This is a genomic window from Tabrizicola sp. YIM 78059, from assembly GCF_004959785.1.
In the GTDB taxonomy this organism is placed as follows: domain Bacteria; phylum Pseudomonadota; class Alphaproteobacteria; order Rhodobacterales; family Rhodobacteraceae; genus Tabrizicola; species Tabrizicola caldifontis.
This window is the reverse complement of sequence record NZ_SJZH01000016.1, coordinates 1-53,020: the sequence shown is the minus strand read 5'-3', so window position 1 is coordinate 53,020 and position 53,020 is coordinate 1. Positions and strand designations below refer to the sequence as shown.

General features: G+C 69.8%; 35 protein-coding genes, 2 CRISPR repeat arrays and 1 other annotated feature. Of the genes, 12 read left to right on the top strand and 23 right to left on the bottom strand.

The window, feature by feature from the left end:
• Positions 1–4: 4 nt before the first annotated feature.
• Positions 5–2,656: direct repeats of the CRISPR family, unit length 29 nt; unit sequence CGGGTCATCCCCGCGTGGGCGGGGAACAC.
• A 49-nt stretch (positions 2,657–2,705) separates the two neighbouring features.
• From cas2e to EZM81_RS16150, 15 genes are all read right to left on the bottom strand, one after another.
• Positions 2,706–3,065 (bottom strand): type I-E CRISPR-associated endoribonuclease Cas2e, encoded by a 360-nt coding sequence (gene cas2e / locus EZM81_RS16220; protein ID WP_136646433.1) that lies wholly within the window; start codon positions 3,063–3,065, stop codon positions 2,706–2,708.
• Entirely contained in the window at positions 3,062–3,988 is a 927-nt protein-coding gene (gene cas1e / locus EZM81_RS16215; RefSeq protein ID WP_136646432.1) for a type I-E CRISPR-associated endonuclease Cas1e, read from the bottom strand. Before cas1e ends, cas2e begins: the two co-directional genes overlap by 4 nt.
• An 18-nt stretch (positions 3,989–4,006) precedes the next feature.
• The gene (locus EZM81_RS16210) at positions 4,007–4,306 is read right to left on the bottom strand and encodes a CcdB family protein (protein ID WP_136646431.1); all 300 of its coding nucleotides are present in this window, start codon (positions 4,304–4,306) and stop codon (positions 4,007–4,009) included.
• Complete coding sequence (locus tag EZM81_RS16205) at positions 4,306–4,545, bottom strand: type II toxin-antitoxin system CcdA family antitoxin (protein ID WP_136646430.1); 240 nt, start codon at positions 4,543–4,545, stop codon at positions 4,306–4,308. Before EZM81_RS16205 ends, EZM81_RS16210 begins: the two co-directional genes overlap by 1 nt.
• Before the next feature lie 37 nt (positions 4,546–4,582).
• The gene (gene cas6e, locus EZM81_RS16200) at positions 4,583–5,248 is read right to left on the bottom strand and encodes a type I-E CRISPR-associated protein Cas6/Cse3/CasE (protein ID WP_211195431.1); all 666 of its coding nucleotides are present in this window, start codon (positions 5,246–5,248) and stop codon (positions 4,583–4,585) included.
• A complete protein-coding gene (locus EZM81_RS16195) occupies positions 5,248–7,104 on the bottom strand; it encodes a DUF262 domain-containing protein (RefSeq protein ID WP_136646428.1) in 1,857 nt (618 codons plus the stop codon). Before EZM81_RS16195 ends, cas6e begins: the two co-directional genes overlap by 1 nt.
• Positions 7,101–7,802: a type I-E CRISPR-associated protein Cas5/CasD gene (gene cas5e, locus EZM81_RS16190; RefSeq protein WP_136646427.1), complete on the bottom strand. Its 702-nt coding sequence runs from the start codon at positions 7,800–7,802 to the stop codon at positions 7,101–7,103. Before cas5e ends, EZM81_RS16195 begins: the two co-directional genes overlap by 4 nt.
• Positions 7,795–8,895 (bottom strand): type I-E CRISPR-associated protein Cas7/Cse4/CasC, encoded by a 1,101-nt coding sequence (gene cas7e / locus EZM81_RS16185; RefSeq protein WP_136646426.1) that lies wholly within the window; start codon positions 8,893–8,895, stop codon positions 7,795–7,797. Before cas7e ends, cas5e begins: the two co-directional genes overlap by 8 nt.
• Positions 8,892–9,413, bottom strand: a complete 522-nt coding sequence (casB, locus tag EZM81_RS16180) for a type I-E CRISPR-associated protein Cse2/CasB (RefSeq protein WP_136646425.1) — start codon at positions 9,411–9,413, stop codon at positions 8,892–8,894. The genes cas7e and casB overlap by 4 nt, the downstream gene beginning before the upstream one ends.
• On the bottom strand, positions 9,410–10,885 hold the full coding sequence (casA, locus tag EZM81_RS16175; protein WP_136646424.1) for a type I-E CRISPR-associated protein Cse1/CasA: 1,476 nt from the start codon (positions 10,883–10,885) through the stop codon (positions 9,410–9,412). The genes casB and casA overlap by 4 nt, the downstream gene beginning before the upstream one ends.
• Before the next feature lie 50 nt (positions 10,886–10,935).
• Positions 10,936–13,428, bottom strand: a complete 2,493-nt coding sequence (gene cas3, locus EZM81_RS16170) for a CRISPR-associated helicase Cas3' (protein WP_248298251.1) — start codon at positions 13,426–13,428, stop codon at positions 10,936–10,938.
• Entirely contained in the window at positions 13,425–14,600 is a 1,176-nt protein-coding gene (repC, locus tag EZM81_RS16165; RefSeq protein ID WP_248298250.1) for a plasmid replication protein RepC, read from the bottom strand. Before repC ends, cas3 begins: the two co-directional genes overlap by 4 nt.
• Positions 14,601–14,778: 178 nt before the next feature.
• Positions 14,779–15,702 (bottom strand): plasmid partitioning protein RepB, encoded by a 924-nt coding sequence (gene repB / locus EZM81_RS16160; protein ID WP_136646422.1) that lies wholly within the window; start codon positions 15,700–15,702, stop codon positions 14,779–14,781.
• On the bottom strand, positions 15,702–16,895 hold the full coding sequence (gene repA / locus EZM81_RS16155) for a plasmid partitioning protein RepA (protein WP_136646421.1): 1,194 nt from the start codon (positions 16,893–16,895) through the stop codon (positions 15,702–15,704). The genes repB and repA overlap by 1 nt, the downstream gene beginning before the upstream one ends.
• Before the next feature lie 177 nt (positions 16,896–17,072).
• Positions 17,073–18,110: a YafY family protein gene (locus EZM81_RS16150; protein WP_248298249.1), complete on the bottom strand. Its 1,038-nt coding sequence runs from the start codon at positions 18,108–18,110 to the stop codon at positions 17,073–17,075.
• Positions 18,111–18,295: 185 nt separating this feature from the next.
• Between EZM81_RS16150 and EZM81_RS16145 the strand changes: the two genes are divergently transcribed.
• The 5 genes from EZM81_RS16145 (at position 18,296) to EZM81_RS18360 (ending at position 34,670) form a co-directional block, all read left to right on the top strand.
• Positions 18,296–21,427, top strand: a complete 3,132-nt coding sequence (locus tag EZM81_RS16145) for an STY4851/ECs_5259 family protein (RefSeq protein ID WP_211195430.1) — start codon at positions 18,296–18,298, stop codon at positions 21,425–21,427.
• Positions 21,424–27,441 (top strand): DEAD/DEAH box helicase, encoded by a 6,018-nt coding sequence (locus tag EZM81_RS16140; RefSeq protein ID WP_136646419.1) that lies wholly within the window; start codon positions 21,424–21,426, stop codon positions 27,439–27,441. Before EZM81_RS16145 ends, EZM81_RS16140 begins: the two co-directional genes overlap by 4 nt.
• Positions 27,438–33,113 carry an ATP-binding protein gene (locus EZM81_RS16135; protein ID WP_136646418.1) on the top strand — a complete coding sequence of 1,892 codons (5,676 nt, stop codon included), beginning with the start codon at positions 27,438–27,440 and terminating at the stop codon, positions 33,111–33,113. The genes EZM81_RS16140 and EZM81_RS16135 overlap by 4 nt, the downstream gene beginning before the upstream one ends.
• On the top strand, positions 33,110–34,132 hold the full coding sequence (locus tag EZM81_RS16130) for a hypothetical protein (protein WP_136646417.1): 1,023 nt from the start codon (positions 33,110–33,112) through the stop codon (positions 34,130–34,132). The genes EZM81_RS16135 and EZM81_RS16130 overlap by 4 nt, the downstream gene beginning before the upstream one ends.
• 385 nt (positions 34,133–34,517) lie before the next feature.
• Positions 34,518–34,670, top strand: coding sequence for a hypothetical protein (locus tag EZM81_RS18360; protein WP_169052396.1), 153 nt, complete (start codon positions 34,518–34,520; stop codon positions 34,668–34,670).
• Here the strand turns inward: EZM81_RS18360 and EZM81_RS16125 are convergent.
• From EZM81_RS16125 to EZM81_RS16095, 8 genes are all read right to left on the bottom strand, one after another.
• Entirely contained in the window at positions 34,667–35,527 is an 861-nt protein-coding gene (locus tag EZM81_RS16125; protein WP_136646416.1) for a universal stress protein, read from the bottom strand. The two genes, EZM81_RS18360 and EZM81_RS16125, sit on opposite strands and share 4 nt — an antisense overlap.
• Before the next feature lie 13 nt (positions 35,528–35,540).
• Positions 35,541–37,031, bottom strand: coding sequence for a SulP family inorganic anion transporter (locus tag EZM81_RS16120; RefSeq protein ID WP_136646415.1), 1,491 nt, complete (start codon positions 37,029–37,031; stop codon positions 35,541–35,543).
• Between the two features lie 68 nt (positions 37,032–37,099).
• Positions 37,100–37,157: a sequence feature (sul1 is cis-regulatory element that is thought to sense ions involved in sulfur or methionine metabolism; They are found in Alphaproteobacteria), on the bottom strand.
• Between the two features lie 176 nt (positions 37,158–37,333).
• A complete protein-coding gene (locus tag EZM81_RS18355; RefSeq protein WP_169052395.1) occupies positions 37,334–37,510 on the bottom strand; it encodes a hypothetical protein in 177 nt (58 codons plus the stop codon).
• Positions 37,511–37,689: 179 nt separating this feature from the next.
• Positions 37,690–38,763, bottom strand: coding sequence for a P1 family peptidase (locus EZM81_RS16115; RefSeq protein ID WP_136646414.1), 1,074 nt, complete (start codon positions 38,761–38,763; stop codon positions 37,690–37,692).
• A gap of 1 nt (position 38,764) precedes the next feature.
• Positions 38,765–39,601, bottom strand: coding sequence for an ABC transporter permease (locus EZM81_RS16110; protein WP_136646413.1), 837 nt, complete (start codon positions 39,599–39,601; stop codon positions 38,765–38,767).
• Entirely contained in the window at positions 39,594–40,478 is an 885-nt protein-coding gene (locus tag EZM81_RS16105; RefSeq protein ID WP_136646412.1) for an ABC transporter permease, read from the bottom strand. The genes EZM81_RS16110 and EZM81_RS16105 overlap by 8 nt, the downstream gene beginning before the upstream one ends.
• Entirely contained in the window at positions 40,478–41,545 is a 1,068-nt protein-coding gene (locus EZM81_RS16100; protein ID WP_136646411.1) for an ABC transporter ATP-binding protein, read from the bottom strand. The genes EZM81_RS16105 and EZM81_RS16100 overlap by 1 nt, the downstream gene beginning before the upstream one ends.
• Positions 41,546–42,571: a spermidine/putrescine ABC transporter substrate-binding protein gene (locus EZM81_RS16095; protein ID WP_211195429.1), complete on the bottom strand. Its 1,026-nt coding sequence runs from the start codon at positions 42,569–42,571 to the stop codon at positions 41,546–41,548.
• Between the two features lie 120 nt (positions 42,572–42,691).
• On the opposite strand from EZM81_RS16095, the gene EZM81_RS16090 reads away from it, so the two are divergent.
• The 7 genes from EZM81_RS16090 to EZM81_RS16060 all read left to right on the top strand — a co-directional run bounded on the left by EZM81_RS16090 (position 42,692) and on the right by EZM81_RS16060 (position 51,055).
• Positions 42,692–43,558, top strand: a complete 867-nt coding sequence (locus tag EZM81_RS16090; RefSeq protein ID WP_136646409.1) for a MurR/RpiR family transcriptional regulator — start codon at positions 42,692–42,694, stop codon at positions 43,556–43,558.
• A 248-nt stretch (positions 43,559–43,806) separates the two neighbouring features.
• A complete protein-coding gene (locus EZM81_RS16085; RefSeq protein WP_211195428.1) occupies positions 43,807–46,086 on the top strand; it encodes a hypothetical protein in 2,280 nt (759 codons plus the stop codon).
• A gap of 9 nt (positions 46,087–46,095) precedes the next feature.
• On the top strand, positions 46,096–46,524 hold the full coding sequence (gene csm2 / locus EZM81_RS16080) for a type III-A CRISPR-associated protein Csm2 (protein ID WP_136646407.1): 429 nt from the start codon (positions 46,096–46,098) through the stop codon (positions 46,522–46,524).
• Positions 46,525–46,527: 3 nt separating this feature from the next.
• Entirely contained in the window at positions 46,528–47,334 is an 807-nt protein-coding gene (csm3, locus tag EZM81_RS16075; RefSeq protein ID WP_211195427.1) for a type III-A CRISPR-associated RAMP protein Csm3, read from the top strand.
• 3 nt (positions 47,335–47,337) lie between these two features.
• A complete protein-coding gene (locus EZM81_RS16070) occupies positions 47,338–48,240 on the top strand; it encodes a hypothetical protein (RefSeq protein WP_136646406.1) in 903 nt (300 codons plus the stop codon).
• Positions 48,237–49,727: a type III-A CRISPR-associated RAMP protein Csm5 gene (gene csm5, locus EZM81_RS16065; protein WP_136646405.1), complete on the top strand. Its 1,491-nt coding sequence runs from the start codon at positions 48,237–48,239 to the stop codon at positions 49,725–49,727. Before EZM81_RS16070 ends, csm5 begins: the two co-directional genes overlap by 4 nt.
• Positions 49,724–51,055 (top strand): TIGR02710 family CRISPR-associated CARF protein, encoded by a 1,332-nt coding sequence (locus EZM81_RS16060; protein WP_136646404.1) that lies wholly within the window; start codon positions 49,724–49,726, stop codon positions 51,053–51,055. The genes csm5 and EZM81_RS16060 overlap by 4 nt, the downstream gene beginning before the upstream one ends.
• A gap of 224 nt (positions 51,056–51,279) precedes the next feature.
• Positions 51,280–53,016: a CRISPR direct-repeat array (repeat unit 29 nt; unit sequence CGGGTCATCCCCGCGTGGGCGGGGAACAC).
• Positions 53,017–53,020: the final 4 nt, after the last annotated feature.

Genomic DNA, 53,020 nt, shown 5'->3' with positions numbered 1-53,020 from the left:
GCGTCGGGTCATCCCCGCGTGGGCGGGGAACACACGGAACACCACAACGGCAATTGTTGATCCTTCGGGTCATCCCCGCGTGGGCGGGGAACACCGACCTGTCGCTTGTGTTTTGCCCACTGCCATCGGGTCATCCCCGCGTGGGCGGGGAACACACGGAACACCACAACGGCAATTGTTGATCCTTCGGGTCATCCCCGCGTGGGCGGGGAACACCGACCTGTCGCTTGTGTTTTGCCCACTGCCAGCGGGTCATCCCCGCGTGGGCGGGGAACACCGACCTGTCGCTTGTGTTTTGCCCACTGCCAGCGGGTCATCCCCGCGTGGGCGGGGAACACGATACGCTAGGAAATGGCGCTATTTCCGCAAGCGGGTCATCCCCGCGTGGGCGGGGAACACATGCGGGCCAATGGCTACTACTCGCAGACCGGCGGGTCATCCCCGCGTGGGCGGGGAACACGTGCAAAAGGGCTTCGAGGGGCTGAAAATTGCCGGGTCATCCCCGCGTGGGCGGGGAACACTCAACGCTATTCAACGGATCAAAGAAATTCGCCGGGTCATCCCCGCGTGGGCGGGGAACACCGCGCGACGGTTTCCCCCTCTGGCCTCAGTATCGGGTCATCCCCGCGTGGGCGGGGAACACACCAAGGTCCGCATTGTTCATCCTCTCGTGTGCGGGTCATCCCCGCGTGGGCGGGGAACACGGGCACGGCGCCGACCTGATCTGAGGGCGGAGCGGGTCATCCCCGCGTGGGCGGGGAACACATTTGTATGCTGGCGTCGGATCAGGGGCTTCCCGGGTCATCCCCGCGTGGGCGGGGAACACGCTTCTGGTGTCTGAACTGTAGAGGAGAGCAGCGGGTCATCCCCGCGTGGGCGGGGAACACTACGAAACCGAGTTCTGCCGCCTGCGGGACAACGGGTCATCCCCGCGTGGGCGGGGAACACCAAGCGTGGACTCGGATGAGTTGATGGCAACGCGGGTCATCCCCGCGTGGGCGGGGAACACCAGGCCGACGATTGCAAAAGGCGCCCGGGGCGCGGGTCATCCCCGCGTGGGCGGGGAACACATCCCCTCAGCCGCGCGCGTTTCGTTCGGGGTCGGGTCATCCCCGCGTGGGCGGGGAACACCGCCTTAACCCGAGCGAAGCCGGGAGCTACTGCGGGTCATCCCCGCGTGGGCGGGGAACACGTTCTCAAACGACTCATAGGCGGAAATGGCATCGGGTCATCCCCGCGTGGGCGGGGAACACGGGAGGCCCGGTGCCCACGCTGGCGGCGCATTCGGGTCATCCCCGCGTGGGCGGGGAACACATCGGATCATGCTCTCGCGGCGAATGACTATACGGGTCATCCCCGCGTGGGCGGGGAACACTGGCGCTATCAGTTCTTGCCCCGTAGCATCAACGGGTCATCCCCGCGTGGGCGGGGAACACCCCCGCGTAAAACCAGGAAGCCAGAAGTGCGGCGGGTCATCCCCGCGTGGGCGGGGAACACGGCTGCAAAAATGCCCAAGCAAACTCAATGTCCGGGTCATCCCCGCGTGGGCGGGGAACACGCCTATGACCACCTGAATGTGTGGGAATGGATGGGGTCATCCCCGCGTGGGCGGGGAACACGAGCCCGGAAGCGCTTTCCTTGCGGGACGTATCGGGTCATCCCCGCGTGGGCGGGGAACACGTCAGTCGAATGCAGCCGGAAGATTACGCGGTCGGGTCATCCCCGCGTGGGCGGGGAACACCGCGCAGACCCCGGCGCGCTCGGGATGCCGGACGGGTCATCCCCGCGTGGGCGGGGAACACGAGCCAGCCAGATCAAAGCACGCCCGCACCGCAGGGTCATCCCCGCGTGGGCGGGGAACACACCGGTGCTGCCACGGGTGCGATGCGGGCGTGCGGGTCATCCCCGCGTGGGCGGGGAACACTGACCCGCCGTTCGCTGCCGCCCCACGTCTATCGGGTCATCCCCGCGTGGGCGGGGAACACCGCGGTCACTCCACCCCCACCCCCGCCCGTCCCGGGTCATCCCCGCGTGGGCGGGGAACACAAGGCCTGCGGCACATGGATCGAACTGTGCGGCGGGTCATCCCCGCGTGGGCGGGGAACACACGGCCGCCGGGGCGGGGGCGGGCGTCATGGCCGGGTCATCCCCGCGTGGGCGGGGAACACATGCTGCCAGCCGGCAGAGGCTGGCAGCCGATCGGGTCATCCCCGCGTGGGCGGGGAACACAGCGTGATCGAGCGCGCCCGCCAGTTGACCGTCGGGTCATCCCCGCGTGGGCGGGGAACACGATAAGCAGACGAGGGTGGTGGGATTTCATGACGGGTCATCCCCGCGTGGGCGGGGAACACTTTCTCCCGCATCTGGTGTGGGAGCGGGAGAACGGGTCATCCCCGCGTGGGCGGGGAACACCCTTGATCGCAAACACCCGGCGGCGCGCACGGCGGGTCATCCCCGCGTGGGCGGGGAACACGCTCGACAGGCCAATGGTGATCACGCTGATGACGGGTCATCCCCGCGTGGGCGGGGAACACGTTTCCAGCAGTGTTTCAAACGCTGGCGCGCTCGGGTCATCCCCGCGTGGGCGGGGAACACCGGCCTATACTCGGTGGCGTCAAGCCCATTGGCGGGTCATCCCCGCGTGGGCGGGGAACACTCTTCCGGCAGATAGTTGATCTACCAGCAGATTTCAATTGTCAAAGAGCCTACCGGTTTTCCGGGCCCGATTCGGGGCCGGGTCCGCCCTTCGGTCGCAGGCGACGGCCGGGGCGCTGCGACATCGGGTGATCCTTCGGATAGAAGCTGACCAACTTCAGCCCGTCAAAGTCAACCGGCATCCGGCGGTTCGTGCCCACGGTGGCGAAATCGAAGCCCTGGTCGGTCGGCGCATCCCAGATCATCACGGCGTCGCCGTCCTCGATATAGGCCACCACCTGATCCCAGATCCTTTCGCGCGTGCGGGCCGAATAGTCGCCCACGAAGACCCCCGCCCGCACCTCGAGCAGCCAGACCTTCAGCCGCCCCGACAGCCGCGGCGGGGCGTTCGTCATCACGATGACCATCATGGCCCTTCCTCCGGGTCGGGAAAGGCGGGGCCGGCGGCCTCGGGCGGGGGCGGGGGTTTGGGCAGCTCGCCGGCAGAGAGGACCTCCTCGATCTGGGGGATGATCTTGGCCAGCAGGCCCGTGCGGCGGAAGCTGTCGCGGCAGGCCTGACGCACGGCGCGTTCGACCGGAAGCTGAAGCCGCCCCTTCTGCGCCAGGCCCGCGATGCGGAAGGCCTCGGGCACCACGGTGGAAAGCTTCCACAGATCGGCGATGTCGTAGACGAAGCTCAGCGCCTTGCCGGTATGCAGGAAACCGATGGCCGGCGAATAGCCCGCGGCCAGAACCGCGGCCTCGCACAGCCCATGCAGGCAGGAGGTGGCAGCCGAAAGGCAGCGGTTGGGCAGGTCGGCGGCCGCCCAGTCGCCGGGGTCATAGGCGCGGCGCTGCCAGTCCACCCCGTGCTGGCGCGCCAGCAGCGCATAGGTTTCGCGCACGCGCACGCCCTCGATGCCGCGCAGCTGGTCGATCGAGCGGCGCTGCGGCGCGGGTTCGCCGAAGCGGATCTCGTACATCCGGCGCACCACGCGCAGGCGGGCGGAGTCGTCCAGCGCGATCTGCGCCTGCCACAAGAGCTTGTCGGCGCGTTCGCCCCCCGGACGGCCGGCGGAATAGAGCCGCACCGCCCCCTCGCCCACCCAGACCAGCAGCGTGCCCGCCTGCGCCGCCAGCGCCGCGGCGCGGTGGCTGACCCGGGTGCCGGGTTCCAGCAGCAGGCAGGCGATGCCGCCCACGGGAATGACGTTGCGGATGCCGCCTTCGTCGATGGCGACGAAACAGCCGTCGTCCACATCCAGCTGGGCGCGTTCGACGAAGACCAGCGCCGCGCGGTCCTTCAGCGGGATGGGGCGGGCGGGTGGCAGGCCGGGGATGGTCTCGGTCATCGCGGCGCCCCTGCCCCGTCACACCCCGGTCAGCAAGAGGTCGAGCGCGTTCTGGATCGCCGTGCCCTGCCCTGCCAGCGACACCGGATCGCCGCGCAGCAGGCCTGCCGGCACGGCCGACAGGAACTGCGTCACCATCACGGCGGGCTGGCCGGCGACCGTCAGCACCGGGTTCAGCCGCCCGGCGGGGCGCGGCGCGGCCTCGGGCGGGAAAAGCGGCACCACGACGCGCGTGTTCAGATCGCGCAAGAGGTCGGCCTGCACATCCAGAAGCCAGCCCGCGCCCTCGGGGTTGGGCCAGGCGTCGAACCGGGCCATCAGAAGGGCCGGTGCCGGGAGAGCGGCAGCCCCTTCGCCTCGACCCAGGCGTTGGAACTGGCCAGCGCCTCGGCGTTTTCGGCCAGCCAGCGGGCGGCGCGGGCCTCGGCCACGGCGGCGCGCAGGCCGGCCTCGGCCGCGGCCGACAGGTTCAGGCCAAGCGCCCGCGCCTCGTCCACCAGGGCGGCATCCAGCGACAGGTTGGCGGGGCGGCGGGTCATGCCCATGAGAACCTCCATGATCCATGCGCAAAGGATATGCGCAAGTGCGCGCGGGTCAAGCCCGGCGGATCAGCATCAGCCCGCAGCCGAAGGCCTTGGCCCGGCCGAAGCCCTGCGCAAGGCGTGTCAGGAACGCGGCGGGGTCGGTGACCTCGATCAGCCCTTCGAGATCCAGCACGCCAAAGCGCGGGCGGCGCGCGCCCTGCCCCGGCGGCTCGGCCACGTCATAGGCGGTGACGCCGGCCTCCAGCACGTGAAAGCCCGCCCGCGCCCCCTGCCCGTCCAGCCAGCGGCGCCCGGCTTCTTGCGCCAGCTCCAGCCGCCGGGCGGCGCGCGCGCCCTGGGCCAGGCCGTGCAGCGCCTCCATCACCACGTCGCGGTGCTGCTTCCTGCCGTCCGGCCCGGTCACGGTTCGCGTGGCATTGGCGCGCAGGACGAAGGCCAGCCGGTCGCCGGGGGCAAGGTCGGGGGCAAAGGGGGTGGCGTCGGCCCGTTCGAACAGCGCGCTGTCCCCTGGGGGGCGGGGCGACAGCACCAGAAAGACCCCGCCGCCCATGTCGCGCCACAGGAAATCGCGCGTCGCCTTTGGGTCGCCGGCGAAGGCCGACCAGACCAGGCGGTGATGCGCGTCCAGCCGGCGCCCCGAGTGCCGCGGATCGAGCAGGTCGCCCAGGGCCGCGACATCGGGGGACCGCTTCAGGGTCAGGCGCGACAGATACATCAGGCGGCATCCTCCATCTCGGCTTCGCCTTCGGGCTCGGCGGGCGGCGCGGCGGCGGCCAGCGGCAGCCCCATCGCACGGGCGGCCAGATCGGCCAGCCGCGCCTTGCGGTCGGCGATGAAGCCCTTGAAATCATTGGCCCGCAGGAAGGCGGGTTCGATCAGGTGGCTGCGCAGGATGTCGTCCATCTGCGCAGGCGTCAGGCCGTGGCGCGCCTCGATCCGCGCGAGATAGTCCGAGGGCGCCCGCCCGCCGATCTCGCGGTTCGATCCCGCCGTGAGGGGGGTCTTGTTGATGATGCTGTCATAGGCATCGGCCCCGATCCCCTGCCCTTCGCACCAGGCGCGGGGGAAGATGTGGTGCACGTCCATCGGGTCGTTGTGGAAGGTGCCGATGTCGGCCGGCTTGCCGGTGATGAAGTCGCGGCAGCCCTGGCGCAACAGCAGCGCGGCAAAGGCCCGGTAGGCGGCCGAAACGCGCATGCGCAGACTGTCCAGCCGGTCGGGGTTGAAGGTCAGCAGGCGCATCCGGTCGGGCTCATCCCCGCCCGTCAGCCAGCGGGTCACCTCCTCGGCGTCCCTGGCCAGCTTCGATTCCGGGCTGGTGCCGTAATCCTCGGCCAGCGAGCTGCGCCAGAACCAGCGTTCCAGCTTCTCCCTGGCGGGGGCGCTGTGCGCGTCCTTGCCCGCGATGGCGAAGAAGGCCGCCAGCGCCACCGCCTGCGCCGGATAGGGCAGGTCTGCGGCCCAAAGCACCTTCTGTTCGGCCAGGAACCGCCCGGCCTCGCGGAAGCCCTCTTCCACCGCCGGGGCCTGGGTGCGGAAATCCTCCAGCCGCAGGGCAAGCAGCGCCTCGCGCCGGCAGGAGATCTGCGGCGGCTGGCTGCCCGCCGGCGCGGCGTGGCGCGCGGCATGGGTTGCAGCCAGCGAGACGGCCTGAAGGAAGTCGAACCCGCGCAGATGGTCGAAGACGGGCATCCCCATCCCCTGCCCCTTCGGCCCCTTGCGGATGCGGTCCAGCCGCGCGGCCCAGTCGTCGCGCAGGTTCAGGGGCTGGGCCGCGCCGGCGAAAATGGCCGTGACCAGTTCGAAGGCGTCCAGCTTCTTGCCGCCGACGTTCACCTTCTCGAAGATCAGGCAGACTGCCTCGCGGCTGGTCTCGCGGCCCAGCCGGATCGTCGGCATCTGATAGCTTTGCAGGGGTTGCAGGATGCGGGCCATGAAGGCGTTGGCCTGATCGGTGCGCGGGCTGCCCTGCCCTTGCCAATAGGCCTGATAGTCCCACAGCCATTTCATCGCCTCGCCCTGGTCGAAGGCAATATTCAGCGGAAAGCAGCCGGATTCGAACTCCTTCGCGCGGTCCGACAGGTCGATGGTCAGCGCCTCGTCCTTGCGGATGCGGCTTTCGGGCAGGCCGAGGATGGCATCCTCCAGTTCCTCGCCCGCTTTCAGCGCCCGGGCGATGTCGAGATAGTAGAACCGCCGCAACGTCTTGCGTTCGCTTTTCGGCTTGCGCACCAGCATGGCCTGCGGCGCCCGCAGCGCCCCGTAAAGCGAGGTGATGCGCTGCTGGCCGTCCAGCAGCAGTTCGTCCGCCGCCGCGGCGGGGCCTTCGCCGGCGGCCTGGCGCGCGGGTTCCACCCCTTCCAGCAGCCGGGGGCGGAATTTCACCTCGCCGCCCGCCCGCAGGGTCAGCAGCGCCCCCACCGGAAAGCCGCGCAGGATCGAGGCGATCAGCGCCTTCACGTCCTCGTCCCCCCAGACGTAAGACCGCTGGAAGTCGGGCAGTTGCAGCTTGCCGGCATGGGCCTCGGCCAGCAGGTCGCGCAGGAAGCGGGGGTTGGTCTCGAAGGTCATATGGCCTCGTGGGGTTCGGGGGCGATCAGGACGCCGCGCACCTGCACGGCGCGCGGGGCGAAATGCCACAGCCGCCGGTCAAGGGGGGCATCGTGGCGGGTTTCCACCCGCTCGGGCGCGCCGCCCGGCAGGCCCGCATCGGCATAGAGCGTCCGCGCGGTCAGACCCGCGGCCCAGGGCGGCAGGCGCAGGTGGCGCAGCGCATCCTCGGGGGTCTCCGCCGCCACGATCTGCGGGGCAAGCGGAGCGTTCAGCGGGCAGGCCTTGCGCCCGAGGTAAAGGTGAAAGGCGGGCCGGTCCAGCGCCTCGGCCAGCGGCTCCAGCCCCTCGCCGGCGGCGGCAATGCCATACAGAACGCCCGTCCGGTAATCGCGATGCGTGATGGTGGTGTTGGCGTCCTTTCCGGCCTTGCGCAGCGCCTCGGGGCGGCTCTGGGGGCGCCTGGCGGCGGCGGTCGGCACCGTCTGCACCGTGTGATAGTCGCGCAGGGCGGCGCCGGTTGCGAATACCGCCACGGCCAGCCGCAGGGCATCGAGCGCGGCGAAGTCGCCCTCGCGCCGGATGCCCTGCGCCGCCGCCAGAAGGCCAAGGATCGCCGACCGCCCCGGCCAGGTCCACGACCCGCGGCGTTCGTGCCCCGCGACATCGCCGAAGCTGGCGAAGGCGGCCGAGAGGGTGAAGACCAGGAAGTCAGGCATCGGCGGGGGCCGGCTGGTCCACCGCCTCGGCGGCAAAGCGGGCGATCTCGTCCAGGCTGCCTTCCTCGCGGTCCACGTCCATCACGGCCACCGCCTCGGCCGCCGGGCCATAGGCGCGGTCGAGCTTGCCCGCCATCTCCTCCAGCGCCGCGACCGAGGCGCGCATCAGGTCGTTCGCGCCGAGTTCCGCCAGCCGCAGGTTGACCGGGTGGAAGAAGGCCCCCGACAGGTCGCGCGGCTGTTTCGTGCCGCGTTCGGCCCGGACGTGGCGGGCCAAGGGGTGGTGGGCATGGCTGTTCTGCTTGCCGCGCGGCGTCGCGGTGGCCAGCGCGCGCGCCAGCGCGTCAATCCCCCGCGCTGCCAGCGCCCGGTCGCCGCCGAGATTTTCCACCAGCAGGTCCACGTTGACGCAGGCATAAAGGTAATAGACGCCGGAACCGAAGCCGGCCTCGCCGATATGGCCGGCACCTGCGTCCTCTTCCCGCGTCTTCAGGTCGTCCACCGCCGAATACCAGTCGTCCTCGGCCAGCGCGCGGTGGGTGGTGAAGGCGTGCGCCACCTGCACCGCCGCTTCGCGGTTGAAATCGGGGTCGTCGGCCAGCATCCGGCCGAACATCGCAATGTCCACCGCCCCGTCGGCCCGGCGCAGGACCAGCTTCTTCAGCTCCTTCTCGTCGGGCTTCTCGCCTGCGGCCAGCCGGTCGGCCAGGTCATGCGCCAGGCGCCATTCCTCGGGCGACACGAAGGCCAGCGTCGTGGTCAGCGGCGGCTTGCCCTCCTTTGCGGCTTCGAGCTTGGAGAACAAGCCCGCCACGGTGGCCGCGACGGCGCGGGCGTTCTCGGCCGCGGTTCCGTTCGCGATCAGCCGCTTTTCCACCTCTTCGCCGATGCGCTTGGTGCGGGTGCCGCGATGGCCGGCCAGATCGTTCAGGAACCAGGCCGTCTCCCTCACCGCCCGCTTCAGCGACTGCGACGACAGCCGCAGCCGCGGATGGCCGCCGAAGCTGGCCTGCTTGGGCCGGCCCTGATCGTCGCGGTTGGGGTTCGAGGGCGGATAGGGCGTCAGCAGATGGAACTGGACGAAGACGGTCATGCGGCATTCTCCTCGGATTTGCGGTCGGCGTCGGCGTCGGGCTGCGCGGCGGCGAAATAGTCGAAGATCCAGCGGCGGCGGGCGGCCTCGCCCCATTCGGGGTGGTCCCAGACCAGAAGGTCGGCCGCCAGCCGTTCGACGTTGCAGCGCCGGTCGGCCATGACGACGGCACGGCGGATCGCAACCGCCGCCTCCTCCCCCTCGGCGCGCAGAAGGCGCTGGAAGCGCAGGTGGGACATGACGGGTTCCGTCCCGCCCAGGCGGCGGGCCAGCGTCTCGGCCGCGTCGTCCCGCACCTCGGCCAGCACCTGGACAAGGCGCACCAGAACCCCGGCCTGCGCAGGCCCAAGGCCCAGATCGCGCGCCAGCGCCTGCACCGCCGGTTCGGCCAGCACCCCCAGCGCATCGGCCCTCCTGAGCCGCGCCATCAGCCCCCGCGCCGCGCCGCTTTCCCGGTTTGCCAGCCGCTCGCGCCACCAGCGGGCCGCCGCGGCCCCCCTGCCCTGCCCGTCGCTCATGCGGATTTCCTCCGTTTCTGTTCAGGCGCCGTCAGCCCCAGCGCGGCCCAGGCCCCCTGCCCCAGCTTGCCGTAACCCGCGAAGGCCGCAGTCAGGCCGGACCGCGCCTGCACGATCGCCTGCTGGTCGCGGATGTTGCGCTCGGCCAGGCCCGGCAGCGCCTGCGCATCGAAGATCGCCAGCGCCGCCGCCCGCAGATCGGCCAGCCAGTCGCGCGCCACGGCCTGCGCATCGGCGTTGACAGCTGTCAACTGGGCGATGCGGGCCTCGAACGGCCCTTGGGTGCGGGCGAAGAACTCCTCGCGCGCGGCCTCGCGCGCCTCGCCTTCCGCCAGCACCGGCGCCAGCGCCCCGCGAAGGGCGACGGCCAGGGCCGAGGCAGCCTCGACGAAACCCTCGACCCTTTCGGCCGTCTCGTCCGGCAGGTCGAGCAGCGGGGCGCGCGAGAAGGTGAAGTCGCGTGGCTTCATGTTGTCCATCGCCCAGCCGGCCACGATCAGGTCGGCCCGACGCCCCCCGCTGCGGTCGTGCCAGAGCATGGCCATGCGCGCCCGGCGGGCCGTGTCATTGGCGTTGGGCGCAGGCAGCACCACGCCCAGCCAGTTGCGATAGCCGAACTGGCCCGCACGCGGGTGCAGGGGCAAAAGCTCTGCCCCCGGCTTCTGGCGGTAATGCGGCGTCAGCGGGTGTTCCCAGCCGGCATAGTCGGTGCCATAGGGGCGCTGCACGACGCCGGTCACGCGCCCCTCGCCCCCGACCAGCCGCAGCCGGCGCGGCATGCCGAAAAAGGCCTCCACCGGGTGGGCATCCTGGGGAAAGACCTGCTCGCCCCTTTCCGAGGTGCGCGTGCGGCGCATCCAGGGCAGAGTTTCCACCGTGGCCGGCGCCCCGTCGGGGACATTGGCCCAGATCAGCGGCCAGAACCCGCCACCCGGATCGACCAGCGTCACCATCGGCCCGCCGCCGCGCATCGAGGTGCGGTTGCCCTTGCCGCCCGAGGGCGCATGCGCCTGTAGCGTGTAAAGCGCCATCGCCGCCGTGGCCGGTTCAAGCGCGCCGTAGCGGCCGCGCTTGACCATGACATCGGCATTGTTGCGGATCGTCTGCCCGCCTGCGCTGTCGATGAACAGCATGTCGGGGCTGTTGGGGTCGTCTTCGGCAAAGGCTTCGCGGTCCTGCATGAACCGCGGGCCGTCGCCCATCAGCTCGAAGGCCGGGGCGAAGGGGGCGAACCTTTCGCGCAGCCGGTCGGGGTCGGGGCTCTGGCGGTCCTGCCAGTCCTCGGCATCGCGCGGGGGATCGGCCAGGAAGACCAGACCGATCAGCAGTTCCAGACAGGCGATGTTGAGGTCGGGGCGCGGCCAGTCGGGGAAGGCAAGGCTGTCATCCGCCATCTGCCAGGGCGCGATCACCGCGCGCGAACCGTCCTTGCGGCGAACGGGAATCCAGGCATCGGAAATCAGGTTCAGCATCAATACGCCCCACAACCTGCGCGAAGGCTAGGTTGCGGTCGATACACCGGTCAAGCGAAAAGCAGCCCGGATTCCGCCAGATAAGCCAGACCCTGACAGATTTCGCCACCCTGTCCCACGGGGACGAAGTCGCGCGTGCGGGTCAGCCAGTCCGGCAGGCCGGGCGGCGGGTCGCACGCCGGCAGGGCCAGCCGGTCGAGCCGCGCCTTGCTTGCCGAAACCTCGGAGAGTTGACAGCTGTCAACGCCCCACGCCCCGCCCGCCCAGGGCGCGCCGTCGGGCTGCATCAGCACCAGCACGCGCTGCGGTTGCCCCAGACGGGTGGGATAGTCCGCATCCCCTGCCCCGCTTGCGCCGATCCGGTAGCCGTCCTCCCAGCCCACCACGTTCTGCGCCGCATGGGCGCGTTCGGCGCCTGCCCTGCCCTCGGCCCGCAGCGCCGCCGCCTCCAGCGCCGAGGGCAGCGGATCGTCGGCATGCGCGGCCTCGATCAGGGCGCGCAGGCCATCGGGGGCGCGGATCTCGCCGGCCTCGAACAGCGCCCGGGCCGTGCGCCACAGGGCACCCTGGGGATAGACATGCACCCCCTGGCCCAGTTCCGCCGCCGCCCAGTCCGGCCCCGCAACCGCGCCGGCATCGGGCGAGAGCACATGCAGCACCGGCGCGGGCACCGGGCGCGTGTCGGCCGGGCGGCGGTCCATGTGCCGCCACAGCCGCCCCGCGCGCTGAACCAGCGCCGCCATCGGCGCAAGGTCCGACACCATCACGTCGAAATCGAGGTCGAGCGAGCTTTCCACCACCTGCGTCGCCACCAGCACCCGGCCGGGCCGGGGGGCGCGATCCTTGCCGAAGGCGACCAGCGCCTCCGCCTCGTGCCGCTTGCGGTCGGCAAGGGCAAAGCGCGCGTGCAGCAGGTCCGCCACCACGCCGCGCGCGCGCAGGGCCTCGACCGCCGCTATGGCCTCGTCCACCGCGTTGCGCACCCAGACGGCAGCCGCGCCCAGTTCCGCAGCCTCTGCCAGCAAATCGATCGCGGCGGCCGGAGCGGCCAGCCTTTCCACCCTGACCGGCCCGCGCGGCGAGGGCGTGGCCATGACCGCTGGTGCCGCCACGCCCGGCACGGTCAGCGACGGATAGGCCGGCCCGGGATCAGCCGGCGCGGTGCGTCCCGCGCCCGCCTCGAACGCCGCCACGAGTTCGGCGCGCAAGCCCAGCGGCAGGGTCGCCGACATCAGGATCGCCGAGCCCCCCAGCGCCGCCTGGATGTGCAGAAGCTGGCGCAGCAGCACGCCCATGTAGGGGTCGCCCATCTCGTGCACTTCGTCCACGATCAGGATGTTGCGCGACAGGGCATACTGGCGCAGCGGGGCGTGCCTTGCCTTGACGGCGGCCAATAACGCCTGATCGACCGTGCCCACCCCGACAGTGGCCAGCAGCGCCCGGCGGCGGCTGTCGCGCAGCCATTCGGTGGGGCCGGGTTCGTCCTGGTCGCGCTCGCGCGCAAGGGCAAGATCGCGGTAGTCCTCGGACAGCCCAGCCCGGCCATGGGCCAGCGTCACCGTGGGCGCGCCATCGAAGAACCGCGGCAGCACCGCGCGAAGGCGGCGGAACATGGCATCGGCCGTGGCCATCGTGGGCAGGGCGACGTAAAGGCCGCGTCCCTTGCCCGCCGCCAGCATCCGCCGCGCGAGGATCAGCGCGGCCTCGGTCTTGCCCGATCCGGTCTCGTCCTCGATCAGCGCCAGCATCGGGCCATCGGGCAGGGGCACCCCGGCGCAGGCTGCCTGCATGGGGCGGGGGGCGAAGTCGAACAGCGCGCCCGACGCTGGTGGCGGGGCGATCAGCCCGGCCTTTTCCAGCGCCGCGGCGGCCCGGCTGCGGGCGGCTTCGAGATAGGCGGCAAGGTCGTCCACCGGCGGGCTGGCCGGGAACCACGCGGCATTCGAGCCCACCCAGTCGGCAACGGTGAGGAGACCGTTGAGTTGCCAGGTCAGACGCTTGGCCTCACCCAGGCTGGCAAGCGGTGCCAGCGAGGCCTTGGGCCAAAGATCGGCAAAGGCGCTGATCACCAGGGCCGCATCCTCCACTGCCTCCCGCCCCGCGGCATCCAGCATGGCCTGCCAGTCACCCCCCGGCCCGGTGCCCGAGCGGTTGAGTTCCTTTCCCTTCTGCGAAGGTCTGCCGTGATGGCCGGCGGCGGCGGCACAAAGCAGGGCGCGCCGCGTGTCGCGGCTGCCCAGCCGCTCGGCCAGCCGCGCATCGTGCTGCCACAGGAGCGCCTCGGTGATCTCCCAGTGCCGGAACCGCTGGACCGACCCCTCGCGCAGGGCACGGCGGAAGCTGTCGGAGATCTTGCCCAGATCGTGCAGCGCGCACAGCAGCACCAGCGCATCCTTCAGCGGATCGGGGCAGGGCAGGGGCGCGATCAGCCGTTCGGCCACCGCCGCCACATCCAGCATGTGCAGCACCGCCGGGTGTTCGCTGCCGCCCTCGGGCGCCGATTTGCCCGGCCAGCGCGCCATGAGCGCCCGAAGATCCGTCATGCCGCCCGCGCCTCCTCGCGTCTGAGCAGGGCCATGACCATCGGCCCCGGGCTGAACCCGCCTTCCGCCGCACGACGGGACAGCGCCCGCAGATAGCCGCCGGGTTGCCGGATGCGCGCGGCATCCTGAAGGATACAGGACAGCACCACGGCGGCAACCACCGGCCCCATCAACCGCACCGCCTCGGCCCAGGCATCGGGGCTGATTCCAAGCATCGGCCGCACCTGATCGGCCGCGGCGACAAGATGCCGCCAGTCACGGATGCCATGCGGGGCATACAGCGCGATCTCGGGCGCGGCCTTCAGCACCAGGGCAAGCGGCAGGGGCGGGGGCGTGGTCCGGTCTGCCGGGCAGGGCGGCGAACCCGCGCCCTCTTGCCCTTCATGGCAAGGTTCAGATTCGTGAGACTCTTCGTTTGAATTTTGTTGTTGCCGCGCAATATGGGGGTCATTGCCGCTCATTTCTTCTGTTTCGGCTATGACGACGGCGCGGCGGACCTCTTCCAGCAGGGCCTGGGCCTGTGCCGCCAGATCCGCCAGCGCCTCGACCGAAAGGCGACGGCGCAGCGCCCGACGCAGGGGCAGAAGCCGGGGTTCCACCACATCGGCCAGGTCGCCCCAGACCATCAGCTTGGCGATGTCGCGCAGCGCCAGAACCAGGCGCAGGCGCAGACGGGCGGCTTCGGCTTCGGCCGCGCGGGCCTGGGCGGCGGCCTCGGCGATCTCGGGCGCGCGCAGCAGAAGCGGGCGCAGGTCAAAGCCGAAGGCGGCCTCGACCGCCCCATCCGCCCCACGCAGCGCATATCGCTTGCCGTTGGGGCTGTCGTGGCGCAGGATCAGGCCCGCCCGCACCAGCGCCGCAAGGTGCCGGCGCAGCGTCGCCTCGGCCATGCCATGGCTGCGCGCCCCAAGCGCCGCGTTCGACGGATGCACGATCAGCGCCGCGTCATCGGCCAGCCGCGGGGCAGGGTGAAAGGACAGAAGCGCCGCCAGAACCGCCAGATCGCGGTCGGTCAGCCCGAAGGCGGCGCGCGCCACCGTCAGATCGCGCAAAACCGCCCATTTGTCCGGCACCTCGGCCGCCGGGGCGGGGGTCTGGGCCAGCGAAAGCGCGGCCAGATGGGCGGCCGAAACCGGCTGCCGCCCGAAGGGCGTCAGGGAAATATGCCTCATGTGCGTTTCACGCGGCAAAAACCTTTCGTCCGCCGCCCGGGACGGCGTTGACAGATGTCAACGAAGGCCGCTATCTTCGAGGTGCTAGATCGAAAGAACGGCCCTTCGGGATGTCATGTTCCGGGGGGCTTTTCGTTTGGTTCGGCCGTTGCGTGCCTCCTTCCTGCCTGTTGTTGCCTCAGTCCTTCCCGCCGGTCTGGCCGCGCCAGCTGCGGTGAAGCTCTTCGATCCGGTCCAGAAGCCAATCGGCGAACGCCGCGCCCTCGCCGGACAGGTCGATCGACACGCGCCCCTTGCCGCGGCGCACCCGGCCGAGCGCCGCCCCCCCATCGCCGCGCAGATCCGCTTCGGCGCGGGGGCGGGCAGGGGGGCGGCCTGCGGCCTCGAACACGGCACGGAAGCGGGAATCGGAATCCGCCCCCTGCGCGGCAGCGATCATTTCGCCCGGATCGCGGCCGCGTAGCCGGGCGGCCAGCGCCAGCCAGCGGTCGCGCCCCGCCGAGGGCGCCGCCCCGATGGCGCGGATCAGGGCCTCGGGCAGGGAATCGGCCACGGTCAGCATGCGCGAGATCACGGTCTTGTCCGCATGCAGCGCCTCGCAGATCACCGCGCGGGGAAAGCCCCGGCTTTCCATGGCGCGGGCGAACATCGCCTTTTCGATGAAGCTCAGATCCTTGCGCGCGGCGTTTTCCTGGCCCTGGGCGACGATCAGCTCGCGGTCGGACAGGTTGCGCAGAAGCGCGCGCACCGGCAGGCCCAGACGGCGCAGCGCCGCCACCCGGCGGCGGCCATAGACCACCTCGTAGCGGCCTTCGTAGTTGGGGCTGTGGCGCAACAGCACCGGCACCTGCTGGCCATGCTGGCGGATGGAGTCGGCCAGGGCCGCAATTCCTGCCTCGTCCGCATCCAGCCGGTCGGGCAGGCCGGCATCGTCGATCAGGTCGGCCGGCACCTCGATCAGCGCCCGTTCCTTCAGATCGGCGATCGAGCGGCTGACCGCCCCGATCGCACCGCGCGTCAGCCGCGGGGCAGGGGAGGGGGGTGGAGCCTCGCCCTCGGCCGGACCTTCCATCAGCCCCTTCAGGAGATCCTTGCGCGCCATCACCGCCCCCTTTCCCGGCCCCAGGCCGACTGGATCAGACCCTCGATCTCGGCATTGACCGCGTTCAGGCTTTCCAGCGCCCGTTCGTAGGTCGAGCGCGTGAACTGGGCACGGTCCACCTCATACAGCGTCTGCTTGGTCAGCCCCGCATCCGAGATCGCGGTGGATTTCAGCATGGGGTGGTTCAGCACGTGTTCGCCGAACATCGACCGCATGAAGCTGACCATCTGGTTCTGCGGCCCGTCGCCGGGTTCGTGCCGCGTGATCAGATAGCGCAGCCAGTCATAGGACATGTCACCCCCCGCATCGGCCACCACCCCCAGCAGGTTCGAGGTCATCAGCAGGAACTGGCACATGCTCATCACATCCAGCATCTGCGGATGCACGGTGACCAGAACCGCCGTTGCGGCCGACAGCGCCGACATGGTCAGGAACCCCAGCTGCGGCGGACAGTCGATGACCACGACATCGTAGTCCGCCTCCACCTCGGCCAGCTTCTCGCCGATGCGGGTAAAGAACATCTGCCCCGACCGCGCGGCCAGGACACGGGGGGTTTCGTGTTCGAACTCCATCAGGTCGAGATTGCCGGGAATCACGTCAAGCCCGGTGAAATAGGTGCGCTGGATCACCTCGCGCAGGGGCAGGGGGTCGTCATAGCGGATCGCGTCATACAGCGTGCCGCCGTCCAGCAGGTCGAATTCCGGCTGGAACCCGTGCAGGGCCGAAAAGCTGGCCTGCGGGTCCAGGTCGATGCCCAGCACGCGGTAGCCATCCAGCGCCAGCTTCTGCGCCAGATGCGCCGCCGTGGTGGTCTTGCCCGATCCGCCCTTGAAGTTGATGACGGTGATGACCTGAAGGTGATCGCCCGCCCGCCGGCCGGGCAGATAGGTGCCGGGGGTCTTGGCGCCCTTCTCCAGAAGCTCGCGCAGGGCGCGGATGTCTTCGGCGGCATAAAGCCGCCGCCCGCCCGGCCCGGTTTCCGGCGCCGGGCCGCGGCCTTCCAGATGCAGCTTGCGCAGATAGGCGTCGGTCACCCCCAGAAGCTGCGCCACCTCGCCCGAGGTGAACTTGCGCAGCGCGCGCCGGGCATTCGGCGGAAAGAGTTGCTGACGATGCGCCTGAAGCCGTTCCGACAGCCGTCGCGCGTGGTCGCCCACCAGCCGATCGATCCGCTCTTGCCTGCCTGTCGCCATTGCTGCCCCGCCAGCCTTTTCAACGCACGCGCCAAGCTTGGCGGAAAGTTTCGTGTGTTACGCTGAAAGGCGTCTTGATCGTTGTTTGCCGTAATGAATGGCAGGGGCGCCCGAGTCGCGCAAGCGTTTTGTCATGATCTTGTGGCCCTTGCCCGTCTGGCCACAAGCCCAATGGCGTCAGGGCAGGGCGGGCAGGTCGCCCCGGCGGTGGCCTTCGACCATGCGGCGCAGGGGTTCGGGTTCCAGCACCTCGACGGCGTCGCCCCATTGGTAAAGGTGCCAGGCCATTTCCAGCCAGCCCCCGGCCTGAAACCGCACGGTCAGCGCGCCGTCGGGTTCGACGATGGTCTCCTGCCGGGGGTGGAACAGGAATTCCCGCGCGGTGGCAGCGGCCTGCGGGGCAAAACGCCAGACCACCGGGCCATATTCGGCCGGATCGTGATAGGATCCGAAGGCGCGGGCGGCATGGTCCTCCAGCCGGAAATCCGGGTCGCGGACAAAGCTGTCGGCCTCCAGCCTGGCCTCGGCGATCCGGTCCAGCCGGAAATGCCGCAGCCGGGCATCGCGCGCCAAGACATCGCGCGCCACCAGATAGCGGCGGGTGCCGAACAGCACGCCGTAAGGTTCGATCCGGCGGTCGGACAGGGCACCGTCGGCCCCGCGGTAGCGGATGGTCATGCGGTTCGGGGCCTTCAGCGCCTGGGCGATCAGGGGCAGCAGGGCCGGATCTCCCGGCACCACGGGGCCGGGGCGGCAGGCCCAGCCCTGCGCCTCGAGCAGGGCCTCGGCATCGGTCTCGGCGCGGCGGGCATGGGGGGCGGGCATGGACCCCAACAGCCGGTCGCGCAGGCTGGACAGCGCCGCCACGTCATGCGTCGCGCCATCGCGTTCGGCGCGCCTGATGGCCAGCCCCAGCGCCGCAAGCTCGCTGTCGCGCAGGCCGCGCGCGTGCAGCTGGCGCGGGTCGGCGCGCAGCCGCCAATAGCGGCGGCGCGCGTCATCGGTCAGCGTCTCGACCCCGTCGAAGGCGGCTTCCAGCGCCCGGGTCATGCGCTGCGCGGTGCGCCGATCCACGCCGAATTCGGCCTCGATCTCGGACAGCGACACGCCCATGTGCCGCGCCGCCGCCATCTCGGCCAGCCGCAGAAGATCAAGCGCCTTGGCAAAGGACATCGCAACCCCGACAGGTTCTGTCACCCCAGTCAGGCTAGCCATGAAGGCGCGGCCTGTCGATGCGATTCCGGTCTGTGACGAGTGACAGGGCAGGGGGTGCGCGGTGTCGTCACCCGGCAGGTCGCACCCGAAAAACCCATTGCGGACAAGAGCATGATAAGTCAATTTCCACCAAGAATTGCGGCTGGACGGCGATTGTTCCCGCATGAATTGATTTGGGACCGCATATGACACCGTTGTCAGCAATTCTTGAACGAAACGCGATTTCCCGGCCCGACGGCCGCCCCCTGCATGGCTATCGCCTGACCAATGAGGACTTGGCCGCGCTTCGACAGCCCTTGCGGACGCGGGTTGCAATTGAAGAACGCCTTGGCTCCACCGCGCAGGGCTTCGTGCTGTGGGCGGCCGAGCGGATCCGGCAAGACTGGCCGGGCGGATCGCTGACCTGGGACTTCGTTTATCAGGGGCTTGGCCTTGCGCCGCCCGACTATGGTTTCACCCGATGGCTGGTGGAAACCGGCCTCAAGGCATGGTGCCGGCCGCTGCGGCGCGGGGACGCGGGGCACCGCGAGTTCCTGTTTTCGCTCTTGGCCGAAGGCGGCCTGCCCGATGCGGCACTGGCCCAGGCAAACCGCTACCGGATGGTGCTGCTGGGGCTGATCGGCGCGCTTGAGGCCGAGGGGGCGCTGGCGGCGGCGGCAGCCGAGACGGCAGCCCTGCGTGCGGTGCAGGATCTGCCTCAGGTGCTGCGCGACGAAGGGCAGGCCCGGCTGATGGCGGATCTGGCGCTGGCGCTGATCGCCCTGCGCCAGGCCTTGCCCGAGGATCTGCCGGCCGAGACGGCGTTTGCCTGGCTGGATGCGCAGCGGCCGGACTGGCGCGCAACCTTGCCGCTGCGCCTGTCCGACCGGGCGCTGGAAACGATCGTCCGCCCGGCGCTGGCGGCGGCGCGGGTGCGTCCAAACCGGGGCGGCGCGCCGGTCCGGCGCCTGCTTCTGTGCGACGATGCCGGGCGCTGGCATGCTGCGGCCGAAATCTCCGAAGGCGCGATTGTGCCCCAGGCGCTCTTGCCGGCCGAGGCGCAGGGTCAGACCCTGCGGCTGATCGCGACCAGCGGCGCAAGTTTTCTGGCCCGCCCGGACGGGTCCGGTTGGCGGCTGACGCTGGTTGGCGGCACGGCACGGATGGCGCTGGATCCCTCAGTGCCGGTGGTCCTTTCGGCGCATTCCGACGGGCGGCCCCTGGGCGATGTGCTGCTGGATCCCGGCCTGCCCGCCCCGGACGAGGCGCCGGGCCTGTGGCATCCTGCCGACCGCACGGACGCTGAGCCCGAAGTTCTGGCTCCGCTGACGGGGCGGGCGCGCACACGGGCAGCGCAGATGTTCGTGCTGACACCGGATGACGTCAAACCCCGGGCGGGTGATGGCGTGACGTTGGGCGCCCCGGAACCGGGGCCAGGCGGACGGCTCTGGCCGCTGGCGGGGCGCGGGCATGTGCAGATCGGCAGCCAGACCATCGCGATCGAGACCGGGGCAGAGGCGGGCGCCGAACCGGCACGTCTGATGGCATCAGGGCCGTTGCTGCCCGGGCTGGCCTGTGCCGATGGAACCCGGGTGTTTCTGGGCACCCCCCGGATCTGGGCAGCCGAAGGCGACGGGCCGATGCGGCCCCTGTCCGGCGCGGCGTTGAACTTGCGCACCCTGCCGCGCCTTCTGGGCGGGCAGGTCGCGGAATGGGTCGAAGGCAGCGCGGTTCTGGCCCGGCTGCGGCTGATCGTGCTGCCAGCTTCGCTGCGGCTGACACTGCGCGAGATGGGTCCGGGTCGGCTGCGTCTGACTGCGGAGGGGCTGTCTCAGGGATGGCATCTGGCGCTGAACGCGGGGGGTGATGCGTCGGCGCAGGCCGTTGCCGATGCGCAGGGCCGGGCGGTGCTGGAGTTGGCCACGCAAGGCGCGCCGGGGCTGGTCGGGCTGCGCCTGTCCGATCCGGGCAAGGGCGCGGCGCTGGCGCTGACCGGGCTGTGGCCAGCACTGGAGCCGCGCCTGATCGACCCCGAGGGGCAGGTGCTGCGCCAGGATCGGCAGGTCGCTCTGGCCAACCTGTCCGGTTGGCGCGGGCATCTGCCGCCAGGCGCCGGCGCGGTTCTGATGCGCCTGGGGGGGCAGGGGGCCCAGGTGGGCCTTGCCGCCTCGGGCGAGGTCCGCCTGGCCACCCATGCGATGGTGCTGGGGCAGGCGCTGGCGCTGACGGGGGCGGACGGTCAGGTGAACCTGCGCCTGGCCTTGGGGGGTGAGACACCGCGCCTGTCAATCGCCCGCTACGACTGGTCCAGCGAAGAGGCGGGGCCGTTCCGCCATCTTGGGCCGGGCCGCACCCGGCTGTCAGCCGTGCTGCTGGACGATCCCGCCCGCACCGCCGCAACCGAGGCCGAGGGGCGCATCGACCTCGGGGCCTGGCTGGGGGAAGACGACGGACTTTGGTTCGTTCAGGGCAAGAATGACCGGCTGGGGGTCATGCGCCCCTTCGTCTGGGCCGCACGCCCGCAGCCCCACAGCACGCGCGAGGACCGGCTGGCGCGGTTCGCGGGCGATTGGCAGATGCTGCTGGACCGGCCCGAGGATCCGGGTTGGGAACGGCTGACGGGCCTGATCGCCGCGGTTCGTGCCGCCGGCGACTGCGGGGCCCTGGATCAGGTCCAGGCGCTGGCGCGGATTCCTGCGGCAGCCGTGGCGCTGCTGATGAACGCCGCGCGCGCAGGGCGCGCCGCCGCGCTGGCGCTGGAAAGCGAGGCTCCGATCTGGTGGCCGCTGTTGCCGGTCTCAGACTGGGCCAAAGGGCTGAAGGCCGCGCATGACCGGATCCGCGCGCGCCTGGCGGCAGCCGGGATCGAGGATGCACCGGACAGTGCCGCCCAGGCCATGGCCGGCGCCGCGGGCGAGATCGTCGCGCTTCGCCCCGAACTGGCCGCGCATCTTGGCGCGGCGCTGCGGATCGCCGGCCTGCCGCCAGAGGCCCGCGACGCGCAAGGCACTGCCTCAACCCTCTTGCCGCCCCCGCCTGCGGCCAAAGTTCTTCTGGACGGTGCCGGACAAGAGGCCGCGCGCCGGTTCGTTACCCTGCCGCAGGGGGTCGATGGGCTTCGCGCCAGCATCCTGCGGCCGATCTCGGTCAGCGACGGGCGAATGGACGCCCTGCTGCATGCACCGCTGGTCGCGGCCGAGACAGCCGCCGGGCTGCGCCCGCCCCCGGCTGCGCCCGACATCCTGCGCCTGATCGCGCTGCGTGCCGCCGATCCGGCCTGGTTCGACGCCGCTTTGCCCTGTGCGCTGACCCTTGCCATGAACGAGACCGCCCGATGACCGATCATGCCGCATCCAATCTGCTGCCGGCGCTGGCGCGGCAGACCCGCAGTTCGGCCATGGGCATGACGGCGCGGGCGCGGCTGGCCTCGCCGGGGCTTAACCAGTGGCTCGCCCGCGAGCTGGCGAAAGACCCCGGCACGGCAGGGGCGCTGATCGCCGATCCGGTGATCGAGATCGCCCGCGCCTGGAAACCTGCCGATTGCCCGCTGTCGGCGCTGGCCCCGGGGCTTTTGTCGCCCGATCTGGTGGCGGCGCTGGATGGGACCGCCACGTCGCGGATGCCCGCCGACCGGCCGCCCTATGCCCACCAGCTTGCCGCCTGGCAGGCAACGCTGGGGCAGGGGAAATCCGCGCTGATCACCGCCGGCACCGGCGCGGGCAAGACCGAATGCTTTCTGATCCCGGTCCTTCAGGACGCGCTGGCCCATCCCCGCCCCGGCGGCGGGGTGCGGGCGATTCTGCTCTATCCGCTCAACGCCCTGATCGAAAGCCAGCGCGACCGGCTGCGCGCTTGGGTCGAGGGGCTGGGGGGCCGGGTGCGCTTTGCCCTGCTGAACGGCGACACGCCCGAAACCGAACGCCAGGCCACCATCCGGTCGGACATGGTGGAACTGCGTTCGCGCCAGGCGATCCGCGAACGTCCGCCCGAGATTCTGGTGACCAACATCACCATGCTGGAATACCTGCTTCTGCGCAGCACCGACCGGCCGATCCTTCAGGCCAGCCAGGGGGCGCTGCGCTGGGTCGTGCTGGACGAGGCGCATACCTACGCCGGCAGCCAGGCGGCCGAGATGGCGCTTCTGCTGCGCCGGGTGCGGGCGGCCTTCGGTGTGACGCCGGGGGACGTGCGGCTGATCGCCACCTCGGCCACCATCGGGGGCGAGGAGCGGACGGCCGAAAAGCTGGCGGCCTTCGCGGCGGCGCTGGCCGGGCAGGGGCAGGACCAGGTGGCGGTGATCGAGGGGCAGGAGCGCATACCCGATCTGCCCCCGGCCGCGCCGGACGGGCCGCTTTTGCCGGATGCAGCGCCCGAGGTGCTGGCCGCCCATCCGCGGGTGCAGGCCCTGCGCCGGGCCCTGTCCGATGCGGGCCGCCCGCTGGGCGAGGTGGCGCGAATCCTGACCGGTGAACCGGGCCAGCGCGAAGCGGCGGCCCGGCTGTTGGACCGGTTGGGCACGGCAGAATGGCAGGGGCGGCCGCTCATGCCGTGGCGGGCGCATCTTTTCCACCGCGCGCAAGGCGGGCTCTGGGCCTGTGCCGATCCGGCCTGCCCGCACCGCGCGCCCGAACTTGCCGCCGATGGCGCTGGCTGGCCCTTCGGCGCCCTGCGCCTGTCCCCCCGCGCCACCTGCGCCTGTGGGGCCCAGGTCTATGAGGTCGTGGCCTGCAACGAGTGCGGCAGCGTCCATCTTCAGGGGCAGGCCCTGCGCGGCGCGCAGCTGCGCCTTCTGCCCCCCGAGCCGGGCGAGGGCGACGATTTCGCGCTGGACCAGGACCCGGACGACGAAGCCACCCCCGCCGCCCCGGTCGGCGTCGCCTGGCTGGCTGCGCCGGGGCAGGGGGGCGGCCTGCCGGGCTGGCTGGGGGCCGATGGCCTGTGGTTCGACAATGCCCCGCCGACAGGCACCCGGGCGGTCGCGGCACGGCTGCTTCAGACCGCGGACGAACGCGCCTGTTGCGCCCGTGCCGGGCAGGCGGGGCTGACCGGCTTCCGCTTCGGCCCGGCCTTCCTGATGGGCAACGGCCTGGCCGGTCTGCTTGATGATCTGGCCCCGCCCGACGGACGGCCCGGCCTGCCGGCAGGCGGGCGCCGCGCGATCAGCTTTTCCGACAGCCGGCAGGGTGTGGCGCGCCTGGCCGCCAAGCTGCAACAGGGGGCCGAGCGCGACCTGACCCGCGCCTTCCTGTGGCATGCCGTGCAGGAGGATCGCGGCGGGGCCGACCCGTCCGAGATCGGAAAGCTGCGCGAGAAGATCGCAAGGATGGAAGCCGCCGGCCTGGGCGATCTTGCCGATGAGGATCGCAAGCGCCTGGCCGAACTCACCGGCGCCACCGCCGCGCCGATCCCCTGGGGCGAACTGGTCCAGGGTCTGGCCAGCCACGAGGATCTGCGCAGCTTTGCCGGCGAGATCTGGAAGGGCCGCAGCCTGGGGGCGGGTCTTGCGGACGATCCCGCGAAGCTGGCCGAAATGTTTCTTTATCAGGAACTGTTCCGCCGCCCGCGGGTGCAGAACAACCCCGAGACCCTGGGCCTCTTGCGCCTGACCTTTCCCGCGATGGAAGAACGCGCGCGCCTGTCCGGCCCGCCCGCGCCGCTGCGCGAGGCCGGCATCGACGCCGAAGGATGGGCGGGCCTTGCACAGGCGGCGGTGGATCTGGTGTTCCGCCAGAACCTCGCGGTGGACATGACCCCGGCCTTCGTGCGGCTGGTCGCGCCGCGCTATGGCGTTCTGAACGCGGTCATGCCCGCAGGCACCCGCAGCGAGGACATGCCCGCGAACAGCCGCCGCTGGCCGGGTGTGCGGGCGGTGAACGGTCGCCTGCCGCGTCTGACCGAACTGGTCTATACCCTGACCGGCGGCAGCCCCGACAGCCGCATCGACCAGGACCGCGCGGGCGAGGTGCTGGATGCGCTCTGGCAGCTCATCGCCGGCACGGCGGCGCGCGATACCGGCGCGGGGGCCTGGCGGCTGGACTTCGGCCGCGCGGCGGTGGCGCGTCTGGACCGCGCCTTCCTCTGCCCCGTCACCCGGCGGCCCCATGCCTACAGCCTGTCGGGCCGCAGCCCCAACGACCCGGCCCGCACAATGCAGCCCGTGACCCTGCCGCGCCTGCCCATGGCCAATCGCGGCGGTCTGACGCGCGATCAGGCGGCCGGGGTCGCGCAATGGTGCCAGACCGACCCGGGCGTGGCGGCCATGCGCGCCCGCGGCCTCTGGACCGATCTGCACGACCGGCTGGCCGCCTTTCCACCATACATCCGCGCACAGGAACATTCCGCCCAGATCCCGCGCCCCACGCTGCAACGCTATGAACAGGCCTTTGCCGAGGGGCGGATCAACCTGCTGAACTGCTCAACCACCATGGAGATGGGGGTGGACCTGGCCGATGTGCGGCTGGTGGTCAACGCCAATGTGCCGCCCTCGCTGGCCAGTTACCGCCAGCGCGCGGGCCGGGCCGGCCGGCGCGGCGAGCCTTTTGCCTTTACCATGACCTTCTGCCGCGACCTGCCGCTGGACCGGCGGGCTTTCGACAATCCCGCAGCCTGGCTTGGCCGGCCCATCGTGGCCCCGCGCGTCTGGTTCGACAGCCCGGCGCTGGTGCGCCGCCACGTCAACGCGGCAATCCTGACCGCCTGGCTGGCAGCGCGGGGCGGCACCGATGTGACCGGCTCGATCGGCGCCTTCCTGGGCGCGGGGCAGGACGCGGACAATCCGGTCGTGGCGGGTGCCCCCGCCGATGCCTTCCTGGCCGACCTCGATGCCGGCTGGGTCGAGGGGCTGGACGGGCCGCTGCGCGACCTGCTGGCGGGCACGGTGCTGGCGGGGCAGGGGGCCGGGGCGCTTGGCGCGCAGACCCGCGCCGCCTTCGAGGCGCTGGTGGCCGGCTGGCGGCGCGAACATCTGACGCTGCTTCAGGCCGCCGCCGCAGCCCCCGACCGCGAGGCCCGGCAGGCGCAAGAGCTGCGCGCCAAACGCCTGGCCGGCGAATTCCTGCTGGGCGAACTGGCCCGCCGGGGCTTTACCCCCGCCTATGGCTTTCCGACCGATGTCGTCACCTTCCAGAACCTGCGCCACCGGTCCGCCGACGCGGGGCAGGGGGAAAGCCGCTTCGTGCGGGGCACGGCCTCGCGCGCGCTGGATCAGGCGCTGCGCGAATATGCGCCGGGGGCGGAACTGGTCATCGACGGGCTGGTGCATCGCGCCTCCGGCATCCTGCCCGCATGGGAGGCGGGGGCGGATGCCTCGGGGCTCGAGGATCTGCGCAGCCTGTGGTCCTGCCCGGCCTGCCGCGCCTTCGACTGGGCGCCGACCGCGCCGGACAGCTGCCCGCGCTGCGGGCAGGCGCCGCTCGACATCCGCCGCTGCCTGCGCCCGGCGGGGTTTCTGGGCGACGAACCCGCCCATGTGGGCTATGAGAACCTGTCGCATGTCACCGCCGATCCGCCGCGCCTGTCGGCCCACGGCGGCGACTGGGTGGCGCTGGCCGAAGGCGCGGGGCGGATGCGCGCCGATCCCGAAGGCCGCCTTGCGGTGACGACTGCGGGTCCGCAAGGCGGCGGCTTTGCCGTCTGTCTGGATTGCGGGCGCGCCCATCCGATGGAGACCCCGCCGCCCGGACTGCCCGCCGTCCTGCCCGATGCGATGCGCAAGCATCATGCCCTGTTGCTGCGCCGCGGGCTTTCGCGCACGCGCGACGGGTATTGCCCGGCCTCGGACAATCCTGCGCGCATCCAGCGCAACCTGCATCTGGCGCAGGTCACGCGCACCGATGTCTGGGAATGGCAGCTTCCCGCGACCTGCGGCGAGATTACCGTCACCGAACCCGCTGCACGCGCCCTGGCCGCCGCCCTGCGCGAGGCGCTGGCCGAACGGCTGGGGGTGGAACCGGCCGAAATCGTGCCCTCGGCCGCGTCTTCGGTCGGTCCCACTGGTGAGGCCGGGCTGTCGGCCTTCCTGCATGACCGGGCCGCCGGCGGGGCGGGGCTTTCGGCCCGGATGGCCGAGCCCGAGATGCTGGCCGCCGGCGTGACGCGCGCGGCAGAGCTGCTCGACTGCCCCGAAGCCTGCCGCCGCGGCTGCCCGGCCTGCATCCTGCGCCCCGATCTGAACAGCCGCGATCTGGTGCTGGACCGCGCCGGTGCCCTGTCGTTGGCGCTTGCCCTGCGCGACCGGCTGGCCCTGCCGCCCGAACTGCTGGTCTTCGGACCGGCCACACAGCTGGCGGGCCGCCCCGCGGCGGCACTGATCGCCGATCGCCTGCGCCGAGGGCAGCTTCGCGGCCTCGACCTCTGGCTGCACGGCGATCCGGGCGGCTGGGATCTGTCGGGCTGGCCCTTGCGCCGCCTGCTGCCCCGTCTGGAAGAGGCCGGCATCCGCCCCCGGGTGGGCATCCTGGCTTCCGCGTTGACCTCGGCCGGGCTGACGTTGCCGGTGAAACTTGCGCTGCACGCTCTGGCACGCACCGCCGATCTCCACCGGGCCGAGGCTTTGCCGCAGGCCGGCGGGGCGATGGTGCTGTGCCATCTCCATGGGCCGTCGGATGGCCAGGCGCTGGCCGTCACCACTCAGGCCGAGGCTGCGCCCGGCCCGGGCTGGGGGCAGGGGGCCGCCGCCCCGGCGCTGATCGGGCCGGCCACGGCCCCGGCCATGGGCAACCGGCTGTCGGCCGACCGGCTGATCGAGCTGGGCATGGGGAACGCCCGTCTGCTCTGGCACGAGGCGGCGCTGGACGGACCGGCCAAGGGCTTCGGCCGGCGCTTCTGGGACTGGCTTGCCCGCGAAGCCCCGCTCGAGGTCGGCGCGATGCGCAGCGCGGGCGTGGCGCGGTTGCACTACTCGGACCGCTACCTCTTGCAGGCGTATCTGCTGCGGCTGCTGGCCGAGCTGATGCAGGCCGCACCGGGGGCGCAAGGGGCCGCACTTGCAGTGGATCTGGCCCGCGACGAGCGTCCGCCGCCCGATCCGCGCCTCATGCACCACAATTTCCCCGGCGACGCGCTGCGGCGGGAGGTTCTGCGCCATCTGCTTCCCGGGGCCAGCATCGAGCTGCGCGCCAAGGCAGACATGCCGCATTTCCGGCGACTCTCGGTCTGGCTGAAAGACGGGCGGCGGCTGGACATTCTTCTGGATCAGGGGCTTGGCGCGTGGTCGGCCGCAGGATCGCAGCGCCACGATTTTTCCGCCTCCGCCGCCGCGCAGGCCCGGGCCCTGTCGTCCACGGCCTTCGAGGTGCAGGCCGGCCGCGCCGCCACCCCCATCGCCCTTCAGATGCATCAGGCCACATCATGACCGATCAGACCCCGGACGAAGATTTCCTGCCGCTGCCGCCTGATTTCCTGCGCGAGCATTTCCCGGTCGCCCCCAGCCTGCGGCGAGAGAACCGGGAAGTTTTCGCCGCATTCCTGAATGCGGACCGGCTGAAGGACGACGCGGCCTTCTACGCGGCCCTGGCCCGGATGGTCACCTGTGAAGAGGGCGTCGAGGCCCTGCGCACCTATGACCGCCGGATGAAGGCGAAAGGTGATGATAAGAAGGCCTTCGCCCTTCGCGCCCTGCGCTGGCTTTGCAATCAGAACCCAGGGCTGGACCCCTCTGCCATACTGAAGCGCGACCCCGAGGAGCTGCCCCCGCTGTCCGAGGAGCGCGCGGTTCAGGCACTGTTCCTGCGGCTCGCCGCGCCTGCCGGGGCCAAGGCGAACGACAAGGACGCATCGCCTGATGGGGCCGCGCCCCGCGTCGCCCTGTCCGAGCCGGACTGGAGGACGCTGGCCCGCGCCCTGGCCGCAACGGCCGCCGCCCTCGACCATCCCGACGCGACCGCCGCCGAGCGCATCCTGGCGATGGCCGAACAGCTTGCCGCCGCCTGCCGCACTGCCGCCGAGGCCGCGGCGGCGACCGAAGCCCTGGCCCGCCGGGCCGAAGCCCTGCGCGGCCGCCTGACTTCGGCCGCTCCCGCCATGGCCGAAGCCTGGCCGGCAGAGATCGATGGTGCCTTCCTCGATGCCGTGGAAGCCAGCCTCGACGCGCTCGAGACCGCCATCGCCAGGGAAAACCTGGCCGAGGACCGGCGCCAGACGCTGGATGAACAGGCACGAGCCGCCCATGAAGCTGGCGATCTGGATGAGGAAGAGGATCTGATCCCGCGACGGCGCGCGGCGCGAGCCGAGTGCGAGGCTGCGAAGGCCGCAGTCTTGGGCGCAATGCAGGGGCTGGAAACCCTTCTTCAAGGAACGCGGATGCCTCCGCCCAAGCAAGACGACACGGAAGATGAGGCCCTGACCGAGGGCACGTCGAAGCCCTCGGACGGCACGACCGATCCAGAGATGCCGGCTGGCACCGAGCCCCAACCCGAGCAGGAGATCAACGATCCCCAGCCGGAAGAAACCGACGCGGCAAAGAGCGGCGCGACCGCCTCTTCCGAAACGTCCTCCGCCTCGGATGATGGCGTGCCGCCGTCCCAGGCCCCGCAGAGCGGCGCGACCACCGAGCCAGAGGATGCACACACCCCGCCGTCGGATGACGGGCCCAAGGCACCCCAGATTCCCGACGGTCTTTCCGATGCAGCCCTTCTTCACTGGCTGCATGCGGGCGAAATCGCGCTGGCCTATCACGCTGCGCGCCTGGCCGAACAGCAAGGTGCACGGGCCGCTCTGCCCCCGGCGGTGCTGCGCGGGCTTGCCCTTCTGCGCGACATCCGGCGTGCCGAGGACATGGCCGACCCGGCGCGCACCGGTGCCATGGCCGAGATGATGGGGGCGCTGGACGGGGCGCCGCCCGTTGCCGCGAGGGTGGCCTTTGCCGCCCTGCTGCGCCCCGCGCTGTTCGATCCCGACCACGGGGCCCGCGCGCATCTGCGCAGCTTGTCGGCCGACGAGGCCTTGGCCCCCTATGCCGCAGTGATCGACGCGCTTGGCGCGCTTGGCCACGAGGTGCGCCTGTCTGTCCGCCGTCTGGCGGAACTGGGCGGCCGGCAGGTGGGGCCGGCGGCTCCGCAGGCTCTTGAGGCCCTGCGTCACTGGTGGACTGACGCCCAGAAACGCAAGTGCATGCATCAGCCGACCTACCGCATCCTGCATGAAGACCTGCACCCGAGCGGCCACATCGGCCGGATCATTCAGGCGGTGCTGGCCGGTGCGCCGAATGCCGAGGACGAGGCACGCAGTTTCATCGAATCGCTGCGCGACGACCGCGCGGCACAGGAAGCCTTCGTGGAAGAGGCCGAGCGGCGCAATGGCCGCCCCCGGCGCGACCGGATCGAAGGCATGGCCCTGACCTGGTTCTGCGAGCGTCTGCAAGAGGCCTGCGACCATCTTTCCTACTGGCTGGAGGCCCGGGCACAGGATAGGGCCACCCCCGGCGACAGCCAGCGCCAGCGGCTGCTGGCGGCGCTGGGGCCCTTGCGCAAGGCAATGCAGCAGCGCCAGGCCGCAGACCCCGCACTGTCGTCCGGGGAACCGGACCTCGACGCCGCCATCACTGCGCTGGTGAACCGCGAACTTGACGCGCTGGACCGGCTTCTGTCCGGCGAAGTGTCGTCCGGTCTGCTGCCTGCTCCGGAAGAGGCGCTGGAAGGCCCGCTGCTGCGCCTGCCGGGCGGCTGTCAGGACTGGACCGGAGGCGACCCGGCACTGGACAAGGAACGTGATGCCCGTGACTGCCGCCTCACTGAGGCGCTGGCCGATCCGGCTGCGCTGTCGCCGGACTGGGATGCCGCCCTGTCCGCGCGCCGTTCCGAAGGCGCGATCCTGGCGGCGCGGGCGGTGCTGCGGCGGCTCGAGGCCGCCGGGCTGAGCGAGTCAGAGGCTACGGTACGCCAGCAGGAGATCGACGAAGCCCTGACGTCGTCACGCCAGGTCGCGCTGGAGCGGGTGGAGCGACTGCACCAGTCCTTTGCCACGCTGGCATACCTCGATCTGGACCAGACCGAGGCCAACCGCGGGCGTCTGGCCCAGCTGGCGGCCATTGCCGAGGCACTCCGCGCCGATCCCGACGGCGATCATGTGGCGCTGCCCGCCGGCAATGGCCTGCGCGACAGTCTGGTCCCGCCCGACTTCCCCGAACTGCAAGCCTGTCTGGCCAGGCTAGAGGACCAGCGCGACCAGATGCGCGTGGCGGTGGTCGAACGGCAGCGGCAGGCCCTGATCGAACTTTGCACCCGCCCCGACGCCGGGGGGGCGCGCGCGATCCTTGAGCGGCTGGACCAGCTGGACCCGGTGACGGTGGACGACGCCATCGCCGATCTGCAGGCTGGCCGCCCGGTGCACCTGCCCGAGGCAGAGGCCCCGGATCTTTTCGAGGATTTCTTTCCCTCCTTCGTTCGCGCCGTTGAACTGGGCGGGGCAAACCTTGGGCGGGGCCAGATCCAGACGGCGATGACCAACGCGCAGGACCTGGGTCCGCTGGCTCTGGCGGCGCTGGACAGCCAGACGCGCAAGCGCGGCCAGCAGCTGGTGGAACACTGGAGCAGCGCAGAAAATGCCCTGCGTCAAAGCCAGCCCGACCGCCTGCGCGACGTCCTGGAACGGCTGTTCGGTCTGATCGGGCTGACCGGCATCGAGATCAAGCCCGGACGCGAAGCAATACAGGGCAGGCTGCGGGGGCTTGCGATGGCCGCCGATGTGCCGCTTGTTTCAGACTGGTTCCTGCCCCCCGCCTTTGGCAGCGAGAGCGGCGGCAGGTTCCGCCTGCTGGCGGCGCGTGACGACGTGACCACTGAACAGATTCTGCGCGAGATCGGGGCAGAAGCCCCCGACGACGCCTGGATCGTGGTCCAGTTCCGCCGGCTGGGCGAAGACGACCGGCGCACGCTTGCCCGGCGCTGCCGCGACGACGCCCGGCGGGTGCTGATGCTGGACGAAACCCTGCTGTTGTTCCTGGCCAGCCGCAGCGAAGACCCCCTGCGCGCCTTCTTCGCCTGCACGCTGCCCTTCGCCTGGGTGCAGCCCTATGTGGTCGGCGCGGGGCCGATCCCGCGCGAAGTCTTTTTCGGCCGGCAGGAAGAGATACGGCGCATCGTCGCGCGCGAGGCCGGGGGTTGCCTGATCTACGGCGGGCGCCAGCTGGGAAAATCGGCACTGTTGCACCATATCCGCCGCGAACGACACCGGCCCGACCGGGGCGAGGTGGCCATCTATCTTGACATCAAGCCCATGGGCGGCCTTGGCAATCCGGCCGAGCGGATCTGGGACGAGCTTCACCATGCCCTCCGCCGCGAGGCCGGGCTGTCGTCCGATGGCAGCGGGCATCAGCCGGTTCTTCAGGCGATCCGCCAGTGGCTTGACGGCGGACCGGACCGGCGCGTTCTGGTGATGCTGGACGAAGCCGACAACTTCCTTCGCGCCGAACATGGCGCGGGCTACCCGAACCTTCTGCCGCTCAAGTCGCTGATGGAAGAAACAGGGCGACGCTTCAAGGTGGTCTTTGCGGGCCTGCACAACGTGCGCCGCATGGCGCGCGCGCCCAACTCGCCCTTGCCGCATCTGGGCGACCCCATCTGCATAGGGCCGATGAACCAGACCGAGGCCAACCGCCTTGCACTGCGCCGCCTCGCGCTCGAGCCGCTGCGCACCGCGGGGCTCGACTTCGCCGATCCGGCGCTGGCCTGGGACATGCTGGCACGCATGAACCATTATCCTTCGCTTGTGCAGATATTCGGCCATCAGGTGGTGCACCGGCTGGGCAGGCGTCTGGACAGGCGCAGCGGGCCGCGCTGGAAACTCAGCCGCGAGATGCTGTTCGAGGGCAGCACCGCCGAGGCCATCTCGGTCCAGATCCGGGATCGTTTCCAGCTGACGCTGAACCTGGACCTGCGCTACGAACTCTTTGCCAAGTCAATTGCCCATTATCGCCTGGACAACGCCGGCGGCCAGGATCGCGTGCTGTCCGCTGGCCTGACGGCGGCCGAAATTCGCGACAAAGCCCTTGATTTCTGGCCGAAGGGCCTGGCCAAGCCATCGCTCAGCGACTGCGAAGAGATCCTGTCCGAAATGGTGGATCTCGGCGTCCTGGCCGAACTGGCGCCTAGGCGTTTCGGTTTGCGCAACGCACAGGTTGCCCAGATGCTGGGCGACCGCGAGCGGCTGGAAACCGAGCTTCTTCAGCTTGCAGACCGCGAGGACGACCCGGCCTATGACGCGGGCAGTTTCCATGCCTGCTTGCGGCCGCTTCGGCCAAAGGATCGGTCACCGCTGTCCGATCGCCAGTTGCAGCAGGTGTTCGGACCTGAAGGGGGGCGCCTGACCTTGATCGTGGCACCCGACTACATCGTAGGGCCGGAAGCGGGGCAGCGGCTGCTCGCCGCAGCGGCGCTGTTCGATGCCCCCGCCGAGTTGATCGGCGCCGAGGATGCCGCCCTGCGCCGTGCGCTGGAGTCGGAAGGCGTGTTCATCGTGTCGGGCGCCTGGTCCGCCGACCGCGCGCAGCGTGTGGTGAACCGGCTAGGCGAACGCGGCGCGCGCACGCGCATCCTGTGGCTGGTGCAAGCGGATCCCGCGGAGATGTCCGATTTGCCGCGCGTTCATGCAAGGCCATGGGACGAGAACATGCTGCGGCTCTGGCTGGCCGAGGAGGGACATGCACCCACGCTGGATGACCGTGAGACGCGCGCCGCCATCATCGCTGCCACCGGAGGGGTGCCGGCACGGCTGATGGCCCTGCGAAGCGAGCTTGCGGATCTTGCACCCCTAGCGCTCAACGAACGGCAGGGGCGCTTGGGTTCCTGGGCCCGCAGCCAACCTTCCATCGCCGAGGCGGCAGGCCTGTCGGAACAGGATCGGGCCGTTCTGCGTTTCCTGGTCGAGGACGGCGCCGCCCTGGAGTGGGCCGAAGAGCTTGCGGAATTCTGCCCCGAAGCCGATCAACCCCGACTGACAAGGCTGATCGCCGGGGGCTGGCTGCAGGTGGCCGACCGACCGGGTTCGGTGCCCCGACCGACGGATCTGGGACGGCTGGCTGCGGCATGACGGCCCAGGCAAGCCCCTGGGATCTGCCCGGGCTGGACGGATGGCTGGAAGATCTGTCGGAACAGTTGAGGCGCGGGCTTCTGTTGCTTCCGCCGATGGCCGTTGCGCCCATAGGCCTGGTTGACGCCCTTGTCGCGCGCTGTCGGGGCCTGCACGACTGCGGCGAGATCCGTTGCGATGCCAGGGATTGCCGGCAACCCGCGGCCATCCTGGCCGAGCCACTGGGCTGCACTCCGACGCTCGATGCCCTTGCATCACCGGCCTGCGACCAGCAATTGGTGATCCTGCGCCTTGCTGACGGCTTGCCCGCGCAGGGCAAGTCCTGGCTGACCTTCCTACGCCGCCTTGCACAGGCGCGCCGGGAAAAACCCGGCCTGTGCGTCCTGGTGCCGGATGCGCCTGCAGCGCTGTGCGGCCAGGACCTGCCCTGCGCCGAAGACTGGCGCTACAGCCTCAGCCGCGGCGACCGGGTGATCTGGGCCGAAGAACACCTGCCGCGCGGCCGCAGCGGCCTTGCCGCGGAACTGGCCGTGGCCCTGGCGGTCGAACTTTGCGGCTGGCGCCTGGATCTGGCCGCCGAGCTTGCGCGTGCAAGTGTAGAGGATCTGATCCGCCCGCTGGACTGGCTGGCGCGACGCGGAAGCGATAGTGCGGCAGAAACAGGCAAGGGGGACGCCTGCCCGCTGGCCCTTTATCGGGGGGGCGACAGCGCACAGCTTCGCCGGCGGGTATGGCGGGCGCATTTGTTCACATTCTTCCCGAGGCTCGAGGAACAGCGCCTTGATTTCATCGACCGTTACCGAAAGAGGCTGCGAGTTGACGAACATCTTCGCTCGCTTGGCGTGACCTCGGTCGATGACATCGAACTGGGCGCACTGCGGCATCAGTTGCGCGGCGCGCTGGATCGAGGCGACGCCGACCGGCTGGAAGCCCTGGCGCGCCTGCGCAACCGGCTGGCGCATCGTCAGCCGGGCGACCCGGAGGATTGCCGGACGGTGCTCGCCATCAAGGATCCGTAGCAGCGACATGGTATCGGCTGACTAGGATGACATAACAATCCTTATCAGACATCTAGCGGCCTGATCCTTCCCCGCCCGTCCAGCGGGTTGCGGCCGTCTGCGCCGCATGTGTGCAAAGGCGGCTCAGCCTCCTGAAACCCTGGCAGGTCAAGGCCGTCGGCAAGCCGACTGCGCAACAAGTCTTTCGGCATGGGGATGCTTTCAGCCCCGGCCGGTCGGGGCGGACGAGGCCTCCTCTCCCCACTCTTGCCGGGCAGGCGGTTTCGGCCTTCGGCGCACTGAACGCGATGGCCCACAAGCCGGACTTCAACAGCTGAGGCAGTGGTCCGGGTGGCGAAGGTGCATTATTTGCCCTGGCCGATCTGCCCGGGGTCGGGTCCGCAACGTGATCTGGCTGGGCGTCTCGGGGACGACCATCGCCCTTTCGCGGATCTTCTGCTGCAAGCCGCCGAAAGCGGGCAATGTCGGCACGGTCACGCGGATCGACAAAGGCAGCGTGGTCGTCGCCAGAAAGCCCGGACGCCGCGAGGCAGGCTAGCGGATCAACACGACGGGCACCTTGCAGGCGCGGATCATCGCGGTGGTGGTCGATCCGATGATCAGGCTTCGGATGCGGCTGTGACCATAGGCACCCATCACCAGCATGTCGAACTGCGCTTCCTCCACCAGCCTGGCCAGGGCGGTTTCCGGCTGCCCAGGCAGCACGGACGTTTCGGCGGCGATGCCGGCCGCCTGCAGCCTGGCCTGGGCATCGGCAAGGCCCTGCATCACCTGGGGCGTGGCGCTGCCCACCGTCACGACATGGACGCGCAGCCCCCGGAACAACGGGCTGCGGGCAATGTGATCGACCGCCTTCATGGCAGAGGCCCCGCCGTCGTAGGCCACAAGCACCTTCGAAATCGGCCGGAAGGCGCGCGAGGCGACGAAGACTGGCTTGTGGCTGGCGCGCACGATCCGTTCAAGGTTCGAGCCCAGATGCCCCTTGGCGAAATCCGCCGCCTCGCCGCGCTTGCCGATCAGGATCACGCGGGCGTCGGCTTCCACATCCGCCACGGCCTCAACGATGTCGCCGTGGCGCAACCGAGTGGTAACATCGGTCACGCCGGCCTTTTCCAGCAGGGCCTGGGCGTCTTCCAGGATTGCCCGCCCCCGGTGGCTGATCAGTTTGGCACGCTGTGCATCCAGTTCTGCCAGTTGCTGCATCAGGGCCGTCCGCGCCCCCAGCGCGATGGCGCCGGAATGGTCATGCATGTCCGAGGCCTCGCGGCGCCCGAGGACATGGATCAGCTCGACCGGCGCGCCGGTGCGCCTGGCGATCCAGGCCGCATGATCGCAGACGCTGGCGGAATAGATCGACCCATCGACAAGGGCGATGATCTTGGGTTGGTCGGTCATGTCGCTGTCCCTCTCAATGCGCCAGCAGCTTGTCCATCGCGCCCGGCTTGTCATGCGTGGCAAGGCGGTCAACGATGGTTTCGGAGGCTTCGTTCATGCCGACGATTTCCACCTCGGCCCCGTCGCGGCGGAACTTCAACACCGCCATGTCCAGCGCCTGCACGGACGATATGTCCCAGATATGGGCGCGGCTGACGTCGATCACCACGCGGTCCAGTGCCTCCTTGAAGTCGAAGGCGTTCATGAAATCCTCGACCGAACCATAGAAGAGCTGACCCTCGACGATGTAGGTGCGCTCGCGCCCGTCCTTCGAGATGGTGGAAGTGACCTTAAACAGTTGCGCGATCTTGCCTGCGAAGAAGATCCCCGAAAGCAGCACCCCGACCAGCACGCCGATGGCAAGGTTGTGGGTGTAGACCACGGTTGCCACGGTGGCGAGCATCACGATGGAGGATGACCGCGGATGGACGGTCAGGTTCTTGATCGACGACCAGGAAAAGGTGCCGATCGAGACCATGATCATGATCGCCACCAGCGCGGGCATCGGAATCTGCGCCACCCAGTCGCCAAGGAAGACCACCAGGATCAGCAGCACCACCCCGGCGGTGAAGGCCGACAGCCGCCCGCGCCCGCCGGATTTGACGTTGATGATCGACTGGCCGATCATCGCACAACCCGCCATGCCGCCGATGAAGCCGGTCGCGGTGTTTGCGATGCCCTGGCCGATGCATTCCTGATTGCGGTCCGACCTGGTGTCGGTCAGATCGTCAACAATGTTCTGGGTCATCAGGCTTTCCAGAAGGCCCACCACCGCGACCGCGATGGAATAGGGCAGGATGATCAGCAGGGTTTCCAGCGTCAGCGGGATGTCGGGAATCAGGAACACGGGCAGCGTGTCGGGCAAGGCCCCCATGTCGCCAACGGTGCGCACGTCCCAGCCAAAGGCCAGCGACAGCGCCGTCAGGACAAGGATCGTGACCAGCGGCGACGGGATCGCCTTGGTGACATAGGGGAAAAGGTAGATGATCGCCAGCCCGGCGGCGACAAGGGCATAGGTCAGCCAGGTGACTTTGCCCGGGTCCAGTTCCGGCAGCTGCGCCATGAAGATCAGGATGGCCAGCGCGTTGACGAAGCCGGTCATCACCGATTTCGACACATAGCGCATCACGAAACCCAGCTTCAGAAGGCCCGCGCCGATCTGGATCAGACCGGCCAGTACAGTTGCCGCCAGCAGGTATTGCAGCCCGTGGTCGCGCACCAGCGTGACCATCAGCACCGCAGTGGCCGCTGTGGCGGCCGAGATCATGCCAGGCCGGCCACCGACGAAGGCAATCAGGACGGCGATCGAAAAGCTGGCGTAAAGCCCGACCTTCGGATCCACGCCAGCGATGATGGAAAAGGCGATCGCCTCGGGGATCAGCGCCAGCGCAACGACCAGACCAGCCAGAACGTCGGCGCGCACATTGCCGAACCACTGCGCGCGGTAAGCATCAAGTGAAATCATGTCGGGTTTTCCTGATCGATCCGGGTCATTGCGACCGCGCATCGAGATTTGGACAGTGTCTCAGTTCAGGTTGTCCGGCGGATCGGCGGCCGGAAGAGCCACCCGGGGTTTGCACCCAGGTCCATGTTCGCTGCACCGCCGCATATACGTTTCGGATCGCGAAGCCAACCCTCGGCGGCTTGTGCATGGGCGTGACTTTCCGTTTCCCATGGGAAGGGGGTGCGCCTTGGCGAACCGGAAAAGCTTGGACGGCAGGCCTTTTTCCGCCCGGCGTCCGCTTTTGCGACGAACGCAAGACGCGGTCAGCCGCCGATTGTGACAGGCCTCACCTGCATCCGGATCGGCCGGACGGACAAGGCGGCTTCATGGCGCCTGGGCATGTCCATCACACGGACAAAGGCCAGCAGATGTTCGACCGGCCCGGTTTTCGGCTTCTGCTTTCGATCGTGCACCGCCTGCCAGGCGATCCGGGCGGTCATGGCAAGATCCTGTGCGGCAGTTTTGGGCGCCGATGCGACACGAATACCTGCACCGCGCCCTGAAGACACACACCTGAGCAAGCGATCGTTCCGGGGCTGGTCAGCGGTCGTTCGCAATTTGGCGGGGGAATGCCGCTTCACCCTGACCGCTGGCGGCCCGATCCCGATGGCAGAGGCAACTATGATCCAAAGATCTCGCGCAGGCGTTCGGTGTCGAGCATCCGGCAGACCTTGCCAGGGGGCTTGACGGTCTCTACGGCTTCCCCGGCGACGAGGGCATTGACCACTGCTTCCTCGATGGCCTCGACGGCGGCGAGGTAAAGCGGGTCGAGACGTTCGCTGTTCAGCTCCTGTTTCGTCAGCACGGGCAAGGCAACTTGCGGCATCGGGCCTTCGTTGGCGGTCGAGAACGCCAGGAAGATGTCGCCCGAGTTGTTGCCGCCGGGCGTGCCGCCGCGACCGATCCCGATGGCGGCGCGCTTGGCAAGCTGGCGCAGCGACAGACCGGAAAGCGGGGCGTCGGTGGCAAGTATGACGATGATCGACCCCATCTCTGCCGTATACAAGGCACCCTCGGGCATCAACCGGCCAACGGGGCGGCCCAGGATCGTCAGCCAGGGGCGCAGGCCGTGGTTCGCCTGCACCAGCGCCGCCACGGTGTAGGTCGCTGCGCCGATCGGGACGCGGCGCGAGGATGTGCCGGTGCCGCCCTTGAATTCATAGGCGATCATGCCGTTGCCACCGCCGGTCGACCCTTCGGCCACCGGGCCCGAAGCCCGTGCATTCAGCGCCGCGATGGCGTGTTCGGGCGTGACGTGCAGCGCGTTGATGTCGTTCAGCACACCGTCATAGGTCTCGGCCACGACCGGCATCGCCCAGGCGTGTTCGTTGCGGAAATAGTCGCCGTAATGGTCAATCATCCAGCGCGTCGCGCCGTGATGCGCCGCCCCGACGCCGTGGGTGTTGGTGATGAGAATCGGCCCAAGGAAATATCCCGCATCATTGATCCAGTGCGTGCCCGTCATCTCGCCATTGCCGTTCAGGGCAAAGTGCCCGGCCCAGACCGGCTGCGGCGTGGTGCCCGGGCGGGGCAGGATGGCGGTGACGCCGGTGCGCATCTTCCGCGCGGGATCGGTCAGGGTGCAGAAGCCCACCTCGACCCCCGGCACATCGGTGATGGCGTTGAAGGCACCGGGGATGCCGGGGAACGGCAGGCCAAGGTCACGGGCGCGGGGCTTTTGCAGACTGGTCATGTCAATCGGTCTTTCTGGAGCGAAGCCAAAGCCCCAAGGCAGCAATCACCACCGAGGCAAGGATGATGAGCGTGGCGATGGCGTTGATCTCGGGCTTTACGCCGCGGCGGATCATGCCGAAGATGAAGACCGGAAGCGTGGTGTTCCCGGTGCCCGAGATGAAATACGTGATCACCAGATCGTCCATCGAGATGACGAAGGCCAGCAGCGCGCCCCCCAGGATGCCGGGGGCAAGCTGGGGCAGTAGCACCTTGCGCAGCGTCACCCATTCCGAGGCGCCGAGGTCGGCCGAGGCTTCCTCCAGCGCAGGGTCGATCCCGGCAAGCCGGGCCTGGACGATGATGAAGACGTAAGAGGTCAGGAAAGTGCAATGCCCGATGATGATGGTCAGCATCGACAGGTTCATGCCGATGGTGACGAAAAAGATCAGCAGGCCGATCCCCAGCACGATGTCCGGCATCATCATCGGCAGCATCAGGAAGGCGTTGTAGAACCCGCGCAGCCGGAAGCGGTAGCGGGCCAGCGCGATGGCCGTCGCCGTTCCGATCACGGTCGAAATGGTGGTGGTGAAGAACGCGACCGTCAGCGAGGTGCGCAGTGCGGCCAGCATCTGGTCGGTGCTTTCGACATAGGCCGCGCGGTTCGACACGTCGGTCGCCCGGTCGGACAGGCCGAGCAGGCCGGTATACCAGTCGAAGGTGAAATGCTCCCAGATCATCATGTTGACCGGGTTCGAATTGAACGAATAGCCGACGATGACGAACAGGGGCGCATAGATGAAGGCGAAGAAGGCCAGCGAAAACAGGGTCAGCGCCGCCCAGCCGACAGGGTTACGCATGGCCGCCCGCCTTTCTGGCCCGGGTCACGAAAACCAGAAGGACCGCCAGCACCACCGCCATGATGATCATCGACAGCGCCGACCCGAAGGGCCAGTTGCGCGCGGAGAGGAACTGTTGTTCCACCAGGTTGCCGATCATCAGCCCCTTCGCGCCCCCCAGCACGTCCGGCACGACGAAGTTGCCGACCGAAGGGATGAACACGATCACCGCCCCGCCCATGATGCCTGGCAGGGTCTGCGGCAGGATCACCTTCAGGAAGGTCTGGACGCGGTTGGCGCCAAGATCCAGCGACGCCTCGACCTGCGCGCGATCCAGGTTGTCCACGGCGGCGTAGAGCGGCAGGAACATGAAGGGAATCATCACATAGACCATGCCCAGCACCACGGCCGTCGGGGTGTAGAGGATTTCCAGCGGCGCGCTGATCACCCCGCTCCACAGCAGGACGCTGTTCAGGATGCCCGAGGGCTTCAGGATCAGAAGCCAGGCGTATAGCCGCACGATCAGGCTGCAGAAGAACGGCAGGGTGATCAGGAACAGGAACGCCAGCCGCCAGCGTTCCGACAGCCGGCTGACCCAGAAGGCCACGGGGTAACACAGGATCAGCGTCAGGACGACCGTCAGTGCCGCAAACGACAGCGAGCGCCAGAGGATCTGCAGGTAGATCGGCTCGAAGATCTCGTTGATCCCGTCGGCCCAGCCGAAGATGCGGCCATAGTTCCAGTGGTAGAAGGACCACTCCACCCCGCCATAAAGCCCCGGCGTCAGAACCGAGAAGAGCGCGATGATGCAAAGCGGCAGCAGGAAGAACACGCCCAGGAACAGCGTCACCGGGGCCAGAAGCACCCCCAGCACCACCGATTGTCGCCGCAGCGCCATCACGCGGCCTCCAGCACATGCACCCGGGCCGGGTCATGCGCCAGATACACCCTGGCGCCTTCCTCGACCCCGGCATTGTCGCGGGCAATGACGCGGATCTCCGGGCCACCGGCCAGCGGCTGGACCAGGATGTAAAGGTCCGAGCCAAGATAGACTGCCCGCGACACCGTGCCGGCGATGCCTTCGGCCGCAAGGCTGAAATCCGTCGGCCGCAGGATCGCCGTCACCACCTCGCCGACCTTGCGGCCTGCGGCAGGCAGGCGCAGATCCACCCCCTCGGCGGTGCGGGCCAAGGCCTCGGCCCCTTGGATCCGGTCCACCGTCACCGGGAAAAGGTTGGTCTCGCCGATGAATTCGGCCACGAAGCGGTTCCTCGGCTGGCGATAAATCTCGCGCGGGGTGCCGATCTGTTCGATCTTGCCGGCGCGCATCACCACGATCCGGTCGGACATCGTCAGCGCCTCTTCCTGATCGTGGGTGACGAAGATGAAGGCGATGCCCAGCGAATGTTGCAGCGACTTCAGTTCCAGTTGCATCTGCTGGCGCAGGTTGCGGTCCAGCGCCGACAGCGGTTCGTCCAGAAGAAGCAACCGCGGCTTGGCGATGATCGCCCGCGCAAGCGCCACCCGCTGCCGCTGCCCGCCCGAAAGCTGGCCGGGCCGCCGGGCGCCAAGTCCGGCAAGGCCCACCTTCGCCAGCGCTTCGGCCACCTGTGCCTCGCGCGTGGCCCTTGGCACGCCGGCCACCTCTAGCGCGTAGCCCACGTTCCGCGCCACCGTCATGTGGCCGAAAAGGGCATAGCTCTGGAACACCGTGTTCACCGGGCGGCGGAAGGGCGGCAGCGCCGTCAGGTCGGCCCCGTCCAGCCGCATCGAGCCGCCATCCAGCGTCTCGAACCCCGAGATGGCGCGAAGAAGCGTGGTCTTGCCGCAGCCGGACGGGCCAAGCAAGGTGACGAACTCGTTCGCGCCCACATCAAGGCTGACGCCGTCCAGCGCGGCCAGCCGCCCCCCTTCGGGTGTCACGAAGCTGCGCCGCGCGTCGCGGATTTCCAGCAGGGCCGCCATCTACTGCGCCGTGCGGATCGTGTTCCAGGCGCGGTCATAAAGCTTCAGCGCGGCACCGACATCCTCGAAGATCTGCAACCGCGCCATGGTGTCCGGCCCGACGTTGATGTTCGGGTTCGACTTGATGATGTCGGGCGTAAGCTCGTTTGCGGGGATATTGGGCGTGCCGTTGAACTGCTGGGCGACGTTCAGCGCGGCAATCTCGGGCTTCAGGTAGAACTCCATGAACTTCCGGGCGTTTTCCTTGTGCGGCGCGCTGGCCAGCACGCAGATGTTCTCCTGATACATCGTGCCGCCCTCGGCCGGGATGATGTATTTGATATTCGGCGTCTCGGTGAAGAAGACGTTCCCGCCGACGAAGAATTGCCCCGCCGCGATGTCGCCCGAGGCCAGCATCGGCGGCACCTCGTAGGTAAAGGCCGAGACGGCCGCCTTGTGCGCAAGGATGTAATCCGCCGCCGCCTGCACTTCGGCCGGGTCGGTGCTGTTGACCGAGGTGCCGTTCATGATGTGGCCGATGGCCAGCACCTCGCGCATGTCGTCAAGAAGCGTGATCTTGCCGCCGGTCCTTTCCGGGATCGCGAAGAAATCCGCCCAGCCGGTGATCGGGCCGGTGATGGCCTCGTTATAGAAGATCCCGACCGTCCCCCAGGCATAGGGCAGGCAGTATTCGCTGTTCGGGTCCTCTTTCGAGCGCAGGAAGGCAGGGTCGATGTTCTTGAAATCGGGGCTTTCGTTGATGCCGGTCTTTTCCAGAAGGCCCAGCTTGATCATGATGTCGTTCATGTGGACCGAGGGAAAGACGATGTCATAGCCCGTCGCCCCGGCCTGGATCTTGGCCAACATCTCTTCGTTCGAGGAATAGGTGTCCAGCGTCACCGCGATGCCGGTTTCCTCGGTGAACTTCGTCAGAACCTCGGGGTTGATGTAGTCCCCCCAGTTGTACAGCGCCAGCGACCCTTCGGCCGAGGCGAGGCTTGCCGTCATGGAAACTGCCGCTGCAAGGCCCATGATTCTTGTGGTCATCGCGATTCTCCCGGTTGGTGCCTCTTTGCGGCTACGCGCGGCTTTTGTTTGCGGTGCCGACTCGGGCATGATATTTATGACAGAACGCTAACATTCATAAGTTTTGCTGTAAATCCTGTCATGAATCAAACCACCGCTGACCCTCAGGATTCCGCGCTTGCTGCAAGGTTGCGCAGCGTTCAGGCCGATCTGACCAGATCCGAGGCGAAGATCGCACAGTGGCTGCTGTTGAACGAAGCGTCGGTGCCTATGGAGACCGGCGCCTCGATCGCGGCCAAGACCGGGGTCAGCGAGATAACGGTCAGCCGGTTCCTGCGCCGGATCGGCTTTCGCGGCATGGCCGAACTGAAGGCCGAGATCGGCTCTGCCACCGCAAAGCTGCAGATACACGCGGCAGATCGCTACATGCGCCTGCTGGATGGGGAACTGGGAACGCTTCTGAAACGCGACGCCGATGCCATCCTCAGCCTTGGCGCCCAGATTTCGCGGCCCGAATGGGAATCGGCGATCACGGCCCTGGACGCGGCGGACGAGGTGTTCGTCACCGGGTTCCAGACGGTCCGGGGACTGGCCGAGGATTTTGCGCGGCGGCTGGGTATCGTGCGCGGGTCGGTCCGCTTTGTCTCGGCCCATGATGGCGGGCTGGTCGAATGGGTGGAATCGCGTCGCCGGTCAGGCGAGGCACGGGCGCTGCTTCTGGTGGACATGGTCCCCTATGCGCGCGAGGCAGAGATCGTCGTCCGCACGGCGCGCCGCCTGGGGATGGAGGTTGTCGTGATCACCGACGAACTCAACACCTGGGCACAGGCGCATACGCCCTTTGTCTTCCATGCTTCGACCAAGGCAGGCGCCTTCCTCGAAAGCACCGGTCCCCTGGCGACCCTGCTGAACCTGGTCACCCATGCGGTCGCGGGTCGTGACCCGGACAAGGCGCGACAACGGATTTCTTCGTGGCCTTCGATCCTGCGTGATCTGGGGCTTTATTGAAAGGGCTGGTCGGGCCATTCCCGTTGGCTGGACCAAGACCGCAGCGATTGTCAGCATCAAGTGCGTCATGCCGACCGCTTCGGCAGATTGACCAAGACATGCCGGGCGCAGGCCGGGATAAGTGACATGATCTTCAGCATCAGATCTTGCCGTTCCGTTGCCGGCGCATCGCTCGGTTGCACAAAGGCCTGTGGATGACTTACTTTCCTGGATGAGATGGCTTCCAGGTGGCGCGGCAAAGTGTGACCATGCTTCCTTCGACCCCGATCGATGCCGCGATAGCCGCCTTCCTGCGGGCGGCGGCAGCGCTCTTCTCTGATAATTTCCAGGACAGCGCGGCCAGGCTGTCGGCGTCTCTGCCGGGGCCGGAATGGCCGGCCGCCCTTGACCGCGACCGCATCCTGCAGCTTGCGACCTCTTCCGCCCTGGCAGAGGCGGCGCGCATTGCGGCAGGCCCGGGTGCGGCGGCGCTGCGGCCCGGCGGGGCGTCGCTGCGGGCGCTGGCGGCATCACTCAAGTTGCCGGCTTCGTCGTCGGCGCGGGCGACGGCTGAGGCCTGGCACGCGCCCGCGCCATTGTCGGCAGAGGTGATCCTGCCACAGGCCGCGCCGTCCTCTGACCAAGCCGCTCTCGCAGCGTTGCGCCAGGCGTTCCGCCAGGGCTGGGCCGATCTCTGCACCCGGGCAGAAGGCGATGCGGGGGCCTTCGAGGAAGGGCTTCTGTCCCTCTGCGAACGGACCCTGTGGTCGCTTCCCGCGCCCGGCGGCCCGCCCGACCTGCCGCTTCTGGACCATGCGCGGCTGACCGCGGCGCTCGTTGCCGCGGCCGAGGCCGGCGACGGGGCCGGACAGCTCCGCCTGCTGGTGGGCGATCTCTCGGGCCTGCAGGATACCCTTTTCCGCCTGCGTGCCGAGCGGGTCGAGGGCCTTGCCAAGCTGCTTCGCGGTCGGTCGGCCCGGTTCCAGCTGATCGCCGAGGCGGCGCAGCGGCGGGCGCTGGCGGCCTTCGGCATGCCCATGTCCTGCGCGCTGCAGACGGCGGGCGGGCGCTTCCTGGCCCTCGTCCCGGCCTTCGCGGATGCCGAGGCGCGCGTTGCGGGCCTGCGTCAGAAAGCCGATGCCTGGCTCGCCGAACAATACCTTGGCGGGCTGGCCCTGGGGTTGGCGCTGTCGCCGCCCTTTGCTGCGGAAGACCTTGCCAAGTCCCCGCAGGCCGACGCGATTGCCGCATCCCTCTCGGTCGCCGCCGAGACGGCGAAGCTCTCTCAGATGGCAGACCCGCTTGCCCAGGGGCTTCTGCCGTGCGGCGACCTTTCGGCCGGCCCCTGCCCGGCCTGCGACCAGAGCCCGGCCCGCGGCACCCGCTCTGCCCCCCTGCCCTGCCCCGCCTGCGCCGCGGCAATCGAAGAAGGCGCCCGCCTGCCCCATGCAAGGGCCGTCCTGGTGGGCGTGCCGGATGACGGCGCCGACCGCCTTCTGGGCATCGACTTCCTGATCCCGCGCGGCACGGCCCGGAACGGGGCCGCGCGCGGCTGGCGCTGGCTGCACGCAGGGGCGGCAGAACCCGGGCCCGCGGCGCTGCGCCCAGGCCCGCCCTGGGTCGCCCGGTTCGCCGGACCGGCCCCCCGCGCGCGCTACGAAGCGCTCGCCAGGGCTTCGGGCCTGCCGCTGACCACGCCCGAGGCGATCGCGGCGGACGAGATCAAGACCTTCGAATGCCTGGCCCTTGACGCGCTGGAGGAGGTGGAGGGCCGCCCGCGCGGCCGGCCCCTGCTGGCCCTGCTCAAGGGCGACGTGGACCGGCTGGGGCGTCTGTTCGCGGAAGGGCTCGGCGGCTTCGACCTCGCCCGCGGCATGGCGCTGTCGCGTCTTTTCGACCTCTATTTCACGCTGCGGCTGCCGCATCTGCTGGAAAGGGAATTCCCCGACAGCTACACGCTTTACGCCGGCGGTGACGACTTCACGCTGATCCTGCCCTGGCGGCAGGCAATGGCGCTGGCGCGGCAGCTTCGCGACGACTTCCGCGCCTTCACCGGCGGGAACCCGGATGTCACCCTGTCGCTGGGCATCGCGCTCTTCGCGCCGCACATACCCGTGTCGCTCGCCGCGCGGGAGGCCGAGGATCGGCTCAAGGCGGCCAAGCAGGGCGGGCGCAACCGCGTGTCGGCCATCGAACCCGGCGCGATGACGTGGGAAGACTTTGCCGCCGCGCTCGACGCCGCCGAACGGTTCAACGGCTGGCTGCGCGGGGGTATCCTCTCGACGGGCGCCGTCTACCAGTTGCTCAGGCTTGAGGACGCGCGCCGCCGCGTGGCCACCGGCCGCGGCCGGGGGCCGGATTTCGGCTGGCGCGCAAAGCTTGCCTATCACGTCGCCCGCCTGCGGCCGCCTGCTGGCGGATCGTTGCGCTCCGAAGTGGTGGACGCGATCCGCGACCTCTTCGGGCTTGGCCCGGACTGGCGGGCCGACCGGCCGCCGCGCCCCGGTGCCCGGCTTGCCCTGACCCATGCGCTCTACCGCAACCGCTGAGGTGTGCCGATGCCCAGACCGGAACAGTATTTCACCAACGACGAGACCGCGGACAGAAAGGCCCCGCGCCCGGAACTTTTCGATTCCGAGGCGCAGGAGGAGGCGAAGTTGTGGTCAGGCCTCAAGCCTTCGCAGATCCGCCGCTTCTTCGGCCAGGTGATGGCCGACCGCCGGCGTTTCGAGTTGCGCGAATGGAAGGTGCCGGATGCCGAGCCGCAGGTGGCCATGGCCTTGCTGAAGGCGGGGGCTGCCTACGCCGCAGCGCGCGACGGCAAGCGCAAGCCGCTGGCCGACTTCGCCGCACACCATGCCCGGCTGGTGCGCAACGTGACCGATTTCCGCGCCTTCGCGCGGCATTTCGAGGCCGTGGTGGCCTGGCACAAGGCCTTCGAGAAGATGAGCGACGGCGCGGGCGACAGAATTCGGGGGAGGGATTAGGCCATGGGTGCAGAAGAAAAGATCCAAGTGGACGGATTCCTCGGTCTGGCCCGCATCTCCGGCACGATCGAGGTCATCACCGGCCTGCACATCGGTGCGGGCAAAGATTCGGTCGAGATCGGCGGCATCGACGCCCCCGTGGTCAAGACGCCCGCGGGCGATCCCTACATCCCCGGCTCGTCGATCAAGGGGCGGATGCGCTTCCTGCTGGAATGGGCCTTCGGAAAGATCCGCAACGACGGCAAGGCCTGGGGCTGGGATGCCGCCGACTGCCGCGACCCGGCCGATCCGGTGCTGCGCATCTTCGGCACCAACGCCAAGCGCGAGGCCTGGGCGGCCGGCCCCACCCGGCTTCTGGTGCGCGATGCCCATCTCTGCCCCGACTGGCGGCAGGCGCAGCTTGACGCCGGGCGCGAGCTGACCGAGGTCAAGACCGAGGTCGTCATCGACCGCATCGCCGGCAAGGCGCTCGACAACGTCGGCCCGCGCCAGTTCGAGCGCGTGCCCCCCGGGGCGCGCTTCGCCTTCGAGGCGGCCTTCCGCGTCCATGCCGTGGGCGGCGACGGCGGCGCGCGCGATCTCGACTGCCTCGCCTGGGCGATCCAGGGGCTGACGCTGATCGAACAGGACGCGCTGGGGGGCCACGGGTCGCGCGGCTATGGCCGGGTCGGCTTCGGGAAGCTGCGTCTGTCTGGCCCCGCCGGCGAGACGGTGATCGGCGACAATGCCCGCGCCGCCGCCCGCTTCGACAAGGACCGCCCCGACCCGGACATCCGCGCCGCCGCCGCGCAGGTCTTCGGCAGGGGCTGAGCCATGCCGCTTTATCGCCTGACCCTGTGCCTCACCGCGCCGCTCGGCACAGCCGTGCAGGGCCCCACGCTGTTCGGGCAGATCTGCTGGCTGCGGCGCGAGGCCGAGGGCGAGGCGGCGCTTAAGGCCTGGCTGTCGGACCCGCAAACGATCTGGCGCCTCTCGGACGGCTTTCCCGCCGGTTTCCTGCCGCGGCCGTTGGCCCGCCCCCGCCCGCTCGCCCCCGCCCAGCTCGAGCGGGTGAAGGAGATGAAGAAGCGGAAATACGTCAGCCGCCAGGCCTTCCTGCGCCTGCGCGATGCCTGGGACGAAGGGCAGCTTCGCGACGAGGACACCGCCCCGGAACCCGATTGCCACCGCCAGATCACCCGCAACCATGTGGACCGGCGCGGCCAGGGCACGATCGAGGAGGGCGGGCTGTTCCGCGTCTCCGAAGACTGGCGCTTCGCCGACGAACGCACCCGCGATCTCGACCTCTATGTCGAGACGGCCGAGACGCTGGACCGGGTCCGCGATCTTGTCGCCGAGCTTGGCCGCCAGGGCTATGGGCGCGGGGCAAGCCTCGGGCGGGGGCTCTGGCAGGTGGCCGAGGCCGCGGAGGAAACCGCGCTTGCCGACCATCCAGGCCCGCGGCGGCTGAGCCTGTCGCGCGGCGTGCTCGACCCGGCCACGATGCGCGCGGCGCTCTGGCGGGCCGAGCCGCAGGCCGGCCGGCTGGGCCCGCAGCTGTCGCTCGCCGGGGTCGCACCCTTCAAGCGGCCGGTGCTGCTGACCCGCCCCGGCGCCACCTTCGAGGCCGACGGCCCCGGCCCCTTCGGCCGGCTTCTGCACGAGGTGCATCCCGACCGGCCCGAGGTGGTGGTCAATGCCCTGCACCTTGCCCTGCCCTTCCAGGAGGCGGCATGACCGGCGCGCAGTTCATCACCCATCGCCTCGTGCTCGTCCCGCTGACCCCGATCCACATCGGCGGCGGCGAGGAGGCGCGGCTTCTGCCGCAGGACTACCGGCTGCGCGGGGGCCATGCCGAACGCATCGACCTGCGCGCGGTGCTGGCGCGCCTGAGCGAGCGCGAACGCGCCGCCTGGATCGCCGACATGGCGCGCGCCAGCGGAGATGCGCTCCAGAACGTCCTGCGGTCGGTTCAGGGCAAGGCCGGCCCATCCGAGGTCATCGAGCGCATTCCCATCTCGGCCGAAAGCGCACGGGAGGTCGATCTTGCCGGGGAAGGCCAGGGCCGGCGCAACCAGATCGACGCCTTCTTCCGCGCCGGCGGCCGCCCCTGCCTGCCTGGGTCAAGCCTGAAGGGCGCGCTGCGCACCGCCTGGGCGGCCGAGATGGCCCGCCGCAACCGGACGCCGCAACTTCCGCGCCTCGAGGAATGGCGAAACAAGCACAAGAACGAACGCGCCCGCATCGCGGCCGACATGGTCGCAAACCTCTTCGCCATCGCGCAGCGCCAGCTGGCGCAGGACACCGACCCCTTCCGCGACGTGGAGGTGGCGGATGCGCCGCTGCCCGAGGGCGCGACGCGCATCGACCCGGTGGCCACCTGGAAGCGCGGCCGACCGGCACCGGGCGGCGGCCCCGCGCCGTTCGGCTTTGCGACCGTGGGCCAGATGCACCGCGAACGGATGCGCTCGGTCGCCGATGGCGGCGCACCCCCCGTAGTCGGGATCACCCTCGGCCTGCGCGACGGAACCATCGCCAAGGAGGCGGCCGCGAAGGACGCCGCGAAGCGTCCGAAGCCCGACCGGGTGCCGGACGGCCTGTCTGCCCTTCTCGCCGCGCTCGAGGCCCATCACGCGCCGCTCTGGCAGCGGGAGGTCAACAAGACGTTCTTCGACGGGCCGGCCGGCGACCGCCTGCGGCAGTCCCTTGACCTGTTCTCGTCCCTGCCTCGCGGCGGCGACGCGCCGCAGGCGGCGCTTGTCCGCATCGGCTGGGCCGCGCATGCCGAGGCCAAGTCGCTGGCCGGCCTGCGCCGCATCGAGCGGCCGCAGGCCAGGGGTGCCGACCGCTTCGCAGCCGAGGGCAGCACGCGGCATGTGGTGAACCTTGCCGGCCACCCCCTGCCCTTCGGCTGGGCGCTGCTCGTGCGCGCCGAGGCCTGGGACGCGCAGGCGCCCCGGGCCTGGCTGGACCCGCCGGCGGCCCGCCCGACGCCTGTTGCCGGCGGCGGCACGCGCGGGGCCGCGCCCGCCGGCCCGCGGGCGCAGACGGCGCTCGGCCAGCAGCTCCGCTTCCGCAAGGGCCAGAAGGTCATGATCGACGGCGAGGAGGCCACGTTGCTCGAAGACGTGACCGCGGCGATGAAACCCGGCGACAGCGTGCGGGTCAGTCTCGACGGCGACATCGAAACCGTGAAGGTCAGCAGCATCCAGGGGCCCGCATGAGCGACGAAACCGGCAATGCCGGAACCCTGATCCTGTCGGTCGGCGGCAGCCAGGCGCCCCTGCGGCTGACGATCGAATCGCGGCCCTGGGCGCGGGTGGTCTTCGTCGTCTCCGACGGGTCGGGCGGCAGCCCGTCCTCCCGCACGCAGGTCGATAATGCCGAGATCAACTATGGCACGAGCGAGCGGCCCGAGCCCGGCCCGGGCCTTCGCCACCTTCCGGCCTGCCCGGAGGACATCGGCATCGTTGCAGTTCCCCCCGACGATCTCGACCGGGCGCTTGCACTCGTGGACGCGGCGCTGTCGGCCGAACTCGCGCGCGGGGCTCCGGTCACCGTCAACTACACCGGCGGCACCAAGACGATGACCGCAGCCCTGGTGCTGGCGGGCACGGCGCACGAGGGCGTGCGGCTGGAATTCGTCGCGGGCGAGCGGCGCGACCTCTCCCAGGTGCGGGCGGGCAGCGAGCGGATGACCGCGATGCCCGGGCATCTCCTCGGCGTGGCCAGCCTCTTCGCCCTTGCCCGGGCCGAGACCGGGCGCCGCGCCTATGGCGCAGCCCGCGCGGTCGTCGCGCAGATCGGCGAGAGGTTCGCGCAGCAGCAGGGCTCCGGGGTCAAGCCGCCGAAGAGCTGGCGGCAGCGCTGCGACGTCTGGGAGCGGTGGCTTTCGGTGCTCGACGCCTGGGACCGGTTCGATTTCGCCGCCGCAGGAAAGACCGTGGCCGAGGGGCTCCGGCAGGAGGCGCCCTGGGCGCAGGCGTTCGAGGCGCAGGGGTCCGCCCCCCGCCTTCGGGCCCTGGCGGAGGAAGCCCGCAGCGGCCCCGGCCCTGCGCTCTGCGAGGACCTCTGGCTCAACGCACAGCGCCGTGCCGATCTGGGGCTTTACGACGACGCCATAGCCCGGCTTTACCGGCTGGCCGAGGCCGCCGTCCAGGCGCGGCTGAACTGCCGTCACGGCATCAGGGACACCGGGGCGGTTCCGCGCGGCACGGTTCCAGCGGAGATCGCCGCCGGCTGCCATATGCGGACCGATCACGAGACCGGGCAGGACGTGGTGGCGCTGCCGCTCTTCCGGGCGCTGTCGCTTCTGGCGCATCTCGACCCCGGGGATACGCTCGTCAAGGCATGGCCGCAGGATGAGCGGGGCTTCAAGACGCCCGACTGGCAGACGGCCCGCAACAACTCGATCCTGGCCCACGGGTTCCGCCCAGCCGGCAAGCAGGACTGGGCCAAGGCACGCGCCTGGTTCGACGTCCGCCGCCATGCCTTGTGGGAAGAGCTTCTGGGCCGACCAACCGCCGCGCAACTGCCCGACACGCTGTCCTGAATCACCGGCAGTCCCAGGCCCTGCGGCCGATGCTGCGGGCCGCAGGGCCGTCTTCAGGGGCTTCATGCGCTGCCGGCTTTCCGGCCTGAGGCCGGCTACACACCGGGCACCCTGCCGCATGCGCCCTGCCCCGGGGAACGACCCGCAGCATGCGCCCGTCGCCGCCCTTCCTGCAAGGATCTGGTGGCGAGCCTTGCCGATGCCCACCATCCCTTGCCGCCAGGCGGGTCATCCCCGCGTGGGCGGGGAACACGACTGCCTCGAAGCCCACGGCGTCGCCGATGACGGGTCATCCCCGCGTGGGCGGGGAACACCCCGGCGGGACACGCGGGTGCAGTAGAGCCAACGGGTCATCCCCGCGTGGGCGGGGAACACTGGCCGCGCTGGCGGGCGGCCGGAACGTGTTTCGGGTCATCCCCGCGTGGGCGGGGAACACCGCAGGCTCACGATCAGCGGCGCGCCAGCCGTCGGGTCATCCCCGCGTGGGCGGGGAACACCCCGGCGCGTGGCCGAACAGCCGCGCCACCGCCGGGTCATCCCCGCGTGGGCGGGGAACACGCTTCTGGTGTCTGAACTGTAGAGGAGAGCAGCGGGTCATCCCCGCGTGGGCGGGGAACACAATTGTTGCCGCGCCCACCGCGATTCCTCTTCCGGGTCATCCCCGCGTGGGCGGGGAACACAAGGCTTGCGACACATGGATCGAACTGTGCGGCGGGTCATCCCCGCGTGGGCGGGGAACACACATGCAGGAGTTTTCTCGTGGACACTGAACGCGGGTCATCCCCGCGTGGGCGGGGAACACCTATCAGCAGTTGCGCAAGGGCGTTTTCGAGGCGGGTCATCCCCGCGTGGGCGGGGAACACGATATCCAAAGATGCAAAGATCGGGGACGGGGCGGGTCATCCCCGCGTGGGCGGGGAACACCTCGCGGCGCTCGCGCGCGGGCGCAACGTGTTCGGGTCATCCCCGCGTGGGCGGGGAACACTCCATCGCGGACGGCGTTGTCATCCATGACTTCGGGTCATCCCCGCGTGGGCGGGGAACACGCCGCGATGCGCATTGCCACCCTCAGGCTGGGCGGGTCATCCCCGCGTGGGCGGGGAACACGATGATTGCGCATTTCAGCGCCCAGCGTCCGACGGGTCATCCCCGCGTGGGCGGGGAACACTACCTGAAATTCACACATTTACACCTCCTATTCGGGTCATCCCCGCGTGGGCGGGGAACACTTTCCTCTCAGGCTGTGTGGATCGGCTTCCGCCGGGTCATCCCCGCGTGGGCGGGGAACACTCGGCGCCAACTGCACCGTCCATGGCGGAGCACGGGTCATCCCCGCGTGGGCGGGGAACACACGGACAAAGGCGTAGCCTCAATTTCATACGCCGGGTCATCCCCGCGTGGGCGGGGAACACCCGTTGACGATACTGGTCAGGTTGGAAAACAGCGGGTCATCCCCGCGTGGGCGGGGAACACAGGACTTCGGGCGACATTTCCGACAGCCGCGTCGGGTCATCCCCGCGTGGGCGGGGAACACAAGGGATGGCTGCCTCTGGCAACAACACCGCGCGGGTCATCCCCGCGTGGGCGGGGAACACATTTCGACCGTGACGCCCTGGCGCTCCCACATCGGGTCATCCCCGCGTGGGCGGGGAACACCCCTTTCAGATGCGTTTGATCAAGGAATGCAGCGGGTCATCCCCGCGTGGGCGGGGAACACACGCCGCTGGTTTTGCCTCCGTTCGCAGCCAGCGGGTCATCCCCGCGTGGGCGGGGAACACACGGGATCTGTCGTCTGACCTGCATGACAGAGCGGGTCATCCCCGCGTGGGCGGGGAACACGTCGGGGACGTGGGCAAGCTGACGCTCGATCGCGGGTCATCCCCGCGTGGGCGGGGAACACGGTCTGGACTGCCAGTTTGGGGCAGGGAGCGTCGGGTCATCCCCGCGTGGGCGGGGAACACACGG

Bases quoted from the DNA above. Each gene is read 5' to 3' on its own strand.
- cas2e (WP_136646433.1), bottom strand. From the start codon at position 3,065: ATGATGGTCATCGTGATGACGAACGCCCCGCCGCGGCTGTCGGGGCGG.
- cas1e (WP_136646432.1), bottom strand. From the start codon at position 3,988: ATGACCGAGACCATCCCCGGCCTGCCACCCGCCCGCCCCATCCCGCTG.
- EZM81_RS16210 (WP_136646431.1), bottom strand. From the start codon at position 4,306: ATGGCCCGGTTCGACGCCTGGCCCAACCCCGAGGGCGCGGGCTGGCTT.
- EZM81_RS16205 (WP_136646430.1), bottom strand. From the start codon at position 4,545: ATGGAGGTTCTCATGGGCATGACCCGCCGCCCCGCCAACCTGTCGCTG.
- cas6e (WP_211195431.1), bottom strand. From the start codon at position 5,248: ATGTATCTGTCGCGCCTGACCCTGAAGCGGTCCCCCGATGTCGCGGCC.
- EZM81_RS16195 (WP_136646428.1), bottom strand. From the start codon at position 7,104: ATGACCTTCGAGACCAACCCCCGCTTCCTGCGCGACCTGCTGGCCGAG.
- cas5e (WP_136646427.1), bottom strand. From the start codon at position 7,802: ATGCCTGACTTCCTGGTCTTCACCCTCTCGGCCGCCTTCGCCAGCTTC.
- cas7e (WP_136646426.1), bottom strand. From the start codon at position 8,895: ATGACCGTCTTCGTCCAGTTCCATCTGCTGACGCCCTATCCGCCCTCG.
- casB (WP_136646425.1), bottom strand. From the start codon at position 9,413: ATGAGCGACGGGCAGGGCAGGGGGGCCGCGGCGGCCCGCTGGTGGCGC.
- casA (WP_136646424.1), bottom strand. From the start codon at position 10,885: ATGCTGAACCTGATTTCCGATGCCTGGATTCCCGTTCGCCGCAAGGAC.
- cas3 (WP_248298251.1), bottom strand. From the start codon at position 13,428: ATGACGGATCTTCGGGCGCTCATGGCGCGCTGGCCGGGCAAATCGGCG.
- repC (WP_248298250.1), bottom strand. From the start codon at position 14,600: ATGAGGCATATTTCCCTGACGCCCTTCGGGCGGCAGCCGGTTTCGGCC.
- repB (WP_136646422.1), bottom strand. From the start codon at position 15,702: ATGGCGCGCAAGGATCTCCTGAAGGGGCTGATGGAAGGTCCGGCCGAG.
- repA (WP_136646421.1), bottom strand. From the start codon at position 16,895: ATGGCGACAGGCAGGCAAGAGCGGATCGATCGGCTGGTGGGCGACCAC.
- EZM81_RS16150 (WP_248298249.1), bottom strand. From the start codon at position 18,110: ATGGCTAGCCTGACTGGGGTGACAGAACCTGTCGGGGTTGCGATGTCC.
- EZM81_RS16145 (WP_211195430.1), top strand. From the start codon at position 18,296: ATGACACCGTTGTCAGCAATTCTTGAACGAAACGCGATTTCCCGGCCC.
- EZM81_RS16140 (WP_136646419.1), top strand. From the start codon at position 21,424: ATGACCGATCATGCCGCATCCAATCTGCTGCCGGCGCTGGCGCGGCAG.
- EZM81_RS16135 (WP_136646418.1), top strand. From the start codon at position 27,438: ATGACCGATCAGACCCCGGACGAAGATTTCCTGCCGCTGCCGCCTGAT.
- EZM81_RS16130 (WP_136646417.1), top strand. From the start codon at position 33,110: ATGACGGCCCAGGCAAGCCCCTGGGATCTGCCCGGGCTGGACGGATGG.
- EZM81_RS16125 (WP_136646416.1), bottom strand. From the start codon at position 35,527: ATGACCGACCAACCCAAGATCATCGCCCTTGTCGATGGGTCGATCTAT.
- EZM81_RS16120 (WP_136646415.1), bottom strand. From the start codon at position 37,031: ATGATTTCACTTGATGCTTACCGCGCGCAGTGGTTCGGCAATGTGCGC.
- EZM81_RS18355 (WP_169052395.1), bottom strand. From the start codon at position 37,510: ATGACCGCCCGGATCGCCTGGCAGGCGGTGCACGATCGAAAGCAGAAG.
- EZM81_RS16115 (WP_136646414.1), bottom strand. From the start codon at position 38,763: ATGACCAGTCTGCAAAAGCCCCGCGCCCGTGACCTTGGCCTGCCGTTC.
- EZM81_RS16110 (WP_136646413.1), bottom strand. From the start codon at position 39,601: ATGCGTAACCCTGTCGGCTGGGCGGCGCTGACCCTGTTTTCGCTGGCC.
- EZM81_RS16105 (WP_136646412.1), bottom strand. From the start codon at position 40,478: ATGGCGCTGCGGCGACAATCGGTGGTGCTGGGGGTGCTTCTGGCCCCG.
- EZM81_RS16100 (WP_136646411.1), bottom strand. From the start codon at position 41,545: ATGGCGGCCCTGCTGGAAATCCGCGACGCGCGGCGCAGCTTCGTGACA.
- EZM81_RS16095 (WP_211195429.1), bottom strand. From the start codon at position 42,571: ATGACCACAAGAATCATGGGCCTTGCAGCGGCAGTTTCCATGACGGCA.
- EZM81_RS16090 (WP_136646409.1), top strand. From the start codon at position 42,692: ATGAATCAAACCACCGCTGACCCTCAGGATTCCGCGCTTGCTGCAAGG.
- EZM81_RS16085 (WP_211195428.1), top strand. From the start codon at position 43,807: ATGCTTCCTTCGACCCCGATCGATGCCGCGATAGCCGCCTTCCTGCGG.
- csm2 (WP_136646407.1), top strand. From the start codon at position 46,096: ATGCCCAGACCGGAACAGTATTTCACCAACGACGAGACCGCGGACAGA.
- csm3 (WP_211195427.1), top strand. From the start codon at position 46,528: ATGGGTGCAGAAGAAAAGATCCAAGTGGACGGATTCCTCGGTCTGGCC.
- EZM81_RS16070 (WP_136646406.1), top strand. From the start codon at position 47,338: ATGCCGCTTTATCGCCTGACCCTGTGCCTCACCGCGCCGCTCGGCACA.
- csm5 (WP_136646405.1), top strand. From the start codon at position 48,237: ATGACCGGCGCGCAGTTCATCACCCATCGCCTCGTGCTCGTCCCGCTG.
- EZM81_RS16060 (WP_136646404.1), top strand. From the start codon at position 49,724: ATGAGCGACGAAACCGGCAATGCCGGAACCCTGATCCTGTCGGTCGGC.